We start from the raw sequence: 57,671 nt of genomic DNA, 5'->3' as shown, positions 1-57,671 counted from the left end.
CATGCAGACCTACCGCGAGATGGTCGAGGCGATCCTCACCGAGGTGCGCGCGGGCAAGCGCGTATGCGGGGTGTTTTACGGTCATCCGGGCGTGTTCGCGTGGGCGCCACACAAATCGATCCAGATGGCGCGGGCCGAGGGATACCGGGCGCACATGGAGCCAGGGATTTCCGCCGAAGACTGCCTGTATGCGGACCTTGGCATCGATCCGGGCACCTGTGGCTGCCAGCACTACGAAGCCAGCCAGCTGCTTTATTACAGCCGCCGGATCGACACCAGCGCCTGGCTGATCCTGTGGCAGGCCGGCCTGGTCGGCGACCGGTCCCAGACGCGGTTCCACACCGGTCCCGCCTATCGCCAGGTGCTGGTGGACGTGCTGGCGCGTGACTACCCGCTGGATCACGAGGTGATCATCTACCGCGCCGCCACCCTCCCCGTGCACGGTCCGCGGATCGAGCACACCACGCTGGCTCGCTTGCCCGAAGCTGACATGACCATGGCCGACACCCTGGCGATTGCCCCGGCGACCGCCATGCTGCCCGACCCGGCCATCCGCCAGCGGCTGGCCGAACTGGACCGCAGCCCGGCCTGATCAAAAGGCATACCCCACCCGACCCAACGCGCCTGGGGCAAAGAAGGGCTATCATCGCCCGGTCCCGCCCGGCCGGCAGCGCTGGATGGGACAAGCGTGTTTGGGGAAACACCGCCAACAACATGGGGGAATGCCGTGGACGTGATCGACTTCCTGGAACGGATGGGTCAAGACGCCAACCTGCGCGATGCAGCGGCAAGCGAGCTTGAGCAGGCGCTGGACGAAGCCCAGATCGAGCAGCCGGTACGCGATGCCATTCGTGCGCAAGACGGTGAACAGTTGCAGGCCTTGCTCGGCAAGGGCCCGATGTTCGCCGTGCTGATGCCGGACGAAGATGAAGACGAAGAAGGCGAAGGTGAAGGCGAGGACGAGGAAGGTCCGGCCGAAGATCGCCTGACGTCTGTCGTGGCCTGATGTATGTACCATCCCGGCCAGACCTTGCGTCGATTTGGACTCGCAGGGCTGCTGTGCCTGGGATGCGGCGCGGGTGCGGTGGCCATGCCCACCGTACCCGTGTCACCGACGCCGGCGTCGCTGCTTGATCGAGCCGACAGTGGCATCAAGCTTTCCGATCACGCGCAGTTCGCCCGCCTGCTCGACCAGCTCGACGTTCGTCGCAACGAGCTGACGTCCGAACAGCGCTGGCACCTGCAATACCTGCGCGGTTGGCAGGCGGCGTACCAGGGCGACTACGATCGTTCGCGCGCCATCCTCGATGAAGTGCTGGAAAAGTCGGACGACGACGTGCTGCGTTTTCGCGCGTCGGCAACACTCATCAATATTCTTGGCGACGGCCGGCGCTATCAGGAGGCGTTCCTGCGCCTGAGCCAGATGCAGGACCAGTTGCCGCAGATCACCGACGACGCCGTGCGCTACCAGGGCCTGGGCGAAGCGGCGCAACTGCTGATCTCTGCCGGCCAGTATGACCTGGCTACCTCGTATGCCGATCAGATGCTCGCCCACATCCCGCCGGGTGAGAGCACCTGCAAGGCGATGTACTTCAAGCTTCACGCCCGCTATCGCAGCGGCACGCTGGGCGACACGGAAGATCCGATGCTGCGCGACGGCATTGCCGCGTGCACCAGCTCCGGACAATCGGTGTTCGCCAATGCCATGCGCGCTGACGCCGCAGGCGTGATGCTGCGGATGGGTCGCGCCACCGAAGCCCAGGCCCTGCTTCAACGCAACTACGCCGACGCCTTGCGCGACCAGTACATTCCGGTCAGCGCGCAGTTCGAGGCCATGCTGGCCTTGGCGAACTGGAAGCTGGGCGATGTCCCCACGGCCGAAAAATTCGCACGCCTGGCCGTGGCATCCAACAGCAAGAGCGGCGTGACGGAGCCGTTGAGCATGGCGTATGACGTGCTCTATCGCATCGCCGAGGGTCGCGGCGATTACCGCGACGCGCTCGATTACCACGAGAAATTCATGGCGGCCGACAAGGGCTACCTGGACGACATCAGCGCGACCGCGCTCGCCTACCAGATCGTCAGCCAGCAGGTGCAGGGCAAGCGCCAGGAAGTGCAGGCCCTGAACAAGCAGAACGTGATCCTGAAGCTGGAACAGGCGCTCGATCGCAAGGCGGTGGAAAACAGCCGCCTGTACATCACGCTGCTGCTCACGGTGATCGCCTTCATCGTGTTCTGGGTCTATCGCCTGAAGCGTTCGCAGCTGCGTTTCATGTGGCTATCGCGCCAGGACAGCCTCACCGGCATCTGCAACCGCAAGCATTTCATCGAGGCGGCCGAAGGCCTGCTCAGGCATGCGGAGAAAGCCGGCAAGCCGGTGGCATTGCTGCTGATCGACCTGGATCATTTCAAGCTGGTCAATGACACGCACGGGCATACCGTGGGTGACCAGGTACTCAAGCGTGCCGTGGATGCATGCATTCCGCTGCTGGGGCACCGCGACCTGTTCGGCCGGCTCGGCGGCGAAGAATTCGCGATCATCCTGTCCGACTCCAATCACGCGCATGCGTTGCACCGCGCGGAAGAAGTTCGCGCGGCCATCGCCAATGCGCGCATCACCGACGCGCCGACCGATATCAATATTTCGGCGAGCCTCGGCGTGGTCACCACCGAATACAGCGGCTATCAGTTCCGGCAATTGCTCATCAACGCGGACCACGCCTTGTACAAGGCCAAGCGCGATGGTCGCAACCGCGTCGTGTCCGGTCGCGAGGATGGCGCCACCATCCTCCCTTTTGCGGCGGGCGAGAAGAAGGTCGTGCTGGAGCGGTGAGGGACGTGGGCGAGGAGTGATTCCCGCGCGCACGCCCTTCACGGAACAACATTTCACCCGCCGGGACGGTACGTCCGCACCACGTGACCCTTCAGATCCTCGGGCCAGAAATACACCGCGCGGAAATTGCCCGTGGTGTAGCGCTCGGCCTGGTCGTTGAAGTGCGGCGAATCCGGATGACCACTCTCGCCACCTGCGGAAATCGCGCGTGCGCGCACTTTGTCACCGAATTCCACCGCCGCGACGAAGCTGTTGCCGCTGGTGCCGTAGTACCGCCGCGTGCCCGGCCAGCGATGCGCGCCGAAGGATGCCAGCGATCCCCAGCGTGACGAGGTAAACGGCACAGGGATGCTGGGCTTGCTGTCGTCGAACGGTTGGCGAATGTCGCCGTTGATGCGCTGGTAGCGATTGACCTCGCCCCACGGCACGCCCCAGCTGCCGAAGTCCTGTTCGAGGCGATCGGACGCTTCCACCAGTGCGTCAAGACGCGCCTTCGCGCCCGCGCGTTCGGCCATGATGTCATACACGGTCAGGCTTTCTTCGGCGTCCGACTTGTCCACCTTGTCCCACAGGATGTCACCCCAGAACACCGCCAGCGAGGTCGGCATCGACGCCATGCCCCAGCGGAAATCCCAGCCCCGCAGCAAGGCGATCTGGCCGGCGAGCTTTTTCTTCAGCGGATCGTTCGCCGGCAGCGTGTCGTAGTCCTTGATCAGGATCGGGATCTGGCGCGCGAACGCGGGCAGGTAAGAATCAAACGCCGAGGTGATCAGCGACGACAGGGTGAAGTCGCGCTTGTCGGTCAGCACCATCGTGGCGTGAATGCCACGCGGGTTCTCGCCCACCGTGTCCATGTAGCGCGGAAAGTCGGCGCGCTTCGGGCTGTCCGGACCGGCCGCCGAATACGGCCAGTTGTTGGTGTTCATGATCCAGCCGATGTTGGGATTGCGCAGGCGCGGCAAGGCGTCCAATGGCGTCAGTCCCTGCCAGTCGGTGGCCGGATCGCTGCCATCGACGGGCTTGTTGTAGTCGAAGCGATTGTCGCGCTTGGGCATGAACTGCGGATGCAGGTACGCGATCTCGCCCTTGTCATCGGCAAATATGGTGTTGTTGGACGAGTTCGCCTTCAGCTCGGCGATCTTCATGAAGCTGGTGAAATCCGTGGCCTTGGTGCGCAACCAACTTTGCTGCAATGCTTCGAGCGGCTTGTTCATCAGCGCCGTCGTCACCCATTTGCCACCTTCCTCGCGCACGACAGGGCCGTGGTGCGTAGCGTACGTCGTGAACGTGCGCTCACCCATCGATCCGTCGGCCCTGCGATAGGCCACGGTCACCGGCTTGCTCGTGATGGCACGCAGTTCCTTGCCGTAGCGATAGCTGAGCTTGTCGCCGTCGCGCACGATGGTTTCTTCGAACTCATCCACGGCATCCGCCGTGGTCGAGGTGTGCATGAAGCCGATGTGCTTGTTGAAGCCCTGGTAGATAAAGAACTGACCCCAGGTCACGGCGCCATACACATCCAGTCCCGCGTCGCTCGACATCTGCAGTTCGGAGCGGAAGAAGAACGAGGTGTGCGGATTGATCAGCAGCAAGGCATGGCCGCTGGCGCTGAGCTTGGGCGCGATGGCGATGCCGTTGGAGCCCGTCGGTTCGACCCAGCTCGACGGCGTGTCGACAAACGCAACGTGATCGGTCGACTTGCCATAGAAGGCCTGGAGATCCTTCAGCGATACGCGCTCGATGTCGCCGCCGATGCTGCCTTCCGTGAAACTCAGGGCCATCCACGGTTCGAAATGCGTGATAACGCGCGGGTGCACATCCGGATGCGTGGCGAGGTAGTAGTTCAGTCCGTCGGCCCACGCATTCATCAGGTCGCGCAACCAGGCCGGGCTCTTGGCATACAGGCGCTTGAGTTCAGCCGTGTCGATCCACAGGCGTTGACGCAAGTCGGACCAGATCGCCTTATCGCCTTCGGCCTGGGCGAGCCAGCCGAGAGAATTGAGATAGTTGGTTTCGACGCGATTGAAGTCGTCTTCCGCCTGCGTGTAGGCCATGCCGAACACGGCATCGGCATCGGTCTTGCCGTGGACGTGGGCGATGCCCCAGTCATCGCGCGTGACGGTGATCGACTGCGCGCGCGCCTTGAGGCGGGCGGTGTCATCGGCGTGTGCGGTGCCCGCGCCACCGAGCGCAAGCAATACGGCAAGAGAAAGCGTCAGCGAGGCGCGCATGGTGTCTGCTCTGGTGGCACCGTCCCCGCGAGGGGGACGGTGCGGGTGGTCGATCAGGGCATCGAGAAGCTGTTGTTGGCACGATCGGCATCCGGCAGCTTGTGATCCGGATCGATCGTCAGCTTGCCGATGCGCTTGGTCGTGCGCAGCGCCAGCTTAGGCGTCGCGCTCTGGCGCCATGCCTCCACGGGAATGCGGATGTCCTCATGGCTGCCATCGGCGTAGTCGACACGCAGCGTCGCCGGCATCACCAGCTTCTGCTTGCTGACCAGCATGACCTGCGCACCGTTGGCCGGATCGTCCTTGATGTACGTCGCGCCGGTAATGCCCAGATCGAGCTGCCAGTTGTTGAGGTACCAGCCGCGCCACCACCAGGACAGTTCCTCGCCCGCTTCGCTGCTCATGAAACGGAAGAAGTCCGACGGCGTGGGATGGCGATACGCCCAGGTGGCGATGTACTTGCGGAACGCCGGATCAAAACGCTCCGGCCCCAGGATCTGCTCACGCAGCAGCACCAGGCCCAGGGCGCCCTTGAAGTAGCTCACCGAGTGGCGGTACTTCTCGGGGACCGAGTCGGCCGGTGCCATCAGGGTCGGCGCATTCGGATCGGCGAGCACCGGCAGGATTTCATCCACCGGATTGCCGCCCTTCGGCGCGTATTCGCTGTCGCGCTTGGGCGCGAATTCGCCCTTGTTGAAGGCATCCGACGCATAGATGTCGATGAAGGTGTTGAAGCCTTCGTCCATGAACGCATGGCGGCGTTCGTTGGAGCCGACGATCATCGGGAACCAGCCGTGGCCCAGTTCATGCGCGGTGATCCAGAACAGCATCGGGCCCTTGTCTTCGTAACCGTCGAAGACGATGCCAGGGTATTCCATGCCGGCGCCGTGACCACCGAGATTGATCGCCGCCGGCCACGGATAGGCAAACCACTTCGACGAGAAGTGTTCGATCGCGCCCTTCACGTATTCAGTGGAGCGATCCCACTTGTCCTTGCCAACGCCTTCGACCGGATACACGGACATCGCCATCGCATGCTTGCCTTCGGGCAGGTTGATGCGCGCGGCATCCCATACGAAAGCCGGCGATGCGGCGAAAGCCACGTCGCGCGTGTGCGCCATGTGGAAACGCCACGTCTGCGTGCCGTTTTGCTTCGGACGGCTGGACGGGTCGGTCACTTCCTGCGGCGAGCGGATCGTCACCGTGCTGTCGCTCCTGGCGGCATCGGCGAGTCGCTGCTGCTGCGTGGCGGTGAGCACTTCCTTCGGATTGGTAAGCTCGCCGGAGCCGGCGACGATGTAGTTCCACGGCACGGTGACGGCGTAGTCGATGTCGCCGTACTCAAGGTAGAACTCCGAGCCGAGGTAAGGCTGCGTATCCCATCCGCGCAGATCGTCGTACACGGCCATGCGCGGGAACCACTGGGCGATCTCGTAGATGTCGCCGTTCTTCGTCGGTGTCACCGCAGTGCGGCCACCCCAGGTACCCGGCACGGTGTAGTGATAGCGGATGCGCAGCTTCAGCTGCTTGCCCTTGCCTTCCAGCGCCTGCGCCAGGTCCACGCGCATGCGCGTATCGTCGACCAGGAACTTCACCGCCTTGCCATCCACTTCCACGGCATCGATCTGATAGCCGTCGGTGAATTCGTTGCGCGGCGGACGCGGCGAGGTGAGCGAACCGCGTGAGTCGCGGCGGTAGATATTCTGGTCCAGCTGCACCCACAGCACGTCGAGCGCGTCGGGGCTGTGATTGGTATAGGTGATCGTCTCGTCGCCGCTCAGGGCGTGCGTGTTCGGATCGATGGTGGCCTGGATCGCGTAGTCGACGCGGTTCTGCCAGAACTGCGGACCCGGCTTGCCGGCACCGTCGCGGAAAGCATTGGCGGCATCGGGCAAGGACAGCGGCGCGAAGAGCACCTGCGGGTCGTAAGCGGCGTCCGTGCCATCGGCGTAGGCCGGTGCCGTCATGGCGCCAGCGACAAACAGGCCCGCGGCAACCGCGCCGGCCAGGACGAGCTTCTTCATCAGACGTTTCCTCGATGTCCCCTGAAACAACCGAGTCACTATAGGCAGGAAGTCACTGTGTGAACTGGGCCAGTGGTCATGCACAGGCGGACGAATGCGCGCGATCCGGGCGATGCCTGGGCGCGAAACGGCAGGGAAAACGAGGAAAAATGGCGCGCCCGGAGGGATTCGAACCCCCGACCAATGGCTTCGGAAGCCACTACTCTATCCGGCTGAGCTACGGGCGCGTGGTGGTGCGGCAGGGCCGGCGCAGGCGCGAAACCGGCGCGGCGGAGGGGGAGTATAGCGGAGTTGCCTCCCCCCGTCCCTCGTCCCGAGGTCCTCGCGCTCCCCGGGTGCCAGCCCCAAAAAGAAAGCGCCGCCCGGTTGCCCGGACGGCGCTCTCGCTTCACATCACGTCAGATCAGCGCGACTTCAGCAGTTCCGCCAGGCGGTCCGGCTTGCCGGTGATGCGCTCGAGGTGCGGGTACTTCAGGCCATCGTGGTAGTCGATGCGGATGGTCTGGTACTGGTCGAAGTTCTTGACCAGCAGTTCGATCGGAGCGCTCTTGTCCTTGGCGGCAGCGGTCACGGCGTCCTTGACGGCATCGCCGGAGAACTCCTTGCCATTGACGGCGATCAGCTTCATGCCCGGCGACAGGCCAGCCTTGAAGGCCGGGCCGTCCCACAGCACGTCGGAGATGTCACCGCCCTTGCCCAGCGACAGACCCAGCGAATACACCAGGTTGGCGCCGCCGAAGCGGGCTTCGGCTGCCTTGGCGGCACCCGACGGCTTGTCGTTGTAGACGAGCTTCCAGCCGCTGGCTTCGATGCCGCCGATCAGCGGACCGTGGCCATCAAGGCGCTCGCGCAGGTACTTGGCCCAGTCGTATGGCTGGATGTCGTTGAGCGTCTTGACGACGTCGTCGAACGTGTAGGGATTCACATCCCATTTGCCGTTTTCCATGCCGAAGAACGACTTGGCGAAATCGTCGATCGACTTCTTGTTGCCCGACAGCTCACGCAGCTTGCCTTCGACGTCGAGCCAGATCATCTGGCCGCCCGAATAGTAATCCTCGCTCATCTGGTAGTTGCGGTAAGGCAACGGACGACGCTGGGCGATGATCGGATCGTTGGTCGTGTCCTGGATGTTGCGCCACAACTGCAGGCCCGGACGGCCCTTGTCGTAGTTGGCGGCAACCATGGCGAGCATGTCGCGCGCTTCTTCTTCCTTCCACAGGCCCGAACGGGCGGCCATCACGTAGCCCCAGAACTGGGTCTGGCCTTCGTACACCCACAGGAGGCTGTCCTGCATCGGCACGTTGAAGTTCGGCGTGGCGAGATCCGCGCCGCGACGGTACTTGCCGTCCCACGAGTGGTTGAACTCATGCGGCAGCAGGTCGCGGCCCAGCGCGCTCTTTTCCCACTCGGTGAAGTAGCCCGGGCTCACGCCGTTCTCGCTGGAACGGTGATGCTCCAGGCCATTGCCGCTCATCTTGTCGCTCAGCGACAGGAGGAAGTCGTAATGATCGTAGTGGTGCGCGCCGTAGGTCTTGTACATCTGCTGCACCAGGTTCTGGTGAAGCTTGAGCTGTTCGGGCTTGATTTCCAGGTACTTCGGATCATCCGCGACGATGTTCAGGAACACCGGTGCCTTCGCACCCGGATCCAGGTCGACGCGCTTGAAGTACTTGCCGGCGTAGATCGGCGAATCGACGAGATCGTCATAGTCGATCGGCTTGAAGTTCACCGTGTCGCCGCTGCGCGAAGCCAGTTCCAGCGCGCTGCCGTACTGCCAGCCGGTCGGGAACTTGACGGCCACTTCGGCCTTGATGCGGCTGGCGTAATAGCCGGCCGGGTACATGCTGACCGAGTTCCACTGCAGGTTCAGCATTTCCGGGGTCATCACGACGCGACCCTGGCTGCGATCCTGCGCGGAGAGGAACTGGAACTCGACTTCGACGTTGTCCACGCCAGCGGGCACGTCAACGTGGAAAGCGAAGACATTGAGCGGATCGCGCGTCCACTTCAGCTCCTTGCCACCGGCCGTGATCTTCAGGCCTGCCATCTTGTCGATGGAACCGCTCGGCGAGTGGTTGCCCGGCAGCCACTGCGGGTACAGGAGGGTCAGCGGACCGGCCGACGCCGGAATCACTTCATGCACGCGGAAGATGCGACGACCGATATCGGTGGCGTCCACATTGATCTTGAGCGTGCCGTTGTAAGCCACATCCTGCGGCGGTGGTACGTCGGCATGGGCGGCGAGACTGCCCAGGCCCAGGGCCGAAGCCACGATGGCGGAAGCGAGGCGCGAAGCTTTCAAAACGATCTCCTATGGCAAAACCGCACGCCCGCAACGGACGTTGAACGGCAACTGACTGGGCGATGCTAACCGCGACAGGCTTCCCAACCCCCTGCCATTGGTCATGACAACGGTGGCGAAGGTCTCGCCCATCCTTATTGCAATGCGGCATCACAAGGTCGCTGAACCTCGCCCATCCCTGCGGCACTTTGGAAAGGTACTCGTACGAAAAATCCCTTTATCCTGCGCATCCCGCGATCCCCACGCGGGCCCGTGACACGCACTCCCCCCTTTGGCGTTGTCACGGTCAACAAAAAAGAAGATGGAGTTCTCCATGCAGAAGACTTTGCTTGCGGCCGCGTTGGCCGTCGTTTCGCTGTCCCCCCTGGCCGCCAAGGCCGATCAGAGCAGCCCGCTCAACAACTTCTTCGTCTCCGGCAACCTGGGCCAGAGCAACTACCGCCTCGGCGGCATCTCCGACAAGGCTGACGTCTTCCAGAGCGTGCGCGTCGGCTACCGCTGGAACAACATCATCGGTGGCGAAGTCGGCTACACCTACCTGGGCGTGGCCAAGGACACCAACGGTTTCGTGTCGCAGAGCGTCAAGACGCGCGCCGCCATCATCGGCGTGAACGCCAAGTACGACTTTTACGGCCCGTGGTTCGTCACCGGTCACGGCGGTTACCTGCGTTCGCGCGGCAACTTCCAGGTTCAGGCTGGCGATATCTCCGCTCGCCAGAAGGCCTGGAACAACGGTTGGTACGCCGGCGCCGGCATCGGCTACAACGTGACCGAGAACGTTGCCCTGTCGATCAACTACGACAACTACAAGGTCAACTACCAGCGTGGCGATCAGCCGATCCCGCGCCTGAAGGCCAATGTGTCGACCTACTCGGCAGGCGTCGAGTACAAGTTCTGATCTCGCGATAAGAAAAAGGGCGCCGCGAGGCGCCCTTTTTTTGTGCCTGGCGAATGGGGTTACTTCGCCTGATTGAGCTTGCTGTGCTTGATGCCGTAGGTGAAATACACCACCAGGCCGATCGACACCCAGATCAGGAAGACCTTCCAGGTCGTCAGCGACAGCTCGGCCAGCAGCCAGATCGAGAAGGCGATGCCGATCAGCGGGATCACCGGCACCCATGGCGTGCGGAACGAACGGTGCAGGTCCGGCTTGCGCACGCGCAGCACGATGATCGAGCTGCAGATCACGATGAATGCCGACAGCACGCCGATATTCACCAGCTTGGCGACTTCGACGATCGGCAGCAGCCCGGCAACGAGCGCGGTGAACACGCCCAGCACGATGGTCGGGCGATGCGGCGTGCCGTACTGCGGATGCACCTTGGCAAACCAGCCCGGCAGCAGCCCGTCACGCGACAGCGCAAACCAGATGCGCGACGCGCCCAGCATGAAGGCGAACAACACGCTGGCGATGCCGACGACGGCCGAGAAGGAAATCGCATTGGCGATCCACGGCAGGCCCAGGCCCTTGAACGCATCGGATACGGGTGCGTCGGAGTTGAGCGTGCTGTAGTGCGCGATGCCAGTAAGCACCAGCGAGACGGCCAGGTACATCACCATCGACACGCCCAGCGACAGGAGCACCGCACGGGGAAGATCGCGCTGCGGATTCTTCGATTCCTCCGCGGCCGTGGTCAGCGTGTCGTAGCCGAACACCGCGAAGAACACCACGGCGGCGGCGGTACCGATGCCCTGCATGCCGAAATGACCGACGCCATCGGCGTCCACCACGCGTTCCGGAATGAAGGGATGCCAGTTGGCCGGATTGATGTAGAACACGCCCACGCCGATCACCAGCAGCACGGCGATGACCTTGATGGTGACGATCAGCGTATTGAAGCGCGCACCCCACTCCGTGCGCATGACCAGCAGCGTCGCGACGCCCAGGGTAATGAGCGCGGCCACCACGTTGAACACGCGGCCTTCGCCCGTACCCATCGCGCCTTGCGCCCAGACGGGAAGATGGATGCCAAAGACACCCGCCAGCAGCGACTGCACATAGCCAGACCAGCCGATCGCCACCACCGCGACGATCAGTGCGTACTCCAGCAACAGATCCCAGCCAATCAGCCAGGCCGCCAGTTCACCCAGCACGGCGTAGCCGTAGGTGTAGGCGCTGCCGGTAACCGGGATCATGCCGGCGAATTCGGCATAGCACAGGGCCGCCGCCGCGCTGGCAATGCCGGCGATCAGGAAGGCCAGGGCCACGGCGGGGCCGGCATTCACTGCGGCCTGCTGGCCCGCAAGTACGAAAACGCCCACGCCAATGATGCCGCCGATGCCGATGGCAGTGAGCTGCCACAGACCGAGCACCCTACGGAAATCGCCACGCTTACCCGCTTCGGCCTGCAAGGCCTCGACGGATTTGTGGCGCAACAGCTTGCTTACAACACTCATCGCGATCTTCCCCGGAAAGGAATCGCGATCATAACGAATGCGTCCCCCCGCGCCATGCTGCGCCTGCGCCGCGCCACATGGCCTCAATGTGCCGGCCGGGCCTCCTGCATCCGTCCGTGCGCGCTGACCCCGATCAGCGCCAAGACATTGAGCAGACACAGGATAAGGAGTGCCGCAGGCAGGGCAGCCCCACCCGGTGGCACGCCGAACCAGCCACCCGTGAGCACGACGATGCCGGCCGTTGCGCCTAGCCGAATCAGCTCCAGCCAGCGGCCCATCGGGCGCCCTTCCGACCAGATACCCAGCGCCGTCAGGCTAAGCACGAGAAAACTCGCATAGGCGACCAACCCGGAAGGTGGTAGTCGCTTGGCCATGTCCAGGAAATGCACCGCCATCACCAGCAGCAGGGCGAACTGGACGATGGCGTAGGCAATCATGAGGCGCGACAGCTGGGGTTGGTATCGCGACCTGGCGATATCGAAATCCGGCTTGGGATAGCGGGCGGCCACGTCGGCGGGACGCCAGCCAGGCGGCTTGATCCAGACCAGCAGCTTGTCGCGCCAGCGACGTGCATGCCGGGCGTCCTTGAGCGTGGCCCAGTACACCTCGGCGTTCGCCCACAAGGGATTCCAGCTGCGCAGCGGTGAACGCGTGCCGTAGATGGGCGGGTCGGTGTCGTCTTCTTCGATGAAGGTTCCGAACAACCGGTCCCACAGGATCAGGATGCCGCCATAGTTGCGATCGAGGTAGCGATCATTCACCGCATGATGGGCGCGATGGTTGGACGGCGAGCAGAACACGCGATCGAACCAGCCCAACCGTCCCACCAGCTCGGTGTGAACCCAGAACTGGTAGAGCAGATCGATCAGCGCCACCACGACGAAGACTTCCAGCGGATAGCCGATCAGCGCCATCGGCAGGTAGAAGATCCAACCCAATACGACGCCGCTGCCCGTCTGGCGCAAGGCGGTGCTGAGGTTGTAGTCCTCGCTCTGGTGATGCACGACGTGTGCGGCCCAGAGGATGTTCACCTCATGCCCGGCGCGGTGCAGCCAGTAGTAGAGGAAATCGTACAGGACCAGGGCACTGACCCACACCCACAGGCTGTCGGCCGGCAGCCTGAAGAGCGCTACGTGACTGACAAACCAGGCATAGATACCGAAGGTCAGCACCTTCGAGAATACGGCGACGATCTGCGAGATCACGCCAAGGCCGAGGCTGTTGATCGCATCGCTGGCGTGATAGACCTTGCGCCCGCGCCAGCGCGCCACGAGCAGCTCCAGCGCGATCAGGGCAAAGAAGACGGGCGTGGCCCAGGTGATGATGGTTTCCTGGGTGTTCATGCGTCGCGCTCCGCCTGTGCCACCGAGCGGGCGAGCAACCACATCGCACCGTAGTAAGTGCCCAGCACCCACAGCGCCGACCAGGGCAGCACGATGCGGAACTTGTTCCAGGCCAGCAGCGTGTCGCTCAGGAGGAACAACAACGCACCCGCGGCCGCGAGCCACGCCGGGCCCGCCAGTGCGTCATGCGCATGCACGTGATGCCAGGCACGCGCCACGGCCTGGCCACCCATCGAGGCGAGCACGGCGATGTAGACGATCACCGGGATATGCAGTTCATCGGGCAGGCTGGGCCACAACGCCCAGAGATTGAAGGCGCCGTAGGCAAGGCACGCCAGCAAGGCCACCGGGCGAACGCCGAATCGGGCATCCGTGGTCAGCGCCACCAGGAATGCCAGGTGCGCGAGCAGGAAGGAAACCAGCCCATGGACGAAGAAGTCGCCCGGAAGCATCAGGAAGATGTCGCCGGCCATCGAGGCCGCGGTGCCGCCAACGATCCAGCGCTGGTAACGCATGGAGACCGGGTTCGGACTGCTCCAGGCGACCCAGAGGATCAACAAGGTCACGGTAGGTTTGCAGAGCCAGTGCAGCCAGAGCCACGCACTGTCCGGATCACTGCCCGCACCGACGGAACCTGCGATGGCGCCGATGGCCAGGAGACAGACGGCTAAGCCTGTCCGGCGCAGCGAAGTGGGGGGCGTCGAGGTGGCGGGAATCGAGGACATGTGTCGCGGGCGGCGTTGGGCTGGCTAGATCATAGGTGTGGCCGGGCCGCGGCGGGGAAAGATTCGATGCTGCAAACGCAAATGGGGGACCCTCCCCGGGATCAATGCCCCTTCCATTTTCGTCATTCCGGCGCAGGCCGGAATCCAGTGAAAAAAGGTGTGCGAAGCACTCTGACTAAAGTGGGAGTGCTGCCCACGACGTACTTCACTGGATTCCGGCCTGCGCCGGAATGACGGCCCCTTGGAGAGACGACGCGACTTAATCCCCCCAGTCGCGCCCCACCCCTTAAAACTTGAACGTCGCCGTCAACATCGCCGTCCGCGGCGCACCCACCTGCAGCGTCGCGAACTGCCCCTGCGGATCAGCCGCGATGAAACCGTTCGTGCCGATGGAGCCGAAGTACTTCTTGTCCGCGATATTGGTGATGTTGAGTGCCACCGTCAGATCGCGCACGTACCCCAGCTTGCCAAAGCTGTAAGCGGCCGCCGCATTGAACAACCAGTACGACGGCACCGACGCGTCGTTGGTGTACGTGTAATAGCGCTTGCCCGTGTAGTTGGCCGAGGCGCGCAGATCCCACGGACCCGACACCCACGCCAGCTCGCTGAAGAACAGCTGCCTGGGGCTGTCGACCACAGTCTTGCCCTTGGTCGGCACCACGGTGTTGCCGTCCTGGTAATCGTCGTCATAGCGCGAGCGGTTGTAGGACAAGGAGTTGTTCCAGCGCAGCTCGGAGGCGAGGCGGAAGTTGAGCGCAAGCTCCGCGCCGCGGCTCGTCACCGAACCGACGTTTGCATAGGCACTGGGACAGCCAACGATGCCGCTGCACTGCGAGATCACCAGCAAACGGTTGTCGAACTTCACGTCATACAGCGCGAGCGACGCCTCGTAAAAATCGCTCACCGCGCGCATGCCACCTTCAAACGTACGTGACTCTTCCGGCTTGAGCTTGCGACCGAAGGTATCGAACGCCACCTGGGTCGTGGCCAGCGGACCGGTAATGCCGGCCTGGAAGGCGGCGATGTTCTGGGCATACGAACCGAAGATCTCAAAGCCGCCGCCTAACTGGTAACTGGCACCCACCTGCGGCAGGAAATCCTTCTTCGCCGTCAGCTCGCCATTCGCATAGCTGTTGGGCTTGCCGAACGTGGCCGTGCCCGGCAACGTCGTCGCCTTCACCTTGGTATCGGGTGACTTGAAGCCGATGTCGATGCCCAGGCGGTCATCCAGGAAATGCATGCTGTCCTGGATGTAATACTGCTGCGTCGTGGTGTTGTAGTGCTGATAGAACAGGCGGATGTCCGGATGACTGAGAAACTTGCGGTCATCCACCGGCCCGCTGATGAAGTAGTAGTTGCGCTGCACGTTGTGGTTGCTGTCCTCGTACCAGACGCCCGCCTCCAGATGGTGCGCGCCGATGTCCCAGTTGAGCGCCGCCGTCACGCCGCCGCGATCGATGCCGTATTCAGTGGTGCGGATGGAGATCGGCACTTCCTGCGGCGTACCCGGGAACGAGGCCTGGTACGGCGTGAACCAGTGACCCTGGCCGCGATCGTTGTGGTAGTACGTGGTGGCCTTCAGGCGCAGGCCTTCGGCGAGCGCAAAGTCCCCGAACAGGCTTGCCACCGTATCTCGCCGCACGCCGCGGCCGGCGTAGTAAGCGTCGTCGGCATTGGTCACGCCGCCCGTGTAGATGCCCTTGGCGGCGTTCACCGCGCGATTCCAGTCCGGCGCGTAGTTGTCCCAGTTCCAGCCAAGGCGATGCAGCATGTCGAGCGAGAGATCCTGGTAATCGGTCTCATCGCGATCGGACGTCGTGATCAATGCACCCACGCGGCTTTCGCCGATGTCATACGTCGCCTTGATGTTGAACTGCATCTGCTCCTGCGCGCCGTCACCCTTCCACTTGTCGACCGTGGAATAGGCGCCGGACATGTACATGGCAAAGCCGTTGACGTTGCCGGTATCCAGGCGCGCGTACGTGCGGCGCGCCGCGTCGGTGCCGAAGCTCTGGCCAAAGGTAAAACCGTAGTCGGGCGTCGGGTCCGACGAGTAGAACTGCACCGTGCCGCCGAGGTCACTCGTCGATGCGGTACCCAGCGCACCGATGCCTTCGGCCAGTTCGGCGCTGCCCAGGTTCTCGGCAATCAAGGCGCGACTGATGTGCAGGCCGTTGTTGTTGCCGTAGCTCATGTCACCCAGCGGAATGCCGTCCAGCGTAAAACCCAGTCGGTTCTGATTGAAGCCGCGCAGGCTGAAGCGCGTCGACCACTCGTAGTTGCCAAACGGGTCGGAGGACTCGAAGTGCACGCCGGGCTTGCTGGCCAGCACTTTGAGTGCGCTGGTGCCGGGCGGAAGGATCTTTACGTCTTCCACCGTAATGCGCTGGACCTGGCGCGTTTCGCCCTGGCCGATGACCGAAACGGTATCCAGCGTCTTGGCCTTGTCCGTCGACGCGTCCGCCGTCGGTGTGTTGTCGTCGCCGTCGGCGGCAAACGCATGGCCGTGAAGTACGGCGAACAAGGCAAGGGTCATGGCGGTAAGGCGAGCCGGGTGCTTTCGAACTGACATGCGTGCGATTCCTTTTTGCGCAGCCGTCCCCCTGGCGGGGAGCCACGTCGTCGAGTGAATGGGTTCGTCGACGGCTGCCCCCTGGAGCCTCGCCTCCGGTCTTGCGCGCTATGTGCAAGGCCGGATGCAGATCACCTTCAGCCGTACGCAAAAGCATGGAAGCGTTCTGTGAAGCGCGATTTACATCGACATGTCATCGCCGCGCGAAAAGTGAAACCGTTCGCGCACAACTGCAACGAAACCGAAAGTGTTTACGGCGCGATGAGTGGATGACTGCGAGCTTGCGTGAGGCTGACGCCCATCCAGCTGGCGAGCGTCGGCGCGATGTCGCGCATGTCGATCACGCCAAGGTCGCGGCCTTCGGGCACGCCCTTGCCCAGCATCATGAAGACCGAACGCATCGCCGGTTCGCTGGGATCGTATCCGTGCATGCCATGAACCGGGCTGTCCGAGGGCACGGGTGCGTTGATGCGTCCCGTGGCCTCGTAGCCGGGCTTGAGCGTAATGAACCACGTTGCCTGTGACGTACCGCCCTTCGCCACGAGCGCATCCTTGTCGAGCACGCGGGCAATACCGTAGTCGGGGTTGTTTCGAATGTCATCGAGGATGGCGCCCACGCGCGCCTTCACGGCTTCGTCGCTGGGATCGCGCAGCACGATCGCCGCACTGCCGCCGTCGTTCCACGGCACCACTTTCCAGTCGGCGATCTGGCCGTCCTTCACGGTGATGAGGCCGACCTTGATGAAAGGCGCGTACAAGTTGACGTCGTGCTTGACCGGGAGAAAGCCATGGTCGGATACCACGGCGACGACACCATCAGGGTGCACTCGCTGCGCCGCTTCCACGAGTTCGCCGACCAGGCGATCGAGTTGCTCCAGCGTACGGCGTGCTGCCTCGCTGTCAGGGCCATTCGCATGCTCCTGATGATCGAGCGAAGCGAAGTACGTTGTCATGAAATCCGGATGATGCTCTTCGAGCAGGCGAACGGCGAAGCGGGCGCGATTGGCGTCCGCTTCGATGCTTTCATCCACGCCATCGGCATAGGGCCCGAGCTCGCGTTCCATCGGCGCGAGCAACCCGGGCGTCGACAGGGCGGCGAGGAGCTTGCGGTCGTCCGGCGTGCCGGCACGCCAGATCTGCGGGAGGTTCCAGTCGATATTCGCACCGACGCTCACCGGCCAGTGCACGTTGCCCGTGGTCAATCCCGCCGCATGCGCGGCATCCCACAACGTTGGCACGCGAATGTCACTCGCGTACCACGCCCAGCCTTCCTGATTTTCGTTGATGGGATCGAAGGTGAAGTTGCCGCCGATGCCATGCACGTTGGGCGACACACCGGTGATCAGCGTGGTGTGGCTCGGATAGGTAAGCGTGGGGAGCACGCCCTGCACGCCGGCGGCATAGCTTCCTTCTTTCACGAAACGCGACAGGTTGGGCAAGTGCATGCCGCGTTGCCGTGCTTCGAGTACATCGCCGGGCCGCAGGCCGTCGATGGAAATCAGCAGGACCGGCACGGCCTGCGCGGTGCCGAGTGAAGCGACCGCGAGCATGGCGAGAGCGGCACAGCGGGGCAGGAATCGCATGGGATCACCGTCAGGCTGGAGGCGCCGCTAGTGGACGCCTGCGCAGTTGCATCGCGGTGACAGTGGTACATCAGCTATGCGACACCTCAGCGCTGGTCGACAGCTTTGCGGCCGAGCGCAGGATCATCCGTGAAGAACGCGTCGATCCCGGCATCCAGATAGGCGCGGATTTCGGCAACCGAACCGTCTTCATTGAACGCCTTCGGATCGCTGCCCTTCCAAAAGTTCTTCGCCTGGAAATAGTTCTCCGGGCGGAAGGTGTACGGATGCAGTTCCAGCTTCGCTGCGTGGGCATCGCGAACGAGCGCCGTCGGCTGCCCGAGGCCGCCATCGGCTTTCAGCGGAATGATGGCGCGGATGTTGGGACCGATGGCGTCTGCATACGTGGCGATGTCGCGCAGGCCAGCCGGCTTCACCATGTCGGCGTAGGTGAGCTTGCCCTTGGCCACCACGACGTCGTACGGCTGCTCCTTGCCATCGTCCAACAGCTGCAACAGGCGGATGTTGGGATGGCTCTTGCCAAGCTTGCCGCGCAGGTAACGCAGATTGGCGATTTCGAAGGACTGGATTTCCACCGGCGCGCTGCGCGTGTAAGCGTGGGCGTCGAGGATAGCCAGCACGCGATCTTCCATGGCAAGCCCGTGTGCCTGGAAGTACGTGCCGTGCTTGATCTCCGGAATGAGACCGATGGTGCGGCCGCGCGCCGCCGACTCAGCGGCAGTGAAATCGATGATTTCCTCCAGCGTCGGAACCTGGAACTGGCCGTCGTACTTTGTCCCCCTGAGCTCCGGGAGACGCTCGCGTGCGCGCAGGGTCTTGAGCTCGTCGAGCGTGAAGTCCTCGGTGAACCAGCCTGTGACCGCGTGCCCATCGATGGTTTTTGTGGTTTTGCGACTGGCGAATTCCGGATGGCTCGCTACGTCGGTCGTGCCACCGATCTCGTTTTCATGGCGAGCGACGGGTACACCGTCCTTCGTCATGACCAGGTCCGGCTCGATGAAATCCGCGCCGTCGTTGATCGCCTTGGCATACGACGCCAGCGTGTGTTCGGGCCGCAGCGCACTGGCACCGCGATGGCCGATGACCAGCACCTTGGCGGCGATGGGTTTTTCCATGGCGTAGGCACTGGGCATCAGGGCCAGACTCAGGGCGAGGACGACGACAGAGCTTAGCGGTTTCATCCGAGCGATTCCTTCGTTTTGGCATGGCGGTGGACCGCCCTGCCCGTGCGATCAGAACTTCACGTCCAGCGTGACAAAGGCCTGGAGCGGGGCGCCAAAGGCGTCGTTCGACTGCACGTCGACGCCGGGCATGCGGTTGAGGACTTTCTGAATGCTCGTGCCGGCCGGAAGCGCCAGCGTATCGGCCGGGGTCACGCGCTGAACCTGGCGCGTTTCACCCTGGCCAATTACCGAGACGCCTTCGAGGTTCTTCGCCGCATCCGGCTTCGCGCTGGCATCGGCCACCGGCGTGTAGAGATCGTTCGCCAGGACCAACGGCGGAAGCGAGGCCAGCGCCGCGGCCATGGCCATGGCCATGGCCACGACGAGCATGTTCCGGTTCATCATGAGTGCCAGTCCAAGGGGGATGTGTCACCGACGTGCGCCGGTCATCCGTCCATCGTGGCGTTATCACGTGTCGCTTCTTTGACACTAGCGTTGCGCGAATGTCGTATGCGATGTCAATCACACAAACGCGTGAATGAACCGCTTTCGCGGAGCTGACGTGCATCAGCCCCGCGCGCGCCATGTGCCTTACTTCGCTTTCACCTGATCGAGCCACGCCTGATAGGTCGGACGATCCACCGGCACGCCTTCGGAATTGCAGCTGCCGAGCTTGCACAGTTCGCCGCGCAACAGAGGACTGTGCTGCACGATGATGTGATAGATGGCGTTCTGCTCGATCTCACCGTGGAAAGCGGCAGCGCCGGGGCCCGTGGCGAAGATCGCCACGTCTTCGCCACCGTGCGATTCGGCCTTGAGCGGGACGATCGATTCCTGCATGTAATTCGGGTCCTGCGTGTTGACCTTGGCCAGGTCAGGACGACCCTTCTCGATGTGCGAATAGCTGCCGGGGCTGTGCGGATACTTCTTTGGACCTTCCGGCTGGCGATCGCTTGCGCCGGTATAGCCCGGGCCATTGGCGAAGCCGAGCGTCGTGTAGGGCTTGCCCGCGGCATCACGCGCCATGCCGGCACCGCCTTCTTCGTCGTAGCTGTCGGTGTGGCCGCGCACGAGGTCGAGGATGCCGTTGCCGCGCTTGGGGTAACCGGCAAACGTCAGCGTGTGGGCGTGGTCGGCGGTGACGACGATCAGCGTGTTGTCCGGATCGGTATGCGCCAGCGCGGCAGCCACGGCGTCGGACAGGGAGTCGGTTTCGTCGAGCGCGCGGAACGCGTTACCCGCATGCAGCGCGTGATCGATGCGACCGCCTTCGACCATCAGGAAGAAGCCGTTGGGATTCTGCTTGAGCACTTCGATCGCGGCGGTGGTCATTTCCGCAAGGCTCGGCTCGCCGGCCTTGTCTTTGGCGCGCTCGTGTTCGAAGTTCATGTGCGACGGTTCGAACAGGCCCAGCAGGCGCGGGGTGCGCGACAGATCCAGCGACTTCAGCTGCTGCGCGTTCCACACATAGGCGCCACCCGGGTGTTTGGCCTTCCATTCGCCGATCAGGTCGCGACCGTCGAGGCGCTGGCCCACCTTGTTGGCGTACTCGGGATCTTCGGCGCCTGCGGGCATGAACTCCGTGCGTCCACCGCCCATGGCAACCGTCAGGCCGTTCGCCGAGGGGAAGTCCACCAGCTGGGCGGCAAAATCCTTGCAACCCTGTGCCCTGGCTTCGGGCGTGAGTTCCGCGTCGACTTCCCAGTTGCGCTCCGGAAGATGCCCATACGTGGCGGCCGGCGTCGCATGCGTGATGCGCGTGGTGGTGACCGCACCGGTACTCATGCCCGCCGCAGCGGCCAGCTCCAGCGTGCTGACCAGTTCCTGGCCGCGGGTGGCCGCGCAATCCTGTCGACGCGGCACCTGCGATACGCCGATAAAGCCGCCTCGCGTCTTCACGCCGCTCATGATCGCGGTCATGGTGCCGGCGGAATCGGGCGTCTGCTGGTCGGTTTCGTACGTGCGGCTGAGTGCACTGAAGGGGAATTGCTCGAAGCTCAGGCGATAGCTTTCACCATCCACGCCGCGCTTCTGGCCGGCATAGACGTGCGAGGCGGCGATGGTCGGAATGCTCATGCCGTCGCCGAGGAAGACGATAACATTCTTCGCCTTCTGGCCCCGGGTGTTGGCCTGCGCGGCCGACTTGGCTGCCTGCGCCGCGCCGTTGCGGAACCACCACTGCGGCGTCTCGCCGTCCGGGCGCTTGATCTGCGGCACGTCGATCGCCGCATGGTTTGCCGCGGATGTCGCGGGCGTCACCGCCTGGCTGGCGCACGCGCTCAACAGCGCGGCGGTGGCCACTGCAAGTCCTTGACGCGTCAGCGCCTTCAAATGACTCATCCTTCGGATCCCTTTTCGTCAGCTTCGTGTCAGTGAACGGGGGATCATAGCGGGATCGCATGACGCGAGTCGCCCGCGACACGGTTCTCAGGCGGAATATGAACGCGCAGGTGGTTGATCGCAGCGATGAAATTCGCCGCGATCAACGGCCCTGGGCGCTTTACTTCGCAGCTTGCGGAATCACGCTGACCTGGGCGATGCCGTATAGCGGACCGGAGATGGGGCCGGTAAAGGCCAGGCACAGGTCGTGGACGCCCGTCGTGGCCGGCAACGTGGCCGTCAACGGAATGCGGCGCCCGCTTGCCTTCGGATCGGGCAAAGGCATGCTCGCCAGCACCGGGCCGTCGCAGGTGTCCTTGTGGATGACGAGCTCGCCGAAGGCCGTTTGCGCCGGACGCTCCACCACCAGCTTCTGCTCATGCGCCAGCGAGTAGTTCCGCTCCAGTCGCACCGCATCGACATGGATGCTGCGCACGCCGTCGAGTCGCGCCTGCGGATACATCTGGCAGTTGTCGAACAGATTCACCGCGTAAGTTGGCGACAGACTGGTGGCATCGGGCGTGGGCTGCACGCGCAGGCGGAAGTTGTTCCCGGGGCAATTCGGCATCTCGCCGCTGAGTCGCGTGGCCAGATGAGCGATATCGATCGCCTGCGCACGTTCTCCCGCCAGCGGCTGGCCCTGGGCATCGAACGCGACCGCGCGCACGATCGCCGGCAGGGTTACTTCAAACGGCTGGTCGTAGCGCGGCGAATCCAGCTTTGGCGCGGTGTTGTTCGTCGTGTAGTGCAGCTCACCGAACTTTGCCTGGTTGTTCAGGCTCACCGTTGCCTTGCCGCTGACGATAGCCTCGTTGCGATCGAGCACGATGTTCGCGGCGAACGCGCTGTCGGCGTACTTCACGCCGTCCGCGCGATAGCGCGCCAGCTGTGTGGGCAGGCGCTGCAGGAAACCGTTCCAGTCCTGCTTCGCCGGGGGTGACCACAACACCTCGGACAGCGCATCCAGGCGCGGGAAGATCGCGTGCTGGCGATGCGCTGCCGTCGGCATGTGTTCGGCCCAGACGTTGGCCTGCGCGCCGATCACGCGTGCCGCCTGCTTCGGCGTCAGTTCGGAAGGCACGGGATCGAAGTGATAGATCGACGAGAGGTCGCGCACCGGCATGCGCCCGGTGGTTTCATCCGCGCGATCGCTCTGCATCTGGTCGAGATAGAGATCCGGCGCGGGCGACGACACAACGTCGTGCCCCTTCTGCGCCGCTTCTACGGCGCCCTTGAGGCCACGCCACGACATCACCGTGGCGCTGGCCGGCACGTTGCCAGCGAGGATTTCGTCCCAGCCGATCATGCGACGACCATGCGACTGAAGATAGCGGCCAAGACGCGCCATGAACCAGCCTTGCAGGGCTTCTTCGTCTTTCAGGCCAAGCGATTTGATCTTCGCCTGCACGGCGGGCGACGCTTCCCACTGATCCTTGACCGCTTCATCGCCACCGAGGTGGATGTAACGCGAGGGAAACAGCGCCATCACTTCATCAAGCACGTTCTGGATGAAAGTGAAGGTGTGGTCGTCGACGTTGTACAGATACGTGTTGACGCCCCAGTCGACGGACACCGGCGGTTGCTTGCCGGTGACGCCCAGCTCCGGATACGACGCTACGGCGGCCTGGGCATGGCCGGGCATGTCGATCTCGGGAACGATGGTGATGTTGCGCTCCGCCGCATACGCGACCATCGCGCGAATCTCGTCCTGCGTGTAGAAACCACCGTATCGCGTGGGCGCACCGTCTTCGCCGGCATCCGGCGGCGTGCGCCAGGCGCCGATCTCAGTGAGCTTCGGATAGCGCTTGATTTCGATGCGCCAGCCCTGGTCGTCGCTCAGGTGCCAGTGCAGCGTGTTGAGCTTGTGCATCGCCATCTGGTCGATGATCGAGTGCATTTCGTCGATAGTCTGCATATGGCGGACCGAATCAATCATGAGGCCGCGCCATCGGAATCGCGGGCGATCCTCGATGCGCACGCCTGGAACGCTCACCGCGCCCTGTGCGCCATCATCGGGCGTCATCAGCTGCAGCAGCGTCACGCTGCCGTAGAAAAGTCCGCGCGACGTCGCGGCGGTGACGTTCGCGCCGTCCTTGTCAACGAGCAGCCGATAGCCCTCGTCGCCAAGCTTGAGTTTGGGATCGATGGCGAACTGAATCGTTGCGCCCGAAGGCGATTCCGACACGTGCAGGCCGCGTTCGCTCGCAAGGCGATCGGCGAACTGCTTTGCGACCTTCGCGACGCCGGCCTGTTGGGCATCGAAGCGCAGCGCCGTCCCTTCGGGAAACAGCACCTGCGCCTGCGAACGCTCGACCTTCGCCGGCATCGGCATCAACGGCAGCGGCTTTGTCGCGTCTTCCGCGGTGGCCAGGCCGGTCATGCTGCACAGTGCCAGCGCCAGCAAAGCGACTGACCAACGACTTCCCTGCTTCACGATCATCTTCATCTCTCCATCATTACGGCCCGGGGCACCGCGACACCATAGCGCCTCCCGGGTCCATGGCTCACCCAAAAAAAAGGGCCCGATCAAACCATCATCGGGCCCGCTGGGGAGTCCGCGGGCCTTCCCGGCCCGCGGCGTGCTTCAGTTAAAGCGTCAGAGGTTGAAATGCGCGGTCAGCATGTAACGACGACCGGTCGTGTACTTGTTGAGCGGCATGTCCTTCGTGCCCAGGTACTGGACGTAGGTGGTGTTGGTCAGGTTCATGCCGTCGAGCGTGAACGAGATGTTGTCATTGAGCTTGTAGCCCAGCGACGCACCGAGGTCCTTGTACGTGCCCGTGGTGGCCGGCGGCGCACCGGCGATGTAACCGCCGGCGAGGTAGGCACTACGCCAGTTCCAGGTCAGGCGGGCGCTGAACGGACCCTTCTCGTAGTACGGGCTCAGCGAGTACGAGTTCTTCGAGCTGTACGGCAGGGCGCCGCCGCTGTCGAGCTTCGCATCGGCGTAGGTGTAGTTGGCCACTGCACCGAAACCGGTATCGGCGAACGGCTGCTGGTACGACAGGCTCACGCCCTTCACCTTGCCGCCACCGACGTCACGCGGACGGCTGATGTTGTAGCCGCAGAAGCCGTTGGCCGTGCACTGGCCGTTGGCGACGAGACGGGCAAACGTCGCCGGGTCGTTGTCGTGCGCCGAGTTGTAGTGCTGCTCGACGGCGGAGTCGATGAAGATGTAGCTGCCGATGTCCTTGTAGAAGCCGGTCAACGCCAGCACCGACTGCGGAGCGAAGTACCACTCAGCCGCCAGCGAGAAGTTGTTCGACTTGTACGGATCGAGATTCGGGTTGCCGCCCGAGCCGGTGAGCACCGAGTCGTTGAGGAACAGGTTGTTCACCTGCATGTTGTACGGCGCGCGGGCGATGACCTTGGCGGCGGCGCCGCGCAGTACCAGTTCATCGGTGACGTCATACGACATGTTCAACGACGGCAGGAAGTCGTTGTGCGTGTTGGAGGCGGTCTGCCACCAGCCGGCCGGCGGCGGAAGGATCGGTACGCCGCTGAAGTTGTAGCCGGAACCATCGGTCACCGTGTGGACGTAACGGCCACCGATGTTGCCGCGGAACGGACCCGAGCCGAAGTCGAGCTGCACATACGCAGCCGTGGTCTTTTCCGTGATCTTCCAGGTGCCGTTGAGGTACGAGCCCGGATCGTCATTGCCACCGTTGGTGCTGCGCACCCAGTTCCACTCGGCGTTCGAGTTCGGCTGGACGTGGCTGGCGGCATCGGACCACATGCCATCGAAGCCGCCGAGCGTGTCGGTGTAACCCCAGGTGCCGAGAGCGGCCAGGTTGGTCGGTGCATTCGGACCGTAGACATGCTGCACCATGCTTTCATCGTGCTTGCTGTAGCGCGCGCCGACGAGCAGGGTGTTGAAGAAGCTGTCGAAGTCCTTGGTGAAGTCGAGCTGGGCGTACTGGTCCTTGGCGCTCGCGTTGAACACGCCGTAGTTGCCCGGCCAGCCGCCGAGGCCCGCCACGTCACCGATATGCCAGTTGGCCGGATCGCGCGCCAGGTTCGGGCTGTCGAACTTGAAGCCCTTGTTGATATCCCAGGTGTAGCCACCGCCGTACACCGGCTCCATGGCGACCTGCGACATGTCGTTGTTGTCGGCCTTGCTGTAACCGATGGCGCCGCCAATGGTCCAGCCGTCACCGCGATAGGTGCTCTTGAGGTCGAGCGCGGTGGTCTTGACGATCGACTTGCGGACGTTGGAATCGAACGTGCCCTGGGCGATGTCCGGGCAGGTCGGATCGTCGACGCTGCCGCACACGTGGCCGCCCGTGATGATGCCGTTGGCGCCGCCCTTACCCTGGTTGAAGCTGGTGATCTGGTTCACCGTGGCATGGGTGAACGGATACAGCGACTGGTTCCAGTTGTTGAAGTTTTCGCGCACGTACAGGCTGTTGAAATCGATATCCCAATTGCTGGTGGGATGGATCTGCATGCCCAGTGTCGCGGTGTCGCGCTTGCGCGTCTGCTGGAAGTACGCGGAGTTGATTTCATCCGGCACCAGCGCATTCGGGCTCAGCGTGCCGTTGGCAATGCCGGCGGCGATCGCCGGGCTGCCGGCGTAATCGGAGACCGGGTGGTAGTTGAAGATTTCGATGCCCTGGCGATCGATCTTCTCTTCGAAGTGACCGAGCGAGGCGATGATGCCGAAGGTCTTGGCGTCGTTGTGCCAGCTGTAGAGAGCCGACGCGGCCGGGCGCTGCTTACTTGCCTGGTCGTTGTAGTTCAGGCCGAACGAACCACGAATGGTGTTGGCCGGCAGGTCCAGCGGCTGCAGGGTGTGCATCAGCACGGTACCGCCCAGGCTGCCTTCGATCAGGCGGGCTTCGGGGCTCTTGTAGATCTCAAGGCGACCGACCAGCTCGGGAGCGAGCATGGTGTAGTCAAAGCCGCGGTTCGGCTGGGCGCCGTACTGCCACGGCGTCTGTGCGACCGGCTGGCCATTGAGGAACGTCAGGTTGAGGCTGGGATCGGTGCCGTCGATGCTGACGCGATCGCCCTGGCCGAACTGACGGTCGATGGTGACGCCCGGAATCAGCGCCATCGCTTCGGCGACGTTGGTGTTCGGGAACTTGCCGATGTCTTCGGCGGTAACCGCTTCGACGACGGCGTCAGCGTTGCGCTTGGTGTCCAGCGACTGCTGGAGGCTGGCGCGGATGCCGGTGACGGTCACGCCCTGCAGGTCGGTGGTCTGCTTATCGCCACCGGCCTGGTTGGGGTTCTTGGCAGGCTTCTGGTTGCCCTGCTGCTGGGTGGTCTGCGTGCTGTCCTGGGCGAAGGCCGCGCCGGAGATACACAGACTGGCCACGATACTGATGGCGAGTAGCTTCTTGCGATGTGACATGATTGTCCTCCCCTCAAAGGAAAAACGTTGTTGCGGATGACTCGGCGCGCCGTCCGCGGTGGAGTTGCTGCACTCAGGCTCTTCGCCCGTTCCGATGTGTCGACTGCTTGGGTATTACTGTCCTGCGATTTCCTGCGCGGAGTGGGGTCGGCCATCCAGGTAAAGGCCGGCGGCACCGATCACCCCGAGTTGCCCGTGGTCCATCAAGCGAACTGAAACCTGCTGCAAGAAAGGGCGCATCACGCCCTTGTTGAAGAAGCGCTGCCGGAACGTGCTGGCCAGCAACACTTCACGAATCTGCGGCAGGATGCCGCCGGCGAGGAACACGCCACCGCGTGCGCCATACAGCAGCGTGAGATCACCCACGAAGCTGCCCAGCAGGCCGCAGAAAACTTCCAGTGCTTCCACCGCCGCTTCGTCGCTGTAGTCGAGCGCAGCGCGCGTCACGTCGCTTGGACGTGTCTTGCTTGCCGCCGTGCCGCGCAGCGTGGAAATGGCGCGATACAGGTTGAGCAGGCCGGGCCCCGACAGCGCGTGTTCGAACGACACGTACGGACGATCCTTGGCCAGCAGGCGAAGGATCTCGATCTCGCGCTCGTTGCCGGGAGAAAGTGCGATCTGGCCGGCTTCGGTGGCGAGCACCGAGGCGTGCGGCTTGCCCGGCAACAGCACGGCCGAACCCAGGCCCGTGCCCGGCCCCATGACCAGCACCGGACCTTCGCCACCGGGCGCTTCGGCTTCGATCACCGGTGTGGTATCGGCCTTGGCCAGGAACTGGGTGGCGTAGGCCACCGCTTCGAAATCGTTGATCACCGCCAGCTGGTTGATGCCCAGGCTGTCGCGGATGTCACGGATGGACACCGGCCACGGCAGGTTGTCGTTGACGATCGAATCGCCCAGGACATAGCCCGCACTGGCGACCGCGCACTGATCGACGTGCACGCTGGTACCCAGCTGGCTGACGAAATCCTTGAGCACCGCGGTGAGGCTGGGCCATTCGGCGCAGGCGTAGCGGTGGTACTGGAGAACGGTGACCGGGCGCGTCCCGTCGGGACGGTCGCTGACCAGGCCGATGCGGGCATGGGTACCGCCGACGTCGGCCGCAAGAAAGGGCGCCCCTGGAAGGGTGCTCTTAAGCGCGCCGCCTTGGTTGCCCAGTTCCGCCACGTCCTTCCCCTCGGTGTGGACACCCGTCATGCGGGTGTCACGTGTCTGTCAACAACCCCAATGTCGGCCGGAGTCTGGTAACGGATGACAACGTTGTCAACAGGACTTTTTTCCGAGTTCGTAACATCTCATTTCGCAGCGCAACAGGTCCGGGGGCGGTCGCAAGAACCTGCTCTTCTTAAGAGCCCGTGAAATCAGCGGGAATAAGGGTTTGCACGATTTTTGCCCGTACTGACAGGCGTTTGCGGCACCGCATCATGACTAGGCCATCGGTCACCCCGGGGCGGGACTGACCCGGCCGGGACTTTTTGTCCTGTGCGTCATGCCAATTGACAACGTTGCACGTTAGCGCCGATAAAACCTGCCTTGAGGGCGGCGCCACCGGAGTGCGGTGCGTGGCCGATGCGACACCACGGGGAGCCTATGTCCATGACGTCCACTTCGCTTGCCGCCGGCGAGCAGCAACATTCAAGCGTTTTGCCGATGCTGATCATCGGCGTGCTGTTTTTCATCTTCGGCTTCGTGACCTGGCTCAACGGCCCGCTGATCACCTTCGTCAAGCTCGCTTTCAACCTCAATGACGTCAACGCCTTCCTGGTGCCGATGGCGTTCTATCTTTCCTACTTCGTGCTGGCGCTACCTTCGTCCTGGGTGCTGCGCCGCACGGGCATGAAGAAGGGCATGGCGCTGGGCTTGTTCGTGATGGCCATCGGCGCGGTGCTGTTCGGCCAGTTCATCACGATGCGCATCTACTACGGCGGCCTCTTCGGGCTGTTCACGATCGGCGCGGGTCTTTCGCTGCTGCAGACGGCATCGAACCCGTATATCAGCATCCTTGGCCCGATCGACAGCGCCGCGCAGCGTATTGCCTTCATGGGCATCTGCAACAAGGTGGCGGGCGCACTCGCGCCGTATGCGTTCGGCGCACTGGTTTTGCAGGGCATCGATACCTTCGGCGAGAAAGTCAGCGCCGCACCGACGGCGGAAGCGCGCGAAGCACTGCTCACTGCCTTCGCCGCCAAGGTGCACATGCCGTACATGGTGATGGCCGCGCTGCTTGCTGCACTTGCCGTGTGGGTCGTGCGTTCGGCGCTGCCGGAAATCAAACCTGCCGGCGCCAACAGCGAGCATGAGATCGGCCACACCAAGGGCAGCATCTTCAGCTTCCCGCACCTGTGGCTGGGCGTGCTGTGCCTGTTCCTCTACGTTGGCGTTGAAGTGATGGCTGGCGATGCCATTGGCACCTACGGCCAGGGCCTTGGCCTGCCGCTGGATGCCACCAAGCATTTCACCTCGTACACGCTGTTCGCCATGCTGGCCGGCTACGTGGCAGGCCTGGCCCTGATCCCGAAGGTCATCTCCCAGCAGAGCTACCTGGCCGTCTCGGCCATCCTCGGCGTCGCCTTCACCATCGGCGCCTACGTCACCACCGGCTACACCTCGGTCGCCTTCGTCGCGGCGCTGGGCTTCGCCAACGCCATGATGTGGCCGGCGATTTTCCCGCTCGCGATCAAGGGCCTGGGTCGCCATACCGAGGCCGGTTCCGCACTGCTGATCATGGGTATCGTGGGTGGTGCGCTGGTGCCGCAGCTGTTCGTGCACCTCAAGGAGCACTTCAACTTCCAGCTGGTCTTCATGGCGCTGATGGTGCCCTGCTACCTGTACATCCTTTACTACGGCGTGGCCGGTCACAAGGTGGGTCAGCACCCCGAGCACTGAACGTCCCCGCGGAGCCATAAGGCCTTTATGGTTCCGCAACCTTCCCCTTGAGCGGCTGGGCTACGATGCCCACCCGTTCCCCGGAGTCAGCCGCGTTGCGCAACCCCACCATCAAAGACGTCGCCAAATGGTCCGGCGTCTCGCTGAAAACGGTCTCGCGTGTCATCAACCGCGAGGCCTCGGTGCGTACCGACACCCGCGAAAAGGTGGAGCGAGCGATCGAAGCGCTGGGTTACCAGCCCAATCCGTCGGCACGCGGCCTGCGCGCCACGCATGCCTATGCGATCGGGCTGGTCTACGACAACCCCAACGCGCACTACGTCATCAGCATGCAGGACGGCGTTCTGTCGGCGTGCCGCGAGCGCGGTTTCGGCCTGCAGATCCACCCCTGCGATTCGACCTCGGCGGGACTGGCCGATGAACTGGTCAGCCTGGTCGAGCGCAATCGTCTGGCCGGCCTCGTGCTGGCGCCGCCGATGTCCGAACAGGCGGAACTGGTGAAGACGTTGATGAAACACGACATCAAGTTCGTGCGCATCATTTCTTCGCGCGAAGATCCCCACGACGGCCTGCCCTGCGTCTACGTCGACGACCGCAGCGCCGCCTATGCGATCACTGAACACCTGATCCAGCTGGGCCATCGCCGCATCGGCTTCCTGTGGGGCGAACCGCACCATCGTTCGAGCCCCGAACGTTACCAGGGCTATGCGAACGCGTTGAAGGATTACGGCATCGCGCAGGACAAGAAGCTGGTGCTGCAGGGCCGCTATGCCTTCGACGACGGCTTCCGTGGTGCGCGCAAACTGCTCGCGCTGAAAGACCCGCCGACCGCCATCTTCGGCAGCAACGACGAAATCGCAGCGGGCGTGCTTGCCGCCGCGCGTTCCAGCGGCCTCGATGTGCCGTGGGATCTGTCGATCGCCGGCTTCGAAGACAGCCCCTTCTCCAAGCAGGCGTGGCCCGCGCTGACCACGGCGCGCCAGTCCACGTCCGAGATCGGTCGCCATGCGGCATTGCATCTGATGGCGGACCTGCAGAACGAAAACGGCGAAAGCGCGAACGCTTTGGCCAACGAATGTTTCATCCCCGAGCTGGTGGTACGCGGCTCCACCGCTCCACCGCAAAACAACTCCCCGCGCAAGACCTGACGACGGCCATCCGTCGCGGTCGCGCCACGCCTGTATCGAGATCGCCACCATGAAGCAAGCCAGTGACACCCTGATGTACCGCGAGGCCCAGGAGGCCGCCGAGGTCATCGAGCGCCAGCTCACCGCCAACGTCGGCGTGTTGAGCGCCCTGGGCGCCCACCTGCGCGCGCACCCGCCGCGCTTCATCGTCACCTGCGCTCGCGGCAGTTCCGATCATGCGGCGGCTTACGCCAAGTATGTTTTCGAAACGCGCCTTGGCCTGATCACCGCGTCGGCGTCGCCGTCGATCGCGTCGATCTACGATGCGGATCTCAAGCTGGACGGCGCGCTGTTTATCGCGATCTCGCAGTCGGGCAAGAGCCCGGACCTGCTGCGCAGCGCGCAAGCGGCGAAGGATGCTGGTGCGCTGGTCGTGGCGATGGTCAATGTCGAGGATTCGCCGCTGGCGGAACTGGCGCATACCGTCATTCCGCTGAAGGCGGGCCCTGAGCTCAGCGTTGCAGCGACCAAGAGCTATCTGGCCACGCTGGCCGCGACGCTGCAGCTGGCCGCCCACTGGGGCAACGACGATGCGCTGCATGAGGCCGTTCGCCGCCTTCCCGACGATCTGCGTCGCGGCTGGGACGCCGACTGGTCCGCGCTGAGCGAAGGCCTGAAGCAGACCAGCAATCTTTTCGTGGTGGGTCGTGGCTACGGTTTTGGCGCGGCGCTGGAAGCAGCGCTCAAGCTGAAGGAAACCTGCGGCCTGCATGCGGAAGCATTCAGTGCCGCGGAAGTGAAGCACGGCCCTATGGCGCTGGTCGGCGAAGGCTTCCCGGTGCTGTTCTTCGCGCAGGACGATGGCACGCTGGACAACACGCTTTCCGTCGCACGCGAGTTCCGCGCACGCGGTGCGCACGTGTGGGTGGCCGCACCGGGCATCGAAGGCGAAGGCGTGCTGCCACTGCCCTCGGGCATCGAGCCGATCGTGACGCCGCTGCTGGCGGTGCAGAGTTTCTATCGCGCGGCCAGCGCGCTCGCGCTGTCGCGTGGCTTCGATCCGGATGTACCGCCGCATCTGCGCAAGGTGACGGAGACGATGTGATGAACACAGCAGCCCAGCCCCTCCTGGCGCTCGTCAACGGCCGCGTGATGGCCGACCACGGCCTGCAGGACGATCTCGTCGTGCTGGTTCGCGGCGAGCGCATTGAAGCCATCGTGCCGCGCGGCGACGAACGCATCGCGCAGGCAAAGCCGCACGACCTCCAGGGTCGCCTGCTGTTGCCAGGCTTCATCGACGTGCAGGTCAATGGCGGTGGCGGGCTGCTTTTCAACGATGCGCCGACGGTCGACACCTTGCGCGGCATTGCCGCCGCGCATCGCAAGTTCGGCACGACGGGCATGCTGCCGACGCTGATCACCGACACGTTCGATGTGATGCACAAGGCGCTGCAAGCTGTGGACGCGGCCATTGCCGAAGGCGTGCCGGGCATCCTCGGCATCCATATCGAAGGACCGTTCCTGGCGACGGCGCGCAAGGGCATCCACAACGCGGATCTCTTCCGCGTGCCCGATGCCAACGACATTGCCGAACTCGCCGCGAAACATCGCGGCGTGGTGATGCTGACGCTGGCGCCCGAGCGTGTGCCGCATGAGGTCATCACTCGTCTGGCTGAAGCCGGCGTCGTCGTGGTTGCCGGACATACCGCGGCCGATTACGACACGACGCGTTCGGCACTGAATGCCGGCGTACGAGGTTTCACCCACCTCTATAACGCCATGACGCCATTGGGTTCACGCGACCCGGGCGTGGTCGGCGCCGCCATGGACGACCCGCACAGCTGGTGCGGTCTGATCGTCGATCTCCACCATGTGCATCCGGCCAGCCTGCGTATTGCCATTGCGGCCAAGGCGCAGGGCAAGAGCGTGCTGGTGACTGACGCGATGCCGCCGGTGGGGTCGGAGAACCCGACGTATGTGCTGAACGGCCAGACCATCACGGCGCGCGATGGCATCTGCCAGAGTGATGCGGGCGTGTTGGCCGGTTCCGCGCTGGACATGGCGACGGGTGTGCGCAATCTCGTCGACCATGTGGGCGTGACGCTGGCCGAAGCATCGCGCATGGCCAGTGCGTATCCGGCCGCGTGGATCGGGCTGGAGTCGTCGCACGGACGCATCGTTGCCGGGCAGCGGGCGGATTTTGCGGTGCTCGATGCCGGGTTGGTGGTGCAGGAGACGTGGGTGGGTGGGGTTCGGTACGGGGTGTAACTCTTTCTGTACTCCGTCGTCATTCCGGCGCAAGTGTGCGGACCGGGGATATGGATCACAGGTGTGCCAGGACATCGTGGGCACTTCTACTCCGGGTCACGCAGGTCCTTAGCGGCGATTCAAAGATGGTGGGAGTAGAGGTCGCGCGCTTTGGTCTTGCCGTCCCGTGGCTGGCGGGCACGTGGCGACCACACACGGTTGTCGCCTCACACTCTCACGTCGTCATGCCGGCGAAAGCCGGCATCCAGGGGCGGCCACGCTCATCTGTGCGATACCGCGACCGGGCCGCTTACGCAGCGGGCGTTTCGACCTGGCTGCCGCCGGCCGAGGCCCAAAATAAAAGTAACCCAAAGAAAATGGCCTGAGAGCGGGGGTGCGCTCGCGTTAGATGCGTGTCTCACGGGATGCGCAGGCTCAAGTCATCACCGGTGGGGCCAACTAACGTCCGATTGCTTGCTATCCGCCCCACCGCCGAAAGCGGGGTGGAGAACGATCGAACGTGGGCATCGAAGGGGTGAGCGCAGCGAATAATCCATGGGCGACCACGCACGGTTTGTACACCGCATCCCAAAAACACCGTCATGCCTGCGCAGGCAGGCACCCAGTGACGACCTCACACGGTTGTCGCCCTACCCTCTCACGTCGTCATGCCGGCGAAAGCCGGCATCCAGGGGCGATCACGCTCATCTGTGCGATCCCGCGAACGGGCCGCTGCGATCGCGGTGTTAGCCAGGGCTGCGGTTGGTACACGCAGCAAGGAATGTCGAAGACGGTGACGCAGCGCATTTTCAAACGTCTTCGTTCCCGCCCCTCCCCCTGAAGAACTTCGACCGCCGGTCCGACGTCAGCCGCACCACGAAGTAGCAAACCCCCAGCGAAAACACCAACACCCCCAGGCCGATCAGCCTGGGCCCATCCAGCTCATGCGGATTGAGCTCCACAATGTGACGACCCAACGCGATCAGCGCGATGATCACCACCACTTCCAGCCGCACGTAATGGCTTTGCAGATACGCGCGCACGGTTTCGATCAGTTCCAGGCCGATCAGCGTCAGCAGCACGCCCGAGAAGGCGTTCTGCAGGCGCGTCTGGAGCATGGGTACGTCGTGGATCGTGCCGGTCTGTTCCCACACGGCACGACCCAGCAGATAGATCAGGGACAGCACGCCGATCAACACCAGCAGCATGAGCAGCATCTGGATGGCTGAAAGGATCCAGTGCTCGAACGTGGCCACCGGACGCTTGCCGGGCCATAGGTGCTCGTGCTCGTTGGACGGTTTGTTCATGGCCGGCGCTCTGGGGTCCACCCAAGCGTGAGCGACCGCAGGAAGCTTCGCCACCGTAGATTTGCCTAAGGGGGCTAAGTAGTCCTGCGTGTCCGACACCAAACTGCAACACGCCGTGCCCAGCATGGACGGCTTCGCCATCGCCCCAAGGTCCGCGCATGCTTCGCCCGCTGCTTCGCTACCTCGCCCTGGCGCTCCTGGCCCTCTCGCCGCTGGGGGCCCACGCCGCTCCGCATCCGCGCGTGATCGTGTTCGTGTGGGACGGCATGCGACCGGACGCAGTAAGCGCGGAAGACACGCCCAACCTCCTGGCGTTGGCGAAGCGTGGGACCTGGTTCGACGACAACCACTCCACGTACCCGACCTTCACCATGGCGAACGCTTCGACATTTGCCACCGGCGCGTTCCCCGGTCCGCTGGGCTTTTATGGCAATCGCTTCTGGGCCACGCCACAGGCGGGCATGAAGACACCGCCGTCGACGCGCGGCACCGGCGGTGACGACATTTCGCTGCGCAATCCGGTCTACACCGAAGACGACATGGTGCTGCGTGCGCTCGACAAGGCCACCAGCGGCGAACTGCTGGAACTGCCGACGCTGTTCATGGCGGCGCAGCGTGCAGGACTGAAGACCGCGGCCGTCGGCAAGTCTGGCGCCGCTTTCCTGCAGAATCGCCAACTAGGCAATGACGCCAATCCCGATCGCGATGGCGTGCTGCTGGACGAGAAGATCGTGCTGCCGCTGTCCTTCGCGAAGGAGCTTCAGCAAGCCGGCTATCCGCTGCCCAGGACCGCGCCAAACGTCTACACCGAAGGCGTGCTCGCACTGCGCGAAGACAACGGCGGCCCCACTGATCGGCCCAAGCCGGCGTTGCTCAAGGACAACGCCACCAGCGATGCCACCGCCGGTGCGGACACGCCGCCGACCGCCGCCAACGCCTGGATGATGAAGGCCTACCTCGAAGAAATTCTGCCGCGCCATCGTCCTGATTTGAGCGTCGTGTGGCTGCGCAATCCCGATACCACGCAGCACATCTACGGGGTCGGCTCGCCCGAGTTCCACCTCGCCCTGCAGGCGCAGGACGCCCTGCTCGGTCAGCTCGAAGCCAAGCTGAAGGAGCTGGGGATGGCCGAGGACACCAACATCATCGTGGTGTCCGACCACGGCCACAGCAACATTGCCGGTCCACGCGAACTGTTTCCGCTTCGCCAGATCAACGACGGTCGGGTCACCGGCATCGACAATGACTGGGGCTACTCCGTCTCCGGCGGCGTGCGCATGGCGCATGAGATGACGCGCGACGGGCTCATCGCGTTCGACGGCCAGGGCTGCGTCTATGCGCCGGTGATGAGCGGCCTTCGCGCCGATGGTTCGCAACTGATGCCAACCCGCTATGACGACGACGGCCGCATCTGCGGCAAGCCGGGCCCGTACACGTGGCCGGCCTATCCGGTACCGGAACAGCTCCCGAGGAACGCCTTCGTGCTCGCGCCCAATGGCGGCACCGAATACTTCTACCAGCCGGAACACAACGCCGAGCTGGTCAAGCGCGCGGTGCGCTTCCTGCAGTCGCGCGAGTACGTCGCCACCGTTTTCGTGGCAAAGCGTTACGGCGCGTTGCCGGGTACGCTGCCTGCCGAGCAAGTGCATCTGGAGCATCCCGGCCGCGGCCCGGACATCATCGTCAGCTACGCCTGGGACGCGGATGCGGCCATCCAGGGCTTCCGCGGAACGGAATACTCGACCGTGTTCCCGGAGCTTCCGAGCGAACGCGGCGAGCATGGCAGCTTCAGTCCGATCGACGTTCACAACACGCTGCTGGCTGCCGGCCCGGGTTTTCGCACGGGTTTCAAAGACACCCTGCCCAGCGGCAACGTCGACGTCGCCCCCACCGTCGCCGCCCTGCTCGGACTCGCCCTGCCCAGGGCGCAGGGTCGCGTGCTGCACGAATCACTGACCGGCGCACTTGGCCGCCCGGTAGAGAGCTACACGACGACGCCATCGGCTCTGCGCCCCACGCAAGTGGCCAGCGGACTGGAAACAGTTCGCATCGACGGCAGCAAGGCGAAGCCGACGAACTTCAGCTTCGTGGTGCAACTCAAACAACTGCGCAATGCGGACGGCGCCACCTGGACCTACTTCGACCAGGCATCGGCGGAGCGACACTGAATCAGTCGTCGACCGGATCGAGCTGGAGCGACGACGGCTACAGCGCGTGATCGCCCGCGGCTTGCGTCAATCGACGCTTCAGGCGCGCGATGGTTTCGGGCGAGTCGTCATGTCGGTCGAGCAGAACCGCCCATGCATCGACATAACTGGCCGGTGCGTAGGCATGTCCATGCCCTTCGGGCGAGTTGATCGCAGCGGGCATGTCGAAGACAAGCTGGATACCGGTGACCAGCGGGAACCAGCGCATCGCGGGCGACACTTCGGGACCGCGTGGTGCATCGAGCCAGTCCGGGCGATGCAGGAAGTAGCGATGACTGTAGAAGGCGATGGCATCCGTGGCGTATTGCAGGTACGCGATGCGCGCATGACCTGCCGCGCTTTCGCCACGCAGAGGCTCTTGCCCCACAAAGCGCACGAGAGTGCCGTCGCCATAGGTCGGCAGCCACGCGGGCGAGCCCGGGTTACGGTGCGCGGTGAACCACTGCCACAACTCACTCGGGAAGGGCGGACCGCTCCACATCGCGCCATCGAAGGGATCGCCCAGCAACGTCAGCCATTCCGTCGAGCGCTCGGAGTTCATCGCGCCCAGGCTCAGTCCATGCAGATAGAGCCGGGGGCGTCGGTCATGCGGCAGCTCATGCCAGTAGCCATAGATCGCGCGGAACAGTTCGCGCGAGGTCTCGGCGCCGTATTCGGGTTCCGTCAGCAGCGACAAGGGGCTGGAAAGGTAGGAGTACTGCACGGTGACGCTGGCGACGTCGCCGCGCATCAGGTACTCCACGCTGTCGACCGCGCCGGGGTCGATCCACCCGCTGCCAGTGGGCGTCATCACGATCAGTGCCGCGCGATTGAAGGCATGTGCCTGCTTGAGCTGATCAAGCGCGAGCGCGGCACGCGCCCGGGCCGTTTCCGCCGAACGCAGGCCGACGTAGACGCGGATGGGCGCCTTGGCATCTGCGCCGTAAAAGTCGGCGATCTGTGCTGCCGTCGGTCCGGTGGCCAGGAAGTCACGTCCGCGACGGCCGATGTCTTTCCATTGCGTCGCGGTCAGGTACCCGCGCGTGCGCTCGGGCAAGGCGGCCAGCAAGGTGTGCTCGTCAACGAGCTCGTCGTACTGGCGATAGGACGAGTCAGCCGCCTTTAGCCACAGTCGGAAGAACACGCCATTGCCGATCGACCAGAACAGCGCCAGCGTCAAGGCAATGCTCAGCAGCAGCGCCACGCGACGCGGCAGGAACCGCCGCGTGCGCAGGTCGACCCAGCGCAGCACGAAGGCGAACAAGCGCCCCAGCATAAGCAGGATCACGAAAAGCACCACGGCCAGCAGGCAGGCCATGGGCGCGAAGAAGCGCGACTCGGATTCCATCCCCATGCGCAGCCGGATCGAATCCTGCCAGGCCGCTGCCTGCCACAGCGCCAGCATCACCAGCGCGATGCATACCACGGTGCCCACCAGCCACAGCGCCCTGGCGAGATGGCCACGCCACCACGGCAACTCCAGGAAGTTCCAGATCCATCGGACCAGGTTGCCAAGCAGGTAACCCGCGATGGCGCACGAGGCGCTGACCAGTCCCTGCGCCCACCAGGCGCGCGGCACCAGCGACGGCGTGAACGATGCGGCGAACATCAGCGCGGCCAGCAACAGGCCGAACCCGGACAGTGACTGCAGGAATCGCAACAGCCTGGTGTTCACGCGCCCCCTTCGATCCCCAATGATCGGCAGGCGACACCCTACCGGGTGAGCGTCGTGAAGGAGTGAAAAGCGCTCAGTCGCAGAGCAGGGGAAGCGCCGGATCGATGACCTTGCGCAGGCACTGCGTGTGCACGTGGAAATGCTGCACGGTGGTCTCGCCAACCCAGCCCTTGCCTTCGGGTCGCAGGCTGACCTTCAGCGGGTCGTCCTGCGTCTTCTCTATGCCCTTGGCGCAAATACCGCAAACTACTTTCATATCCCCTTCCCCCGGTGCACGACGATCAAGGGTCGTACACGTGCAGATGATTGAACGTCCAGGCGTGATAGGACTTCACCAGGTCCTGGTCGATGCAATCGCTGTACAGGCCATGGCAGCGCGTGCGCAGTTCCATCGCCGCCGAAAAATACGGGTCCATCGGCAGGCCGGCCGACTGCAGCACCATGTTCGGAAGGTGCGCGATGTCGAGCATCGGATAGCTCGGCATGCGCCGGTCTTTCACGTTGCTCTTGATCATGTAGTACGTGAGGTAGTGCTTGTACGGCACCAGCGCCGGCGGCAGCGTGCGCGGCATGTCGCGGATCAGGCCGCCGAAGCTCGGCTGGTGATCACCGAAGTGCACGATGACGGTCGGCTCCGGACGATCCAGGAAGTGCTTTTCCAGCTCGCCCATCGCCACGTCGGAGTTGTGCAGGTTCGAGAGGTACGTATTGAAGTTCAGCGCGGGCTTGGCCGGCAGGTCTTTCAGCAAGCCACGGTTGAACGGCGCCGGCAGCGAGGACAGCGGGTCGGTGTCGTGCGGGCCATGCTGCGCGAGCGTGAGGATCATCATGAAGACTGGCTGGCCGGGCTTCTTCACCTTGTCATAGATGCGGCGCGCGGCGTCGAACATCTGCGTGTCGGTTTCTTCCCATTCCTCCAGGCCCAGTTCCTTGGCATCGTAGAACTGATCAAAGCCGTAGGCCTTGTAGGCGTTGCGACCGTTGAGGAACGCGCCGTTGGTGGGATAGATCGCGACCGTGAGGTAACCCAGGCGCTGCAGCTGCTGCGGCAGCGCATCGCGCACGTGCGGCGCCAGCACGTAGGGCGCGTACATGCCGCCGGTGCCGAAGATGTCCTGCGGCATGCCGGTGAGCGCGGCGAATTCGCTCACCCAGGTACCGCCGCCGAACGTGTGCACGCGCATCGGTCCGGTCGACACGGTGTACTTGTCGGCCTTGAACATCTGCACGCGGCACTGCGGGATGTTGCACTGGACGTAGTTGGACGGATCGAAGGTGCTTTCTTCCAGCACCTGGATGATGTCGGGGTAGGCCGTGCTGGCCGCGGCACCAGGCAAGCCCTGTGCCGTCGCGCTCCATTCCTGTTCGGCCATGGCATCGGAGGTCATCGGCGGCAGCACGATGTCCGAGTCGCGGAAATTGACGAAGAAGTTGGTCAGCTGGGCGTCGTCGGACAGCTTGTCCCACACGTCCTTGGCGTGGACGCTGGAGAACGGGCCCACGGGCAGCAGGCACGCCCAGAACGCCAGCGCGCAGACGGCCATCCCGCCCAGGCGCATCAGCCATGATTTGCCGCGCGGATGGCCGGCCAGGATGCGGCGGTCACCGCGCCAGACCAGCCACAGCATCAGCGGCACCAGGATGACGATGCCCAGGGTCAGCTCGAACAGGTGCGGATAGTGCGCCAGCGTCTCGACCAGGCTTGAGCGCAGGTAGTAGACGAAGTCCGACGGCATCAGCGGCGAGTCGAGGTAGCGCAGCTTCATCACCGACATGAAGCTCAGCGCCAGGAACAGGCCGCCGCTGACCACCAGGGCCGTGGCGATGCGGGCAAAGGCGAACAGCAGCACGCCGAAGGCGCACAGCATCAGGGCCAGGATGAAGGCCTGCTGCTGGAATACCGGCTCCTGGCCAGCCGTGGCGCGGACGCATCCGGCGAAAAAGAGCGTTGCGCACAGCCACGCCGCGCTGTTCCGCGTGAAGCGAAACTTGTTTCGTTGCATGTTGCGCGAGGCCCCCTGTCCGGCCAGTCTGTCATTCGGGCGCAATTTTACGGTCTGCAAACCGTAACAGACAGAACCGGAGGTAACGGTCAAACGCCCGCCCCATCAGGATTCAGCCGCCGTTTGCCCGCCGGGCGCCCCGTTTGGTCATCACAATCTGCTAGGTTGCCCGGTCAAACTGCTCCAGAGACGCTTCCATGACCCCTCGCCTGCTCCCTCTTGCCGCCCTGACCGCCGCTCTGCTGGCCGGGTGCGCCAGCCAGACGTTCAAGCCCGGCAAGCTCCCGGAAGGCGCCCGCGCCGACGTGGCAATCCTGGAAACGACCGACGTCCATGCCAACGTCCTGAGCTACGACTATTACAAGCTCAAGGCGGACCCGACGGTGGGCTACGAGCGCACCGCCACCCTGATCCGCCAGGCCCGCCAGGAATTTCCCAATACCTTCCTGTTCGACAGCGGCGACACCATTCAGGGCACGGTTCTGGCCGACTACCAGGCCCAGGTGAAGCCGATCGGCTGCGACGAGGAACTGGCGATCTACAAGGCCATGAACGCGGTCGGCTACGACGGCGGCACCGCCGGCAACCACGAATTCAACTACGGCCTGTCCTTCCTGTCACAGGTCACCGGCACCCCCATGAACGTGGATGGCGGCCGCACCGAGAAGTGCGCCGGCCCGCATTTCCCGCTGGTGCTGGCGAACGTGTTCAGCGCCCGCGACGGCGCGCCGATCTTCAAGCCCTGGGCCGTGGTCGAAAAGAACATCGACGCCTACACCCCCGACGGCAGCAAGATGAGCGTGCCGCTCAAGGTCGGCATCATCGGCTTCACCCCGCCGCCGATCCTGGAGTGGGACAAGCAGAACCTGCAGGGCAAGGTCACCGTGATGGGGGTAATGGAAGCGGCGAAGAAGTACCTGCCGGAGCTTCAGGCCCAGCACCCTGACCTGATCGTCGCCGTCCTGCACGGCGGCCTCAACACCAACCCGTACAACCAGGACATGGAGAACGGCGGCTGGTACCTCGCCGGCGTGCCGGGCATCGACGTGCTGCTGCTCGGCCATTCGCACACCGAGTTCCCGGGGCCGCGCTACAAGGGCATGAAGGACGTCGACGCCGACCGCGGTTTCGTGCGCGGCACGCCCGCCGTCATGGCCGGCTTCTTCGGCAAGGACCTGGGCGTCATCAAGCTGGCGCTGGCCCGCAAGGGCGACAAGTGGGTGATCGACAAGTCCGATACGCACAGCGAAGTGCGCCCGATCTGCCCGCAGAAGAACCAGTGCGTCGAGCCGGACAAGTCCATCGCCCCGCTGGTCGCCAAGGCGCACCAGGCCGCGCTGGCGCATGTGAACACGCCGATCGGCGAGAGCCGCGTGCACATGACCAGCTACTTCACCGACGAAGGCAACATGACGGCACTGGCCGCGGTGAACGCCGCCCAGCGCGCCTACGTGCAGGAAGAACTGCCCCGCCTGCATCCGGAACTGGCCAACGTGCCGGTAGTGTCCGCCGCCGCGGCCTTCCGCACCGGTTTCGGCGGCCCGGATGACTACACCGACGTGCCGGCCGGCCCGCTCAGCCTGCGCAGCGCCGCCGACTTGTACTTCTATCCGAACACCCTCGCCGCCGTGAAAACCGACGGCGCCGGCATGAAGGCGTGGCTGGAAAAATCCGCCGAACGCTTCAACCAGATCGACCCTTCGCGCACGGATGAACAGCAGCTCATCAACGACCGCATGCCCGGCTACAACTTCGACCAGCTGCAGGGCGACATCGACTACGTCATCGATGTGACCAAGCCGGTCGGCGAGCGCATCACCTCGCTGCGCTGGAAAGGCAAGCCGGTCGATCCGAAACAGCCCTTCATCATCGTCACCAACAACTATCGCGCGAGCGGCGGCGGCAACTTCCCGGGCCTGGACGGCAGCAACGTGGTGCTCGCTGCGCCGGACGGCACCCGCGAGATCCTGGCCAAGTGGATCGAGTTCAACAAGGAACTCACCACGAAAAACCTGCCCGCCGCTTCCTGGCATTTCGCGCCGGTGAAGACGAAGGGGCTGGTGGTGTTCAAGGGGGCTGCGGGGAAGCAGGCGGTGGGCGCAGCCGCTGGCGTAAAGAACGTGAGGCAGCTCAAGGACCACGGCGACGGCACCGCCACGTATGCCTTGGAGCTGCGGTAAACGGTGAACTGTCAACGGTAAAGGGTAAAAGCGAGCCTCCCCCGACCTGAGCCGCTTCTACCCTTCTCCGTTCACCGTTCCTCCGTTAACCGTTTCACCTGTACCTGTTGACGCACCGCATCAACGCTCGTATGTTCAAGACCATGTCGCCCCTGAGCCCGCTCACCGCCATGCTTTCGAACCCGGTCATCACCGGGCGTGAGCTGGCGCGCCTCGGCGCCATGTCCCACTCCGCCACGACGATTACCACCGGTACCGGTACCACCGGCTACGGGTGGGTGTCCGCGCGCGAGTAATCACACACGCCACGGCCCCGCCCTCGATGAGGCGGGCCGGCACACACCGAACCGCCAGCGAGACGGGGTCCCATCCGGAGACCACCGTGAACGCTATCGCCCCACAACTCGAACACCCCAAACATCCCCTGCATGCCCGGGCGCTGCCGATGTCCACTTCCCGCCGCCGTACGCTGGCCGTGGGTCTGATTGGCCCTGGTCGCGTCGGCAGCGCCCTGCTCACTCAACTGCGTGCGGCGCAGACACGCCTGGCCACCGCCGGGCTGGAACTGAAGGTGTGCGGCGTCGCCGCCAGCAAGCGCATGTGGCTCGATTGCGACGATCCTGATCTGAATTACCGCTGCGATCGCGCGCAGATCTGGCGTCCCACCGACCTGGCGCAATTCGCCGAGCACGTGCTCGGACAGGACCGCCATGCCCTGCTGATCGACTGCAGCGCCAACGACGACGTGGCCTCCCATTACGCCGAATGGCTGGCCATGGGCGTGCACGTGGTTACCCCGAACAAGCTTGCCGGCAGCGGCTCGCTGCAGCGCTGGGAAGCCATCCGCGCCGCGTGTTGCGAAGGCGTCCGGTTTCGCTACGAAGCCACGGTGTGTGCCGGCCTGCCCGTGGTGCAGACGCTGCGCGACCTGCTCGATACCGGCGACGAATTGCTTGCCGTCGACGGCATGTTCTCCGGCACGCTGGCGTGGCTGTGCAACCGCTTCGACGGCAGCCAGCCGTTTTCCGCGCTGGTGCGCGAGGCGCACGAGCTGGGCTACACCGAGCCCGATCCGCGCGATGACTTGTCGGGCATGGATGTCGCGCGCAAGCTGGTGATCCTCGCACGCGAAGCGGGCTGGGCCTTGTCGCTGGGCGAGGTGGAAGTGCAGAGCCTCGTACCGCCGTCGCTGGCTGCGCTTTCAGCCGAAGATTTCATGCAGTACATGGATGAGCTGGATTCGCCCATGGCCGGCCTGCTTGCCCGCGCACGTGCCGAAGGCGGCGTGCTGCGCCATGTCGCCAGCCTCGACCGCCACGGCAAGGCGCGCGTACAACTGGCCATCCTGCCCGCGTCCCACCCTTTCGCGCACACGCGCCTGACCGATAACGTGGTGCAATTCACCACGCGCCGATACCACGATAATCCGCTGCTGGTGCAGGGCCCCGGCGCCGGCCCCGACGTCACGGCAGCCGGCGTGTTCGGCGACCTGCTGCGCATCGCCGAGTCGCTGGAGGTGCGCGCATGAATGCCCGACTTTTGAATGCTCCCCTGGTGGAATCGATGCCCAAAGCTCCACAACGCGCCCTCAGCGCCGAAGCCCTTTCTCCCGCCAGCGTGGGCAATGTCGGCGTGGGTTTCGACATTCTCGGGCACAGCGTGGCCGGTGCCGGTGATCGCGCGCAGGTCCGGCGCATCGACGAACCGGTTGTGCGCATCGCGGCCATCACCGGGTGTGTGCAGGAGCTGCCGCTGGATCCGGCCCGCAACACCGCCGGCATGGCGCTGATGGCTCTGCGCAAGGCGCTGGGCCTCCGCCACGGTTTCGAGCTCGAACTGCACAAGGGCATTGCGCTGGGTTCGGGCATGGGCGGATCGGCGTCGTCCTGTGTCGCCGCGCTGGTGGCCGCCAATGCCCTGCTCGATCGACCGCTGAATCCCGAATCGCTTTACGACTTCGCGCTGGAAGGCGAAGCCGTCGCCAGCGGCGGCCGTCATGGCGACAACGTGGGTCCGATGCTGCTCGGCGGTCTCGTGCTGGCCACGCGCGACCGGCTGGTGCGCGTGCCGGTGCCGGCGTCGTGGCACTGCGCCCTGGTCCACCCGCACATGGTGCTGGAGACGCGCAAGGCGCGCGAAGCCCTCGCCGGCGATTACCGCCTGGGCGAGTTCGTGGCGCAGAGTGCGAATCTCGCGCTGGTGCTTGCCGGATGCTTCCGCGGTGACGCCGGCCTCGTGCGCGAAGGGCTCGACGACGTGCTGGTGGAACCCCGCCGCGCACCCTTGATTCCGGGCTTCACGCGCGTGAAGCAGGCGGCCATGGATCATCACGCGCTCGGCGCGAGCATTTCGGGTGCCGGCCCCAGCGTGTTCGGCTGGTTCGAGGATCGTGAAGCAGCCATGGCCGCCGCCTCTGCGATGGCCTCGGCCTTCAGCGACGCCGGGCTGGACAGCGATACGCTCGTGTCCCCGATCCATGGACCGGCAGCTGCCCTGCTGCCCTCGGAGACCCTCGCATGAGCGAGCCCCTGCTTTACCACAGCACGCGCGGTGCACGGCACGGCGCGAGCATCGAGGAAGTCATTACCGCGGGCCTGGCGCCCGACGGCGGCCTGTACGTTCCCGAGGCACTGCCGCGGCTTGCCAAGGCTGACTTCGCTTTGGACGCGCGCCTCGCCGATACCGCCGAGCGCCTGCTGAAACCGTTCTTCCGCGGGCATGCGCTGGCCGAGGCGCTGCCGTCGATCTGCCGCGAAGCCTTCGATTTCGAAGCCCCGTTGCGCGCGCTGCCGCAGCATCCGGGCGCGAGCATGCTGGAGCTGTTCCACGGCCCCAGTGCTGCGTTCAAGGACTTCGGCGCCCGCTTTCTCGCCAGCTGCTTCCGGCATCTGCGCAAGGACCACGCGCGACCGCTGACCATTCTTGTCGCCACCTCGGGCGATACCGGTGCCGCCGTGGCGGCCGCGTTCCATCGCCAGCCGGGCGTGCAGGTGGTGATCCTGTACCCCGATGGGTTGGTGTCACCCCGCCAGGCACACCAGCTCGGTTGCTTCGGAGAGAACGTGCACGCCCTGCGCGTGGCCGGTCGTTTCGACGACTGCCAGCGCATGGTCAAGGCGGCGCTCAACGACGCGGCGCTCCAGGCGCAACGTCCGCTATCGTCGGCTAACAGCATCAGTCTGGGTCGTCTTCTTCCGCAAATGTCGTACTACGCGCATGCGTCGCTGGCGTGGGAACGCGAGCACGGCAAGCCGCTGAATTTCATCGTCCCGACGGGGAACCTGGGCAATGCGCTGGCCGCGCTCTGGGCTCGCGAGATGGGTTTGCCGATCGGCCAAGTTGAGCTCGCCTGTAATGCCAACCCCACGCTGCCCGACTATTTCGACGGCGGGACGTACACCCCTCGTGCCGCCATCGCGACCCTGGCCAATGCCATGGACGTGGGCGCCCCGAGCAACTTCGAGCGGCTGCACTGGACCTTCCCGCACGATGAGGAGCTTCGCCAGGCGACGACGGCGCACAGCGTCGACGACCCGACGATTCGCGCCACGGTTCGCCATCACGCACACATGCACGGCGAGATATTCTGCCCGCACACGGCCACCGCCATGCACCGGCTGGACCAGTTGCCGGACGGGGCGGACGGATGGGCCGTGGTGTCCACGGCGCATCCGGCCAAGTTTGAAACCGTGATCGAGCCACTGATCGGACAGGCCGTGCCGGTTCCGGCTGCACTGGCCCGCATGCTCGACCGGTCGGCGTTTGCCGAACCGATCGAGGCCACGGACGAGGCATTGCGGCGCTGGCTGCTGACCGGCGAAGTGGCCGGGGGCGAGCACCGCGAAAGCGCCTGGGCGAGTTAGGCCAGGGCTTCAAGCACCTGGGCGGTGCTCCGCACCCGGCTGATGCGCGGGAAAATATGGTCGACCGCGAACTGGTGTTGTTCGGCGTTGGCGGCGCTCATGGCGTCCTCCACCAGCACCTGCTCGAAGCCCATCTCCCAGGCCGTGCGCGCGGTCGACTCGACGCCGATGTTGGTCGACACGCCGCCCATCACGAGGGTGCGCACGCCACGACGACGCAGCTGCAGCTCCAGCTCGGTGCCGTAGAACGCGCCCCACTGGTGCTTGATCACCTGGATGTCCGATTCGGCCACGCCGAGCTCGGGCGGGAAGTCCCACCACTGCGGCGGCAGGCCGCCGGCGGGGAACTGAGTGGGGCGGTCGACCGGTTGCCGCAGCGCATCAGCGAAATCCTGGGCGTAGCCGACCCGGACCAGAATCACCGGTGCGCCTACTTCGCGAAAGCGCGCGGCGAGCTTGCCGGCACGCTGGAAGACTTCCTGCGCGGTGTGCGGGCCACCGGCGTACGCAGTGATGCCCATCTGCAGATCGATCAGCACCAGGGCGGTCGAGCGGGGGTCGAGCTTGTCCATCGGGGGCCTCCAGAGCGTTGAAAACGCTCAATTATGGGCTTCTGGCAGGGTCCATGGCCCGTGAAACATTCTTCATGCACAAAAGGTTCTAAGCCCTCTTCGCGCGCCCTCGCGTACGCGCGCGCGAAGAGGTGCCTGCTTTGACGTCGACGCATTCAGCCATCTGGACGTCCAAATGTGATCGGCCAAAACTTTTTCTCATAATTTCACAAGAAACTGTTGACACGCCACTCGGGGAGCCTTTAGGGTCGGTTGCATGTCGCAGCGCACCAACCACTTCAGCACCACCGAAAAGATTCGACCGCCGTCGAATCGCGGCCTGCTGCGACTTCGCAACAACCTCCTTCTTGCCCTTGTACTCGTACTCCTTATTACCAACGGAGGTGCGGGCTGAGGGCGTGTGTCCAGGTAAAGCAAAAATCACCTGAATACGACCAAAGAACCCCGCACCGAACAGGATGCGGGGTTTTTTTATGCCCTCGGCAACGCACCCGCGGAGCCGAACATGAAAAACCCGGAACAGCACGGCAGCGATAACTCCAGCGAAGATCGCGTACGCATCTTCGACACCACGCTTCGCGATGGCGAACAGGCACCGGGCTTCGCCATGGACCGACGCGCCAAACTGCGCATGGCCCACATGCTCGAGGCGCTGGGCGTCGACGTGCTGGAGGCGGGTTTTCCGCAGGCATCGCCGGATGACTTTGCTGCAGTGGCCGAGATTGCGCGCACGCTCACCGTCCCCACCGTGTGCGCACTCGCCCGCTGCCAGCAAGGCGATATCGAAACCGCCGGGCGCGCACTGGAGCGGGCCCGCCATTCGCGCATCCACGTGTTCCTGTCCACCAGCCCGCTGCATCGCGAACACAAGCTGGGCATGAGCAAGGCCCAGGTGCTGGACACCGCCGTCGCCGCCGTCGAACGTGCACGCGGCCTTTGCCACGAAGTCGAATTTTCCGCCGAAGACGCGCTGCGCACCGAGCCGGAATTTCTCGCGGAGGTGTTCAGCGCTGCGGTTGCCGCCGGTGCCACCACGCTGAATGCACCGGACACCGTCGGCTACACCACGCCAGCGGAAATGGAGCAGCTCTTCGCCTATCTGCGCCAGCACGTGAAGGGCGCCGAGCGCGTGATCTTCTCCACGCATTGCCACGATGACTTAGGCATGGCGGTCGCCAACAGCCTGGCCGCGGTGAAAGCAGGGGCGCGCCAGGTGGAATGCACCATCAACGGCATCGGTGAGCGCGCGGGCAACGCATCACTGGAAGAAATCGTCATGGCATTGCGCGTGCGTGAGCCGTACTTCCAGACCGGCACGCGCATCGACTCGCGCAAGCTGTATCCGGCCTCGCGCCTGCTGACCCAACTCACCGGCCAGGCCGTGCCACGCAACAAGGCCATCGTAGGCGACAACGCCTTCGCGCACGAGTCGGGCATCCACCAGCACGGCATGCTCAAGCACCGCGGCACCTACGAAATCATGCATCCGCAGGACGTGGGCATTGGCGAAACGCGCCTGGTGCTGGGCAAGCATTCCGGCCGCCACGCCTTGCGTCAGCGCCTGCAGGCCCTGGGCCACCAGCCCGAAGATGCCGCGATGGACGACATCTTCGCGCGCTTCAAGGCACTGGCCGACAAGAAGCGCGAGATCCACGACGAAGACCTCGAAGCCATCGCGCTGGGCCAGGATCCGGAAGCCGCCGGCCCATGGCACATCGTGCAACTGCACGCCAATTCGCACTGGGGCGGCAGCGCGTCGGCCACGGTGAAAATGGTGCATGACGATGGCCGCGAGATTGGCGAAGCGGCGATTGGCGATGGCCCGGTCGATGCCGTGTTGCGCGCCATGGAACGCGCCACCGGCACCTCGCTGGAGCTGACCGAGTTCCACATCCGCGCCGTCAGCGAAGGCGGGGATGCGCAAGGCCAGGCCGCGCTCACCGCTCGTCACGCCAAGCGCGACTGGAGCGGCCACGGCGTCAGCACCGACATCGTCGAAGCCACCGCACTCGCCGCGCTGGGCATCGTCAATCGCATTGAACGACTGGCGCCTTCGGCGTCCGTCTCGCAAGGAGCCGCCGCATGACTACGCCCTTCCTGTGGCACAACGGCCACATCAAACCCTGGACCGAAGCCACCGTCCACGTCAGCACGCATGCGCTGCATTACGGTTCCTCGGTCTTCGAAGGCGAGCGCGTGTACGCGACGCCGCAAGGCCCCGCCTATTTTCGCCTCGCCGACCACACGCGCCGCCTGTTCGAATCCGCGCGCGTGTACGAAATCGACATCGGCTACACCGAAGATGAGATCAACGCCGCCTGCCTCGACGTGATCCGTGCCAATCGCATGGGCTCGGCCTATGTGCGCCCCATCGTGTTCCGCGGCGCCGGCGGCCTGGGCGTGCTGCCCAAGGCGGGCGATCCGGTGGACGTCGCGATCATGGCGCTGGAGTGGGGCGCCTATCACGGCGACGCACGCGAGCACGGCGCCGACGTCTGCGTGTCGTCGTGGCAACGCCCCGCACCGAACACCGTGCCGAGCTGGGCCAAAGCGGGCGGCAATTATCTCAGCAGCCAGCTGATCGGCCTCGAAGCGCGTCGCGGCGGTTACGCCGAAGGCATCGCGCTCGGCCATAACGGACTGCTGAGCGAAGGTGCTGGTGAGAATGTCTTCATCGTCAAGCAAGGCAAGTTGCTAACACCGCCCACCAGCGCGGGCATCCTTGCCGGCATCACCCGCGACACCGTGATGACGCTGGCAGACGATCTCGGCATCAAGGTCGAGGAACGCGATCTGCCGCGCGAAGCGCTCTATACCGCTGACGAAGTTTTCATGACCGGCACCGCCGCAGAGATCACGCCGGTGCGCTCGGTCGATCGCAAGGCCGTCGGCGGCGGCAAGCCCGGTCCGGTCACGCGCGCCCTGCAGGACGCCTTCTTTGGCTTGTTCGACGGACGCACCGACGATCGCTGGGGCTGGCTCAGCGCCATCGACGCGGGTGAGAACCAGGGCGCCTCGACCTTCCACGGCCGCGCCATCGCACAAACCGCTTCGATCGGAGCCACCGCATGACCCCCCGCACGCTGTTCGAAAAGATCTGGGACGCCCACGTCGTCGCCGCCGAAACCGACGACACGCCAGCCGTCCTCTACATCGACCTGCACCTCGTCCACGAGGTCACCTCGCCGCAAGCTTTCAGCGAGTTGCGCGATCGTGGCCTGAAGCTGCGCCGCCCCGATCGCATGCTCGCCACGCTCGATCATTCGACGCCGACCTTGCCGGCCAATGCGCAGGGCGAACGCCCTTACGCCAATGACGAGGCGAAAGCCCAGGTCGCGCAGCTGGAAACCAACTGCCGTGAGTTCGGCGTGGAACTGCATGGCTGGGACAGCAGCGATCGCGGCATCGTGCATGTGATCGGCCCGGAACTGGGCGCCACGCAACCGGGCATGACCATCGTCTGTGGCGACAGCCACACTTCCACTCACGGCGCTTTCGGCGCGCTGGCCTTCGGCATCGGCACGACGGAAGTCGGCCACGTAATGGCGACGCAGTGCCTGCTGCAACGCAAGCCGAAAACCCTGGCGATCCATGTCGACGGGCAGCTGCCGGCGGGCGTGGGAGCGAAAGACCTGATCCTGCACATCATCGGCAGCATCGGCGTCGACGGCGGCACCGGTTACGTCATCGAATATCGTGGCGCAGCCGTCGAAGCCTTGTCGATGGAAGAACGCATGACGGTGTGCAACATGTCGATCGAAGCCGGCGCGCGCGCCGGCCTGATCGCGCCCGACCATGTCACCTTCGACTGGCTCAAGGGACGTGACCGCGCGCCGAAGGGTGCAGCGTGGGATGCCGCCGTCACCCGGTGGCGCACGCTGCATACGGATGCCGGTGCCAGCTTCGATCGCGAAGTGCACATCGACGCCAGCAGGATCCGCCCGACGGTCACCTACGGAACCCACCCGGGCATGGCCATCGCCATCGACGCGCCGGTCCCCGCCGCACAGTCCGCGCTCGATGCACGCGCGCTGGCCTATATGCAGGCGCAGCCGGGCAAGGCCATGCAGGGCACGCCGGTCGACGTGGTTTTCGTCGGCAGCTGCACCAACTCGCGCCTTTCCGACCTGCGCGAAGCAGCCCACATCCTGCGTGGCCGTCGCGTGGCGCAGGGCGTGCGCATGCTGGTGGTGCCGGGCTCCGAAGCCGTGCGTCGCGAGGCGGAGCACGAAGGCCTGCATCACGTGTTTGCCGACGCTGGCGCCGAATGGCGCGTGCCGGGTTGCTCGATGTGCATTGCCATGAACGGCGACCTGGCGCAGCCGGGCCAGCTGGTGGTGAGTACCTCCAACCGCAATTTCGAAGGTCGCCAGGGCAAGGGCGCGCGCACGGTGCTGGCCAGTCCCGCGACGGCGGCCGCGTCCGCGATCGCCGGGCGGATTGCCGATCCGCGCGAATACCTGGCGGAGGTGGCGGCATGAACGCGCGCACTTCATTCCTGCCGTCCTGCTGTTGTTCTTCGGAGACCTTCTGATGCGCCCCGTTACCCGCCTCCACTCACGCACGGCCGTCCTCGCCGACGAAAACATCGACACCGATCGCATCATCCCGGCGCGCTTCCTCACCACCACCCAACGCGCAGGCCTCGGCAAGCGCTGCTTCAACGACTGGCGCTATCTGCCGGACGGCAGTGACAACCCGGCCTTTCCGCTGAACCAGCCGCAAGCCAGGGGTTGCTCGATCCTTGTCGCCGGCCGCAACTTCGGCTGCGGATCCTCGCGCGAACACGCCCCATGGGCGCTACTCGACGACGGCATCCAAGCGGTGTTGTGCAGCGAGATCGCGGACATCTTTCGCAACAACGCGCTGAAGAACGGCCTGCTCGCCATCGTCATCTCCGACGCCGAACACCGCTGGCTGCTGGGCCATCCCGGCATCGAGCTGACCATCGACGTGCAAGGCCAGTACATCGCCCTGCCCGACGGCGGCCGCATTGCCTTCCAGCTCGAACCCTTCGCGCGCCATTGCCTGCTCAACGGCGTCGATCAGCTCGGCTATCTGCTGCAACACGCCGACGCCATCTCCCGCTATGAATCGCACCAGGAGCAAGCCGCATGAAAGCCCGTATCGTCACCCTGCCCGGCGATGGCGTCGGTCCGGAAGTCACCGCCGCTGCCGTTGCTGTTCTGCAGGCTGTTGCCGCGCACTTCGATCATGAGTTTGCGTTCGAGGAACACCTGATCGGCGGCTGCGCCATCGATGCCACGGGTTCGCCGTTGCCCGACGCGTCGCTCAAGGCGTGCCAGCAAGCCGATGCGGTGCTGCTGGGCGCTGTCGGCGGACCGAAGTGGTCCGATCCGCAGGCCCCGGTGCGCCCGGAACAGGGTCTGCTGGCGCTGCGCGCCGCGCTGGGCGTCTACGCCAATCTGCGCCCGCTCAACGTGCATCCGGCACTGGCCGCGCTGTCGCCGCTCAAGGAAGACAAGCTGCGCCACGTCGACGTGCTGTTTGTGCGTGAACTGACCGGTGGCGCCTATTTCGGCGCGAAAACGCGTACGCCCGATACCGCGACCGACGAATGCAAATACACCGTCGCCGAAGTCGAGCGTGTCACGCGCCGCGCCTTTGAGCTGGCGCGCGAACGTCGCCGCCATGTCACCTCGGTCGACAAGGCCAACGTGCTGGAAACCTCGCGCCTGTGGCGCAGCACGGTGCAGCGCATCGCCGCCGAATACCCGGACGTGAAGCTGGAGCACCAGCTGGTCGATTCCATGGCCATGCTGTTGCTGACCCAGCCGGGCTACTACGACGTCGTGGTCACCGAGAACCTCTTCGGCGACATTCTCACAGACGAAGCCGCCGCCATCGCCGGCTCGCTGGGCCTGCTGCCGTCGGCCTCGCTTGGCGAAGGCTCGCGGGGCCTCTACGAGCCCATCCACGGCTCCGCCCCGGACATTGCCGGCAAGGGCGTGGCTAACCCCACCGGCGCCATCCTTTCCGCCGCGATGCTGCTGCGTCACTCGCTGGGCCTGGAAGACGAAGCGGCCCACGTCGAAGCCGCCGTGGCACAGGTGCTGGAGCACGGCCCGCACACGCGTGACATCGGCGGCCACGCGGGTACCACCGACATTCGCCACGCCGTGATCGCCGCACTCGACGAACACGTTGCCAACGCCGAAGCCTTCTTCTGCGGCGCGCGCGCGTGCGGCTGAGCCGCGCCCGCCCGAACTCACGCGAAGGCGATAGCGCCTTCGCACCCCTTGCCTCTCCCCGCGTGCGTGCTGCTGCGAGGGCGAACACCACACCCCGGGTGTCCATCGCTCTCCCCAGCCCTGTCACCGCAGCGCGCGCACGCGCGGAGGGCAACCTTTCCATCACCCATGTCCTGGAATCTTCATGCGCAGTGACCTGATCAAGAGCGGCCCGGACCGCGCACCTGCACGCGCCATGATGCGCGCCACTGGCCTGGACGACGCGGACATCGCCAAGCCGCTGGTGGCGGTGGTGCATACCTGGTCGAACGTCAGCCCGTGCAACCTCAACCTGCGCGAACTGGCCGAACATGTGTCGGCGGGCATTCGTGCTGCCGGTGGTACGCCGATCGAGTTCAACACCATCGCGGTGACGGACGGCATCGCCATGGGCACACCGGGCATGCGCGCCTCGCTGATCAGTCGCGAGGTGATCACCGATTCGATCGAGCTGGCCGTCGACGGCCACTGCCTCGATGCGATGGTGGTGCTGTGCGGCTGCGACAAGACCATCCCCGCCGCCGCGATGGCCATGGCGCGCCTCGATATCCCGGCGGTGGCGCTTTACGGCGGCACCATTGCGCACGGGACGCACGACAATCATCCAATCACCTTGCAGCAGGTGTTCGAAGCCGTCGGCGCGCATGGCGCCGGCAAGATCGACGACGCCGAACTCGCTTCGGTCGAGCGCGATGCGTGCCCCGGTGCCGGTGCCTGCGGCGGCCAGTTCACCGCCAATACCATGGCGATGGTGCTGACGACGCTGGGCCTGTCCCCTATGGGCTTCAACGACATTCCCGCCACGCATCCGGCAAAGGCAGCTGCCGCGCGTCGTTGCGGCGAGCTGGTGATGGAATGCCTGGCGCAGCAACGCTCGCCGCGCGCGCTGATCAATCGCACGTCGCTGCGCAATGCGGCGCGCATGGTGGCCGCCACGGCCGGATCCACCAATGCCGTACTTCACCTGCTCGCCATCGCACGCGAAGCCGGCGCATCCTGGACGCTGGAGGATTTCGAACCCGCCTCGAAGCACACGCCGGTGATTGCGGATCTCTTGCCTGGCGGCCGCTATACCGCCGTCGAGATGTTCGGCGCAGGTGGTAGTGCGCGCGTCGCACAGGAACTGATCGCCGCCGGGATGCTGGACGATGCACCGACCGTCACGGGTCGAAGCCTGTTCGAAGAAGCTGAAGCGGCACCGCGCGCCGAACAACAGAACGTCATTCTGCCGGTCGCGCAACCGATCAAGCCGCGTGGCGGCTACTCCATCCTCTACGGCAACCTCGCCCCGGAAGGCTGCATTCTCAAGCTCGCCGGCAAGGGCACCAGCCACTTCGAAGGCACGGCACGCGTCTTCGAAAGTGAAGAACAGGCCTTTGCCGCCGTGCAGGGCGGCAGCATCCGCAAGGGCGACGTACTGGTCATCCGCAACGAAGGCCCGGCCGGCGGCCCCGGCATGCGCGAGATGCTCGGCGTCACGGCGGCATTGATCGGTCGCGGTCTCGGCGACGACGTTGCCCTGATCACCGACGGCCGCTTCTCCGGCGCCACGCACGGTTTCATGGTCGGTCATATCTCGCCGGAAGCCGCACGCGGCGGGCCGATTGCCCTGCTGCGCGATGGCGATCGCATCCGCATCGACGCGGGCACGCGCGAGATCGATACCGACGCCGACCTCGTCGATCGCCGCCGCCACTGGTCACCACCGGCGCCGAAGGTCACGCGCGGCGCGCTCGCCAAATACGCACGACTTGTGGGCTCCGCTTCCGACGGCGCCACCACGCATCCCGATACCCACGTCAGCACCTCCCAACGCCAACACGTCACCGATAACGAAGGAGTCACCGCATGAGCAGCAACACCTCCCACCCGACGCTGGCCGATGCCCGCATTGCCGTGCTTGGTTACGGCAGCCAGGGCCGCGCACATGCGCTGAACCTGCGCGACTCCGGCCTGGACGTCATCGTTGGCTTGCGCAAGGGCGGCCCCTCCTGGGAGCGCGCCAAGGCCGAAGGCTTCAACGTGGCCGAGCCGGGCGACGCCGTGCGCGGCGCCGATCTCGTCGCCGTGCTCACCCCGGACATGGTGCAGCCGTCGCTGTATCGCGAGTCGATCGAGCCGAACATCAAGCCGGGTGCCGCGCTGTTGTTCGCCCACGGGTTCAATGTGCACTTCGGCCAGATCGCACCGCGCGCCGACATCGACGTGATCCTCGTGGCGCCCAAGGGCCCGGGCGCTCTCGTGCGTCGCGAATATGAGATCGGTCGTGGTGTGCCGTGCATCTGGGCTGTGCACCAGGACGTCAGCGGTGAGGCGGAAGCCAAGGCCAAGGCGTATGCCGACGGCATTGGCGGCGGTCGCGCGCTGCTGATCAAGACCGATTTCAAGGAAGAGACCGAAACGGATTTGTTCGGCGAACAGGCCGTGCTCTGCGGCGGCGCCAGCGCGCTGGTGCAGGCCGGTTTCGAGACCCTGGTGGAAGCCGGTTACCAGCCGGAGATCGCGTACTACGAAGTGCTGCACGAGCTGAAGCTCATCGTGGACCTGTTCTACGAAGGCGGCATCGCGCGCATGCTGGAGTTTGTCTCCGAGACGGCGCAGTACGGCGACTATGTCAGCGGCCCGCGCGTCGTGGACGCCGCCACCAAGGAGCGCATGAAGGGCGTGCTCACCGATATCCAGGACGGCACCTTCGCCCGCAACTGGATCGCCGAGTACCAGGCGGGCTTGCCCAACTACAAGCGCCTGAAGCAGGCCGACCTCGATCATCCGATCGAACAGGTGGGCGCGAAGCTCCGTGCGCGGATGCCCTGGTTGCAGGCTAACGCACCGAAAGCCGCCGCCGAGCCATTGAAGAAGGTGGGCTGACGCCGTACCGGTCGAAGCGGGAGCCACGGCCATGCTGTCTCCCGCTTCGTGCCACGCCAGAACCACTCATGCCAACCAGGGAAACACTCAGCACATGACCGCCTTGCACGCAGAACGCATCACCGCCCACCCGCTCAACGCGCAGCCGATGTCCGGTGCGGAAGTGGTGGTGCAGGTGCTCGCCGACGAAGGCGTCGACGTGCTCTTCGGTTATTCGGGTGGCGCCATCCTGCCCGTGTACGACGCGGTATTCCGCTACAACGCCACGCACCTGAGCCCGCTTGGTGGCGAGCCGATGCCCTTGATCGTGCCGGCGAATGAACAGGGCGCGGGCTTCATGGCCGCCGGTTATGCGCGCGCATCCGGCAAGGTTGGCGTGGCCATCGTCACGTCGGGCCCGGGCGCGACCAACATGGTGACGCCGGTGCGCGACTCGATGTCCGACTCCATTCCCATGGTGGTCATCTGCGGCCAGGTGCCGACGTCGGCCATCGGCAGCGATGCGTTTCAAGAGGCGCCGATCAGCAACATCATGAGCGCCTGCGCCAAGCACGTGTTCCTCGTGACCGATGCCAGCAAGCTGGAGGACACGATTCGCACCGCGTTCGAGATCGCGCGCAGCGGGCGACCGGGACCGGTCGTCGTGGATATTCCCAAGGACGTACAGAACACGCCTCTCGCCTTTCGCGGCGAGGGCACGCTGCCCATGCCCGGCTATCGGGCGCGACTGGCAACGTTGGAACAGTCGCGTCTGGATGATGCTGCCTGCACCGCGTTCTTTGACGCGCTGTCACGCGCGAAACGACCGCTGATCTACGCGGGCGGTGGCGTCATCGCTTCCGGCGCGGCTGCCGAACTCCGCCGCTTCATCGAGCAACTGGGCATGCCGGTCACCACCACGCTCATGGGCTTGGGCGCTTACGACACCACCGAGCCGCTGGCCCTGCACATGCTGGGCATGCACGGGACGGCCTATGCCAACTACGCCGTGGAGGATTGCGACTTCCTGTTCGCGCTTGGCGCGCGCTTCGACGATCGCGTGGCGGGCGTGCCACTGAAGTTTGCACCAAACGCGCAGTTCATCGCGCAGATCGACATCGATCCGGCCGAGATCGGCAAGGTGAAGGCGGTCCACTGGCATCACAACGGCGACCTGGCCCATGCGCTCGATCGGCTGGCCGTCTGGGCGGTTGCCCATGGCGTCAGCCGTCGCTTCGACGAGTGGCATGCGCACATCGCCACCCTCAAGCGCGATCACGCGCTGGATTACGACCGCGACAGCGCCCTGATCCAGCCTTATGCCGTGATCGAGGCCATCAACCGCCACACGCGCGGCCACGCCATCATCAGCACGGGCGTCGGCCAGCACCAGATGTGGGCGGCGCAGTACTTCGACTTCCGCGAGCCGCGCCACTGGCTGAGTTCCGGTTCGATGGGCACGATGGGTTTCGGCCTGCCGGCGGCCATAGGTGCACAGTTCGCGCGCCGCGATGCCGTGGTCATCGATATTGATGGCGACGCCAGCATCCGCATGAATCTCGGCGAGCTCGAAACCGTGACCACGTACGGCCTGCCGGTGAAGATTGTCGTGCTCAACA

Annotated in this window: 41 protein-coding genes, 1 tRNA gene and 1 pseudogene (2 of these 43 only partly in view); 23 read left to right on the top strand and 20 right to left on the bottom strand. The window is 64.7% G+C overall.

The window, feature by feature from the left end; translation table 11 throughout:
- The 3 genes from EYV96_RS16215 to EYV96_RS16205 all read left to right on the top strand — a co-directional run.
- A protein-coding gene (locus EYV96_RS16215; protein ID WP_276320323.1) for an SAM-dependent methyltransferase crosses the window boundary here: on the top strand, positions 1–592 show its 3' portion. Its footprint begins 209 nt before the window's first position; 592 of the gene's 801 nt are visible here — the last part of the coding sequence; its start codon lies off the left edge, out of view; the stop codon is at positions 590–592.
- A gap of 135 nt (positions 593–727) precedes the next feature.
- Positions 728–1,006, top strand: a complete 279-nt coding sequence (locus EYV96_RS16210) for a hypothetical protein (protein WP_240732626.1) — start codon at positions 728–730, stop codon at positions 1,004–1,006.
- 84 nt (positions 1,007–1,090) lie between these two features.
- Positions 1,091–2,833 carry a GGDEF domain-containing protein gene (locus tag EYV96_RS16205; protein WP_165488708.1) on the top strand — a complete coding sequence of 581 codons (1,743 nt, stop codon included), beginning with the start codon at positions 1,091–1,093 and terminating at the stop codon, positions 2,831–2,833.
- A 53-nt stretch (positions 2,834–2,886) separates the two neighbouring features.
- Here the strand turns inward: EYV96_RS16205 and EYV96_RS16200 are convergent, their stop codons facing one another.
- The 4 genes from EYV96_RS16200 to EYV96_RS16185 all read right to left on the bottom strand — a co-directional run bounded on the left by EYV96_RS16200 (position 2,887) and on the right by EYV96_RS16185 (position 9,390).
- Positions 2,887–5,064, bottom strand: coding sequence for a penicillin acylase family protein (locus EYV96_RS16200; protein WP_131152613.1), 2,178 nt, complete (start codon positions 5,062–5,064; stop codon positions 2,887–2,889).
- Between the two features lie 53 nt (positions 5,065–5,117).
- Entirely contained in the window at positions 5,118–7,088 is a 1,971-nt protein-coding gene (locus EYV96_RS16195) for a M1 family metallopeptidase (RefSeq protein WP_131152612.1), read from the bottom strand.
- Positions 7,089–7,238: 150 nt separating this feature from the next.
- Positions 7,239–7,315 (bottom strand) — tRNA-Arg (locus EYV96_RS16190).
- Between the two features lie 176 nt (positions 7,316–7,491).
- Positions 7,492–9,390, bottom strand: a complete 1,899-nt coding sequence (locus tag EYV96_RS16185; RefSeq protein ID WP_131152611.1) for a M61 family metallopeptidase — start codon at positions 9,388–9,390, stop codon at positions 7,492–7,494.
- A 313-nt stretch (positions 9,391–9,703) separates the two neighbouring features.
- Here EYV96_RS16185 and EYV96_RS16180 point away from each other — a divergent pair, with 313 nt between their 5' ends.
- Positions 9,704–10,288, top strand: a complete 585-nt coding sequence (locus EYV96_RS16180; RefSeq protein ID WP_165488707.1) for an outer membrane protein — start codon at positions 9,704–9,706, stop codon at positions 10,286–10,288.
- 59 nt (positions 10,289–10,347) lie between these two features.
- On the opposite strand, the gene EYV96_RS16175 is transcribed toward EYV96_RS16180, so the two are convergent.
- The 11 genes and pseudogenes from EYV96_RS16175 to glk form a co-directional block, all read right to left on the bottom strand.
- Complete coding sequence (locus EYV96_RS16175) at positions 10,348–11,787, bottom strand: amino acid permease (protein ID WP_131152609.1); 1,440 nt, start codon at positions 11,785–11,787, stop codon at positions 10,348–10,350.
- Between the two features lie 83 nt (positions 11,788–11,870).
- Positions 11,871–13,130 carry a sterol desaturase family protein gene (locus tag EYV96_RS16170; RefSeq protein WP_131152608.1) on the bottom strand — a complete coding sequence of 420 codons (1,260 nt, stop codon included), beginning with the start codon at positions 13,128–13,130 and terminating at the stop codon, positions 11,871–11,873.
- Positions 13,127–13,855 carry a lysoplasmalogenase gene (locus tag EYV96_RS16165; protein WP_131152607.1) on the bottom strand — a complete coding sequence of 243 codons (729 nt, stop codon included), beginning with the start codon at positions 13,853–13,855 and terminating at the stop codon, positions 13,127–13,129. Before EYV96_RS16165 ends, EYV96_RS16170 begins: the two co-directional genes overlap by 4 nt.
- Positions 13,856–14,141: 286 nt before the next feature.
- Positions 14,142–16,427 (bottom strand): TonB-dependent receptor, encoded by a 2,286-nt coding sequence (locus tag EYV96_RS16160; RefSeq protein ID WP_131152606.1) that lies wholly within the window; start codon positions 16,425–16,427, stop codon positions 14,142–14,144.
- 251 nt (positions 16,428–16,678) lie between these two features.
- Positions 16,679–18,010, bottom strand: a complete 1,332-nt coding sequence (locus tag EYV96_RS16155; RefSeq protein ID WP_131152605.1) for an alkaline phosphatase family protein — start codon at positions 18,008–18,010, stop codon at positions 16,679–16,681.
- An 86-nt stretch (positions 18,011–18,096) separates the two neighbouring features.
- Positions 18,097–19,143: a glycerophosphodiester phosphodiesterase gene (locus tag EYV96_RS16150; protein ID WP_131152851.1), complete on the bottom strand. Its 1,047-nt coding sequence runs from the start codon at positions 19,141–19,143 to the stop codon at positions 18,097–18,099.
- Positions 19,144–19,281: 138 nt separating this feature from the next.
- Positions 19,282–19,548: pseudogene (locus EYV96_RS18860) on the bottom strand (TonB-dependent receptor); the annotation flags it as partial.
- 216 nt (positions 19,549–19,764) lie between these two features.
- Positions 19,765–21,513, bottom strand: coding sequence for an alkaline phosphatase (locus EYV96_RS16140; protein WP_131152604.1), 1,749 nt, complete (start codon positions 21,511–21,513; stop codon positions 19,765–19,767).
- A gap of 160 nt (positions 21,514–21,673) precedes the next feature.
- The gene (locus EYV96_RS16135; protein WP_240732625.1) at positions 21,674–23,998 is read right to left on the bottom strand and encodes a family 20 glycosylhydrolase; all 2,325 of its coding nucleotides are present in this window, start codon (positions 23,996–23,998) and stop codon (positions 21,674–21,676) included.
- A 150-nt stretch (positions 23,999–24,148) separates the two neighbouring features.
- Positions 24,149–26,908 carry a TonB-dependent receptor gene (locus tag EYV96_RS16130; RefSeq protein WP_131152603.1) on the bottom strand — a complete coding sequence of 920 codons (2,760 nt, stop codon included), beginning with the start codon at positions 26,906–26,908 and terminating at the stop codon, positions 24,149–24,151.
- 114 nt (positions 26,909–27,022) lie between these two features.
- Entirely contained in the window at positions 27,023–28,105 is a 1,083-nt protein-coding gene (gene glk / locus EYV96_RS16125) for a glucokinase (protein ID WP_131152602.1), read from the bottom strand.
- Positions 28,106–28,504: 399 nt separating this feature from the next.
- On the opposite strand from glk, the gene EYV96_RS16120 reads away from it, so the two are divergent.
- The 4 genes from EYV96_RS16120 (at position 28,505) to nagA (ending at position 33,189) form a co-directional block, all read left to right on the top strand.
- Complete coding sequence (locus tag EYV96_RS16120) at positions 28,505–29,794, top strand: sugar MFS transporter (protein ID WP_131152601.1); 1,290 nt, start codon at positions 28,505–28,507, stop codon at positions 29,792–29,794.
- A 95-nt stretch (positions 29,795–29,889) separates the two neighbouring features.
- On the top strand, positions 29,890–30,942 hold the full coding sequence (locus EYV96_RS16115) for a LacI family DNA-binding transcriptional regulator (RefSeq protein ID WP_131152849.1): 1,053 nt from the start codon (positions 29,890–29,892) through the stop codon (positions 30,940–30,942).
- A gap of 49 nt (positions 30,943–30,991) precedes the next feature.
- Positions 30,992–32,026 carry an SIS domain-containing protein gene (locus tag EYV96_RS16110; protein WP_131152600.1) on the top strand — a complete coding sequence of 345 codons (1,035 nt, stop codon included), beginning with the start codon at positions 30,992–30,994 and terminating at the stop codon, positions 32,024–32,026.
- Entirely contained in the window at positions 32,026–33,189 is a 1,164-nt protein-coding gene (gene nagA, locus EYV96_RS16105) for an N-acetylglucosamine-6-phosphate deacetylase (protein ID WP_131152599.1), read from the top strand. Before EYV96_RS16110 ends, nagA begins: the two co-directional genes overlap by 1 nt.
- Positions 33,190–33,977: 788 nt before the next feature.
- Here the strand turns inward: nagA and EYV96_RS16100 are convergent.
- The gene (locus EYV96_RS16100) at positions 33,978–34,475 is read right to left on the bottom strand and encodes a phosphate-starvation-inducible PsiE family protein (RefSeq protein ID WP_165488705.1); all 498 of its coding nucleotides are present in this window, start codon (positions 34,473–34,475) and stop codon (positions 33,978–33,980) included.
- Positions 34,476–34,633: 158 nt separating this feature from the next.
- Between EYV96_RS16100 and EYV96_RS16095 the strand changes: the two genes are divergently transcribed.
- Positions 34,634–36,643 carry an alkaline phosphatase family protein gene (locus EYV96_RS16095; RefSeq protein ID WP_131152597.1) on the top strand — a complete coding sequence of 670 codons (2,010 nt, stop codon included), beginning with the start codon at positions 34,634–34,636 and terminating at the stop codon, positions 36,641–36,643.
- 37 nt (positions 36,644–36,680) lie between these two features.
- Here the strand turns inward: EYV96_RS16095 and EYV96_RS16090 are convergent, their stop codons facing one another.
- From EYV96_RS16090 to EYV96_RS16080, 3 genes are all read right to left on the bottom strand, one after another.
- Positions 36,681–38,336 carry an alpha/beta hydrolase gene (locus EYV96_RS16090; RefSeq protein WP_205746190.1) on the bottom strand — a complete coding sequence of 552 codons (1,656 nt, stop codon included), beginning with the start codon at positions 38,334–38,336 and terminating at the stop codon, positions 36,681–36,683.
- 73 nt (positions 38,337–38,409) lie between these two features.
- Positions 38,410–38,592 (bottom strand): hypothetical protein, encoded by a 183-nt coding sequence (locus EYV96_RS16085; RefSeq protein ID WP_131152596.1) that lies wholly within the window; start codon positions 38,590–38,592, stop codon positions 38,410–38,412.
- Between the two features lie 25 nt (positions 38,593–38,617).
- Positions 38,618–40,339: an LTA synthase family protein gene (locus tag EYV96_RS16080; RefSeq protein ID WP_131152595.1), complete on the bottom strand. Its 1,722-nt coding sequence runs from the start codon at positions 40,337–40,339 to the stop codon at positions 38,618–38,620.
- A 197-nt stretch (positions 40,340–40,536) separates the two neighbouring features.
- On the opposite strand from EYV96_RS16080, the gene EYV96_RS16075 reads away from it, so the two are divergent.
- The 5 genes from EYV96_RS16075 (at position 40,537) to thrC (ending at position 46,382) form a co-directional block, all read left to right on the top strand.
- Positions 40,537–42,519, top strand: a complete 1,983-nt coding sequence (locus EYV96_RS16075; protein WP_131152594.1) for a bifunctional 2',3'-cyclic-nucleotide 2'-phosphodiesterase/3'-nucleotidase — start codon at positions 40,537–40,539, stop codon at positions 42,517–42,519.
- A gap of 143 nt (positions 42,520–42,662) precedes the next feature.
- The gene (locus tag EYV96_RS18810; protein ID WP_165488704.1) at positions 42,663–42,815 is read left to right on the top strand and encodes a hypothetical protein; all 153 of its coding nucleotides are present in this window, start codon (positions 42,663–42,665) and stop codon (positions 42,813–42,815) included.
- 149 nt (positions 42,816–42,964) lie between these two features.
- Positions 42,965–44,047, top strand: coding sequence for a homoserine dehydrogenase family protein (locus EYV96_RS16070; RefSeq protein ID WP_131152847.1), 1,083 nt, complete (start codon positions 42,965–42,967; stop codon positions 44,045–44,047).
- Positions 44,048–44,082: 35 nt separating this feature from the next.
- Positions 44,083–45,039 (top strand): homoserine kinase, encoded by a 957-nt coding sequence (locus EYV96_RS16065; protein ID WP_425478752.1) that lies wholly within the window; start codon positions 44,083–44,085, stop codon positions 45,037–45,039.
- Entirely contained in the window at positions 45,036–46,382 is a 1,347-nt protein-coding gene (gene thrC, locus EYV96_RS16060; RefSeq protein ID WP_131152593.1) for a threonine synthase, read from the top strand. The genes EYV96_RS16065 and thrC overlap by 4 nt, the downstream gene beginning before the upstream one ends.
- On the opposite strand, the gene EYV96_RS16055 is transcribed toward thrC, so the two are convergent.
- On the bottom strand, positions 46,379–46,954 hold the full coding sequence (locus tag EYV96_RS16055; protein WP_131152592.1) for a hydrolase: 576 nt from the start codon (positions 46,952–46,954) through the stop codon (positions 46,379–46,381). The two genes, thrC and EYV96_RS16055, sit on opposite strands and share 4 nt — an antisense overlap.
- 256 nt (positions 46,955–47,210) lie before the next feature.
- On the opposite strand from EYV96_RS16055, the gene EYV96_RS18805 reads away from it, so the two are divergent.
- From EYV96_RS18805 to ilvB, 9 genes are all read left to right on the top strand, one after another.
- Positions 47,211–47,348: a hypothetical protein gene (locus EYV96_RS18805; RefSeq protein WP_165488703.1), complete on the top strand. Its 138-nt coding sequence runs from the start codon at positions 47,211–47,213 to the stop codon at positions 47,346–47,348.
- 111 nt (positions 47,349–47,459) lie between these two features.
- The gene (locus EYV96_RS16050; protein ID WP_131152591.1) at positions 47,460–49,040 is read left to right on the top strand and encodes a 2-isopropylmalate synthase; all 1,581 of its coding nucleotides are present in this window, start codon (positions 47,460–47,462) and stop codon (positions 49,038–49,040) included.
- Entirely contained in the window at positions 49,037–50,026 is a 990-nt protein-coding gene (locus EYV96_RS16045; protein ID WP_131152590.1) for a branched-chain amino acid transaminase, read from the top strand. Before EYV96_RS16050 ends, EYV96_RS16045 begins: the two co-directional genes overlap by 4 nt.
- Positions 50,023–51,435 (top strand): 3-isopropylmalate dehydratase large subunit, encoded by a 1,413-nt coding sequence (gene leuC / locus EYV96_RS16040; RefSeq protein WP_131152589.1) that lies wholly within the window; start codon positions 50,023–50,025, stop codon positions 51,433–51,435. Before EYV96_RS16045 ends, leuC begins: the two co-directional genes overlap by 4 nt.
- Before the next feature lie 52 nt (positions 51,436–51,487).
- Positions 51,488–52,072 carry a 3-isopropylmalate dehydratase small subunit gene (gene leuD / locus EYV96_RS16035; protein ID WP_131152588.1) on the top strand — a complete coding sequence of 195 codons (585 nt, stop codon included), beginning with the start codon at positions 51,488–51,490 and terminating at the stop codon, positions 52,070–52,072.
- On the top strand, positions 52,069–53,166 hold the full coding sequence (gene leuB / locus EYV96_RS16030) for a 3-isopropylmalate dehydrogenase (RefSeq protein WP_131152587.1): 1,098 nt from the start codon (positions 52,069–52,071) through the stop codon (positions 53,164–53,166). The genes leuD and leuB overlap by 4 nt, the downstream gene beginning before the upstream one ends.
- 184 nt (positions 53,167–53,350) lie before the next feature.
- Positions 53,351–55,057 (top strand): dihydroxy-acid dehydratase, encoded by a 1,707-nt coding sequence (gene ilvD / locus EYV96_RS16025; protein ID WP_131152586.1) that lies wholly within the window; start codon positions 53,351–53,353, stop codon positions 55,055–55,057.
- Positions 55,054–56,073: a ketol-acid reductoisomerase gene (ilvC, locus tag EYV96_RS16020; RefSeq protein ID WP_131152585.1), complete on the top strand. Its 1,020-nt coding sequence runs from the start codon at positions 55,054–55,056 to the stop codon at positions 56,071–56,073. The genes ilvD and ilvC overlap by 4 nt, the downstream gene beginning before the upstream one ends.
- A gap of 94 nt (positions 56,074–56,167) precedes the next feature.
- Positions 56,168–57,671: the 5' portion of a biosynthetic-type acetolactate synthase large subunit gene (ilvB, locus tag EYV96_RS16015; protein ID WP_240732624.1), read on the top strand. 344 nt of this gene lie beyond the right edge of the window; the window shows 1,504 of its 1,848 coding nt (coding positions 1–1,504); its start codon is at positions 56,168–56,170; the stop codon falls past the right edge of the window.

Source organism: Dyella terrae (genome assembly GCF_004322705.1).
GTDB lineage: Bacteria > Pseudomonadota > Gammaproteobacteria > Xanthomonadales > Rhodanobacteraceae > Dyella_D > Dyella_D terrae.
Note: the sequence above shows the minus strand (reverse complement) of the source record. Positions and strands in the feature narration are given on the sequence as shown.

Excerpts from the sequence above, each read along its gene's own strand:
- EYV96_RS16070 (WP_131152847.1), top strand. The coding sequence starts at position 42,965 with ATGTCCACTTCCCGCCGCCGTACGCTGGCCGTGGGTCTGATTGGCCCT.
- EYV96_RS16140 (WP_131152604.1), bottom strand. The coding sequence starts at position 21,513 with ATGAGTCATTTGAAGGCGCTGACGCGTCAAGGACTTGCAGTGGCCACC.
- EYV96_RS16195 (WP_131152612.1), bottom strand. The coding sequence starts at position 7,088 with ATGAAGAAGCTCGTCCTGGCCGGCGCGGTTGCCGCGGGCCTGTTTGTC.
- thrC (WP_131152593.1), top strand. The coding sequence starts at position 45,036 with ATGAGCGAGCCCCTGCTTTACCACAGCACGCGCGGTGCACGGCACGGC.
- EYV96_RS16110 (WP_131152600.1), top strand. The coding sequence starts at position 30,992 with ATGAAGCAAGCCAGTGACACCCTGATGTACCGCGAGGCCCAGGAGGCC.
- EYV96_RS16075 (WP_131152594.1), top strand. The coding sequence starts at position 40,537 with ATGACCCCTCGCCTGCTCCCTCTTGCCGCCCTGACCGCCGCTCTGCTG.
- EYV96_RS16200 (WP_131152613.1), bottom strand. The coding sequence starts at position 5,064 with ATGCGCGCCTCGCTGACGCTTTCTCTTGCCGTATTGCTTGCGCTCGGT.
- leuC (WP_131152589.1), top strand. The coding sequence starts at position 50,023 with ATGACCCCCCGCACGCTGTTCGAAAAGATCTGGGACGCCCACGTCGTC.
- EYV96_RS16120 (WP_131152601.1), top strand. The coding sequence starts at position 28,505 with ATGACGTCCACTTCGCTTGCCGCCGGCGAGCAGCAACATTCAAGCGTT.
- EYV96_RS16150 (WP_131152851.1), bottom strand. The coding sequence starts at position 19,143 with ATGCCCAGTGCCTACGCCATGGAAAAACCCATCGCCGCCAAGGTGCTG.
- leuD (WP_131152588.1), top strand. The coding sequence starts at position 51,488 with ATGCGCCCCGTTACCCGCCTCCACTCACGCACGGCCGTCCTCGCCGAC.
- EYV96_RS16080 (WP_131152595.1), bottom strand. The coding sequence starts at position 40,339 with ATGCAACGAAACAAGTTTCGCTTCACGCGGAACAGCGCGGCGTGGCTG.
- leuB (WP_131152587.1), top strand. The coding sequence starts at position 52,069 with ATGAAAGCCCGTATCGTCACCCTGCCCGGCGATGGCGTCGGTCCGGAA.
- EYV96_RS16160 (WP_131152606.1), bottom strand. The coding sequence starts at position 16,427 with ATGTCAGTTCGAAAGCACCCGGCTCGCCTTACCGCCATGACCCTTGCC.
- EYV96_RS16170 (WP_131152608.1), bottom strand. The coding sequence starts at position 13,130 with ATGAACACCCAGGAAACCATCATCACCTGGGCCACGCCCGTCTTCTTT.
- EYV96_RS16165 (WP_131152607.1), bottom strand. The coding sequence starts at position 13,855 with ATGTCCTCGATTCCCGCCACCTCGACGCCCCCCACTTCGCTGCGCCGG.
- glk (WP_131152602.1), bottom strand. The coding sequence starts at position 28,105 with ATGACGGGTGTCCACACCGAGGGGAAGGACGTGGCGGAACTGGGCAAC.
- EYV96_RS16135 (WP_240732625.1), bottom strand. The coding sequence starts at position 23,998 with ATGAAGATGATCGTGAAGCAGGGAAGTCGTTGGTCAGTCGCTTTGCTG.
- EYV96_RS16095 (WP_131152597.1), top strand. The coding sequence starts at position 34,634 with ATGCTTCGCCCGCTGCTTCGCTACCTCGCCCTGGCGCTCCTGGCCCTC.
- nagA (WP_131152599.1), top strand. The coding sequence starts at position 32,026 with ATGAACACAGCAGCCCAGCCCCTCCTGGCGCTCGTCAACGGCCGCGTG.
- EYV96_RS16100 (WP_165488705.1), bottom strand. The coding sequence starts at position 34,475 with ATGAACAAACCGTCCAACGAGCACGAGCACCTATGGCCCGGCAAGCGT.
- ilvC (WP_131152585.1), top strand. The coding sequence starts at position 55,054 with ATGAGCAGCAACACCTCCCACCCGACGCTGGCCGATGCCCGCATTGCC.
- EYV96_RS16085 (WP_131152596.1), bottom strand. The coding sequence starts at position 38,592 with ATGAAAGTAGTTTGCGGTATTTGCGCCAAGGGCATAGAGAAGACGCAG.
- EYV96_RS16180 (WP_165488707.1), top strand. The coding sequence starts at position 9,704 with ATGCAGAAGACTTTGCTTGCGGCCGCGTTGGCCGTCGTTTCGCTGTCC.
- ilvD (WP_131152586.1), top strand. The coding sequence starts at position 53,351 with ATGCGCAGTGACCTGATCAAGAGCGGCCCGGACCGCGCACCTGCACGC.
- EYV96_RS16175 (WP_131152609.1), bottom strand. The coding sequence starts at position 11,787 with ATGAGTGTTGTAAGCAAGCTGTTGCGCCACAAATCCGTCGAGGCCTTG.
- EYV96_RS16155 (WP_131152605.1), bottom strand. The coding sequence starts at position 18,010 with ATGCGATTCCTGCCCCGCTGTGCCGCTCTCGCCATGCTCGCGGTCGCT.
- EYV96_RS18810 (WP_165488704.1), top strand. The coding sequence starts at position 42,663 with ATGTCGCCCCTGAGCCCGCTCACCGCCATGCTTTCGAACCCGGTCATC.
- EYV96_RS16055 (WP_131152592.1), bottom strand. The coding sequence starts at position 46,954 with ATGGACAAGCTCGACCCCCGCTCGACCGCCCTGGTGCTGATCGATCTG.
- EYV96_RS16205 (WP_165488708.1), top strand. The coding sequence starts at position 1,091 with ATGCCCACCGTACCCGTGTCACCGACGCCGGCGTCGCTGCTTGATCGA.
- EYV96_RS16045 (WP_131152590.1), top strand. The coding sequence starts at position 49,037 with ATGACTACGCCCTTCCTGTGGCACAACGGCCACATCAAACCCTGGACC.
- EYV96_RS18805 (WP_165488703.1), top strand. The coding sequence starts at position 47,211 with ATGTCGCAGCGCACCAACCACTTCAGCACCACCGAAAAGATTCGACCG.
- EYV96_RS16130 (WP_131152603.1), bottom strand. The coding sequence starts at position 26,908 with ATGTCACATCGCAAGAAGCTACTCGCCATCAGTATCGTGGCCAGTCTG.
- EYV96_RS16050 (WP_131152591.1), top strand. The coding sequence starts at position 47,460 with ATGAAAAACCCGGAACAGCACGGCAGCGATAACTCCAGCGAAGATCGC.
- EYV96_RS16065 (WP_425478752.1), top strand. The coding sequence starts at position 44,083 with ATGCCCAAAGCTCCACAACGCGCCCTCAGCGCCGAAGCCCTTTCTCCC.